We start from the raw sequence: 56,343 nt of genomic DNA on the forward strand, positions 1-56,343 counted from the left end.
ATATATATATATATAGTCCGAGCAAGTCGGATGCCTTCCGCTTGGAGACTTTTACGCGTCTCTTCTGACCAGACAGAAGCTTGGACTTCACCGATGTGACGTTTTTTCAATAAGAACATCGCCATACGGGATTGACCGATTCCTCCACCCATCGTTAACGGTAGACGCTCTTCGAGCACACCTTGATGGAACGGGAACGCCAATTTATCCTCTTCTTGAGCAATCGCTGTCTGTTTTAAAAGTGCTTCACGATCAACGCGAATTCCCATTGAAGACAATTCGAATGCTCCGATTTCTGGGTGGTGTACTAAAATGTCACCGTTGAGTGTCCAGTCATCGTAGTCAGCCGCTCGACCATCGTGCTTCTCACCTGAAGCCAGTGCGCCACCGATTTGCATGAGGAAAACTGCGCCATATGCTTTCGTGACTTCTGTTTCACGTTCTTTCGTCGAAAGTGTCGGATACGCATCCTCTAGCTCTTGCGTCGTCATGAAATGAATCGTTTCCGGTAAGATCGCTGAAATGCCGTATTCCGCTTCCACTTCTTGCTCAACTTGACGAATCGTTGCATAGATCGCTTGTACCGTTTCTTGTAAATAAGCACTCGTCCGTTGTTCTTTCGTAATGATCCGTTCCCAATCCCACTGATCGACGTGAATGGAGTGTGTCGCATCCAGCATCTCATCGCGACGAATCGCATGCATCAACGTGTATAAGCCTTCTCCTGCTTCAAATCCATACGTATGAAGCGCTTGACGCTTCCATTTTGCAAGAGATTGTACGATTTCAAGGTCTGCTGTGTGGTCCAAGGCATCGAAGCGAATGATGCGCTCTACGCCGTTGAGATGATCGTTGACACCGAGTGTGCTTTCTACGAACAATGGTGCTTCGACACGTGTCAATCCGAGTGTCGTCGAAAAGCGTTCTTCAAAGCGTTTCTTTACGAGTGTGATAGCTTCCTGTGTGTGTTTCATCGATACGAGTGTTGTCATGGTGGTGTTCCTCCTCAATTGTGTTTTGAAAAAGAAGCCATAAAAAAGAGCCCTTCTTTCCCAAGAATATGGGACGAAAGACTCGGTTCCGCGGTACCACCCATGTTAGCAACGATGTTGCTCACTCAAAAGACGAATCACTTCATCTTCGGCCATATGATAACGGACAGGCAACTCCGGCTACGCCTACTGACATTCGGGTTCGGGTAGCGACTCCGGGAGGTTCTTCGCATCTTGCTTCCGACTGGGCTCTCACCATCCCCAGCTCGCTATACGGTCGTACAAGGTGTTACTCTTCCCTTCAACGTCGTTGTTACAATTGAATTGAGAACATCGTACAACAGGTCGCAAGTGTTTGAAAAGACTTTTTTTCAAAAAAAATAAAAGTTGTCAGATTAATCTGACGTGTGAATCATGAAAAAAGCGTTCTCGCAGAAGCGAGAACGCGCTTACAAAAATTATTTGATCGATCCACTCGTAATTCCTTGAATGATCTGTTTTTGCAAGGCAAAGAAGAACAACAATAACGGAATGATCCCGAGGACGAGTCCGGCAAGTGCTAAGTCCCACTGCTTCGTATACTGACCGAAGAAATAGAACGTCGCGAGTGGAATCGTTCGTAAATCGACGTCTCGTAACATCAGCGATGGCAGTAGGAAATCGTTCCAAATCCAAAGCGTGTTCAAGATGATGATCGTCACCGTGATGGGCTTGAGTAATGGGAACACGATGCGCCAGAACACACCCCATTGTGAACAACCATCAATGATGGCCGCCTCCTCGATTTCTTCTGGAATCGACTTCATGAATCCATGGTATAAGAAAATCGATAATCCTGACCCGAAGCCAAGATACATCAGAATCAATCCCCAATAACTGTTCTGCAATCCGAGATCACCAGACAGTTTCGATAAGGGAATCATGATCGATTGGAATGGAATGATCATCGCCGCAACGAATAAGAAAAAGATGATCGTCGACAAGCGTGTTTTCGTCCGGACGAGTTTCCAGGCCGCCATCGAACAAAAGATGATGATGACCGCGTTAGCGCCGACTGTAATGATGACGGAGTTTAAAAAGACTTTTCCGAAGTTCATGGCTTCCCATGCTTCTGAATAGTTGGACGTCATCCATTCCTTTGGTAGACCCGATGTATTCGTAAAGATATCTCCCTGCGTCTTGAATGAATTCGAGACGACGTAATAAAACGGAATCATATACAGAAGCCCCATCAATAAGGCTGCCAGTTCGACTGTTCCAAGACGGAATGAATAACGACCTCTCGTCTTTTTAGAGCGCTTCGGTTTCTCCTCTTGCGGAGTGGGTAACGGTTGTGCCGTACTCATGCTTCCACCTCCCGTTTTTTCGTCAGATAGACTTGAGTGACTGTAATCGCCGCAACGACAACGAAGAAGATGATTGCCTTCGCTGACCCGAGTCCAAGATTATTGTTCGTAAACGATTCTTTATAAATGTTTAAAGCAAGCATTTCGGTCGATTTGAATGGTCCACCATTCGTTAGGGATAAGTTCGTATCGAATAACTTGAAGGACCACGAAATCGTCAAGAACAGACAAATCGTGACCGACGGCATGATCAGCGGCAACGTAATGTTCCGTAACGTCGAGAGACGATTGGCACCATCGATTTTTGCTGCTTCGATCAGCTCTTGTGGCACGTTTTGTAGAGCCGCGATATAGATGACCATGATGTAACCGCCACCTTGCCAAATCGAAACGATGACGATACCCCAGAATCCTGTCTGGGCATCTCCTAACCATGGAAGTTCAAATATACTCCATCCTGTCAATTCACCGATCGATGCGAAGCCTTTGACATAGATGAACTGCCAAACGAACCCGAGGATCAACCCACCAATCAAGTTCGGCATGAAGAAAATCGTTCGTAAGAAATTACGCGTGCGAATATTTTGTGTCAATAAGAACGCCAAGATGAAACCGACGACATTCGTTAAGATGACGGCGACGACCGTATATTTCGTCGTCAACCAAAATGACTGCTGGAACTGCTCGTCACTCGTAAAGAGACGGACATAGTTATCAAAGCCGATCCAATTTAATTCTCCGGTCACACCGTTCCAATCCGTGAACGAATACATGACGCCATTGAAAAACGGTACAAGCACGATCACTGCGAATACAAGAAAGACCGGTCCGACGAAGAGCCAAAAATCAAGACCACGTTTCCACTTCTTTTGTCCAGATGTCATTGTTTCATCCCTCCTCCACTCTACAGTACGTCTTTCTCTAACACTTGAACACGTCACCATTTGACCCATTGGGTGGAAAATATTGAACGTTTTCCTTTGGCGCGTTCGCATCAGATAGGCTACTATTAGAAAAAAGAGAGATCCAATCAAAGAGGGAGTCGATACCATGGAAAAGACCATTCGTTCGGACTTAGAAATCGCACAACAAACCGTCTTACGCCCGATTCGAGAAATTGCGGACCGGATCGGTTTGCAAGAAGAGGATTATGATACGTACGGAAAGTATAAAGCGAAGTTGACAGACGGACTGTTGAACCGATTGGCAACGAAATCTGACGGTAAACTGATTCTTGTCACTGCCATCAATCCAACGGCTGCCGGTGAAGGGAAATCGACCGTTACCGTCGGACTCGGGCAGGCGTTACATCGAGCGAAACATAAGACGATGATCTGTTTGCGCGAACCCTCACTCGGTCCGACGATGGGTCTAAAAGGTGGCGCGTGTGGTGGTGGCTATAGCCAAGTCCTACCGATGGAAGAGATCAATCTGCATTTCACAGGCGATATGCATGCGATCACATCTGCTCATAATACAATCAGTGCCTTGCTCGACAATCACCTGCATCAAGGTAATATCCTTGGCATCGATCCGCGTCGTATCGTCTGGAAACGCGTTCTTGATTTGAATGACCGTGCCTTGCGCCAAGTCACGATTGGTCTCGGTGGTCCTGCTCATGGCGTACCGCGTCAAGATGGGTTCGATATCACGGTCGCTTCCGAGATCATGGCGGTCCTCTGTCTAGCAGACTCTATCACGGATCTCGAACGACGCTTGAGCCGCATCGTCGTCGCCTATACGTACGATCAACAGCCGGTTACGGTCAAAGATATTCAGGCGTCAGGAGCTGCGACGTTGCTTCTAAAAGATGCGTTTCGTCCGAACCTCGTTCAAACCGTCGAAGGAACACCAGCACTGATTCACGGTGGACCGTTCGCGAACATCGCACATGGTTGTAACTCTTTGATTGCAACGCAAACTGCACTGAAGCTAAGTGATTACGTTGTCACAGAAGCAGGATTCGGAGCCGATTTAGGTGCCGAAAAGTTCTTCAACATCAAATCACGGATTGGCGGACTCCACCCGGATGCCGTCGTTATCGTCGCTACGGTTCGTGCCTTGAAGATGCACGGAGGTGTAGACAAAACGCAACTCAGCGAAGAAAATCTCGCTGCCTTAACAGATGGTCTTGCGTTACTTGAAAAACACGTCGAGACGATGAGTCTATTCGGCGTTCCTGCCGTTGTTGCCTTGAACCGTTTCTTCACCGACACGGAAGCAGAACGGAACATGATCCTAGAATGGTGTCAGGATCGTAATATTCGTGTCGCGGAAAGTGAAGTCTTCAGTAAAGGGGGAGCTGGCGGTGAAGCACTCGTCACGGAAGTCATGCAAGCTCTTGAGGAACCGAGCCAGTTCCGCCCTCTGTATCCTGACGTCTTACCGCTTCGTCAAAAGATCGAGCGTATCGCAAAGCGTGTCTACGGTGCAGCCGACGTTCATTTTGAAGACAAAGCACTCCGCGAACTCGAACGGTGTACGGAGATGGGGTTGAATGAGTTACCGATTTGTATGGCAAAAACACCATTTTCTTTAACCGATGACCCTGCTCGTTATGGTCGTGTCGAAGACTTCACGATCACGGTCCGCGAAATCCGACCATCGGTTGGTGCAGGGTTCATCGTTGCATTGACTGGGAATGTATTAACGATGCCAGGATTACCCGCAGTTCCCGCCGCCTTCCACATGGGCGTTTCGGAAGACGGACAGGTATTCGGACTTTCTTGATGAGAGGATGAGTTACATGACGATTGATCATTCACATTGGATAGCCTCTGACGGCTATACTACGACATTGCATAGCCTCGAAGCCCATGACCCTAAAGGAGTCGTGATCGTCTTTCACGGGATGATGGAGCATGGCGCACGGTATGAGGAATTCGCAGAATTCCTCTATGCTCATCATTACCACACGATCATCGCAGACTTACGCTGTTTCGGAACTCGAGCAGCACAGCTCGGAACGCTCGGACACCTCGAGCCGAATCAAGGGTTTAAACAATTGATGCAGGACGCAGAAGAACTCGTCTCTGACATCAAAGAGCGTTATCCGACATTGCCGGTGTTCATTTTTGGTCATAGTTTTGGTTCGTTGATCGCTCGCCGAATTGGTCAAACACTCGGTCATACAGTAGCTGGAATCATCGCGAGTGGCCCTCCGACTAGCACAGGCTTACTCGGTGATGTCAGCCAAAAACTCGTCGAACGTCAAATCCATCAGCTGTCAGCAACACACCCTGCTGAGCGGTTCGGACAACTCGTGTTCGGGCGGTATAACTTACGCTTCTTCCCAGCACTTTCTAAAAATGCTTGGCTCTCTTCGGATCCTCAATCCGTCATGCGCTATGATGCAGATCCATTGTCCGGTCAAACGGTCACGCTTGGGTTCTTCCACGAACTCTTGCATGCAACGAAGCTCGTCAACGCACTTGCTTCCGTCTATCAGCATCCACGTCACTTACCCCTCTTATTGCTTGCTGGTGGGGATGACGCGGTCGCGTTCGATGGAAAAGGTATCCATCATCTATTTGACATGTATAATCGTGTTCGTGTCGATGCTGTACAGCTGACGATTTATCGAGGGTTACGTCATGAGCTCTTCCATGAGTTTGAACGCATCCGCGTTTTTGCCGATATCGCGAGCTGGTTGAATAAGCAAGTCAACCCTGCAGCTAAACAGTCATCTTCCCGTTCTTCTTAAGCCACACCGATCAATATAAAAAAAGGCAGCGGATCCTTGCGATCCGCTGCCTTTTGCACTTCTATCGTATCCTTCATTGAATCCAAGTCAGTGAAGAAATCATTGCTTCGATTTCCTCGATTTCAAGCGTCTCGCGTTCTGCAGAGTACGTCAATAAGACTAACCGTTCCCCGTCGGAATACGCGTAGATCCGTAAGAAGATGTCTTCTTCTTTCCCATCTACCGCAAGCAATGCTTCTTTTGTTGAATTACGACGGACTTCAAGTGCTCCTGTTAGTTCGATGCCGAACTCTTCCACCAACAGGTTGATTTCTTGTTCCGCCGCCTCATACGGTGTCAATTCTTCTGAATCGGACTCATAAATGGATAATTGGAGCGTTCCCATTGCATTTTCATCCGTCGAATAAAAACTAACATATGTCTCTTCTTCTTGATATTCGAATACCTTTGGATATTCTAGCGTGATCCAATGATCGACTGTGTACTGTTTCATTTGAATTCCTCCATTCGTTGTATCTCTTCAAAGCGGATACCCGTCACAGCCATACGCTCGAATTGGCGAGCGAGTTGAGCAGATACGAACATGCGATGCGTGCGTTCATCTCGCATAAGATGATGCGGACAAATCGAATCGCTGATTCGTCGCTCTGTCAAAAAATAGACACGTCGTCTCGGGACCAGACGGAATACATCCGTCGTATGTAGATGTTCGATCCGACTGACAGATAAGAGATTGAGAAGATAGTACGGAACCACTCCGTCCTTCGTCTCAAGATGTACCTTGAGACATTGTACAGAAAAAGGCGCGTATGCTGCAATGACGCGTTGCACACGTTCCGAGACGAGCGGCAGATCGAATGTGTTTGGAAGGACATCCGGTAGCAAATCCGCATCTTGATTGATGGAAAAAGCAAGTACACCTACGTTATGGAACCACTCTCCTATCAATAAGCGATGACGATCGAATTGGTGGTGACAAATCGCTTCCCATCCTTTTCCCATCGATTGTTCGCTCCAAACTCGCACTTCATTCACCAGACACTCTCTCCTCTACCCAACTTTACCCATATTGCAAATCAAGATTACCATTGGAAACGATTAACTAGTATTATTGTACACCGAATCTTAAAAGAAATTGCTTTTTTTCATAAAAGTTATGGAAATGCTCTCTTTGCTATGCTACTATATTTCATGTAGCCGATACGCGGGTGTAGTTTAATGGTAAAACCTCAGCCTTCCAAGCTGATGACGAGAGTTCGATTCTCTTCACCCGCTCCAATTATGACATAACATAGGTCTAGGACCATTTCCCTCTAGAGGGCAGGCGACTCGCGACGTGCGAGTCGTCTTTTTTATTGATTCTGCTGATGATTCCAACGAATTTATGGGTATACAACGATATAGATAGAGATTCGTAAAGGAGGATTCGTATGATTCAGATGAAAATGCCCGGCGTGACGATTTATCAAAGTACACTCATGAAAACGACTTCGACATTAATCGAGACGCCTGATTGTCTGATCGTCGTCGACCCTGGCTGGCTTCCCGATGAGATTGCAACGATTCGTCGAGACGTCGAAATCGTGCGTCGCGAACGACCATTATACGTCGTCTATACGCATGCCCATTTCGATCATATTTTAGGTGCCTATGCCTTTACGGATGCCATCGTCATCGCTTCGAAACCGTTCATCGATGTCGACCGACAAGAAGCGCTAAAAGCCGTCCAAGATTTTAATGATGAGTTCTATATCGATTCTCCCGTCCTTTTCCCAGACGTGACACATGTCATCCATGAGTCTGAGACGATATTGACGATCGGACAAACGAAGTTAATCTTCTTTTTGACGCCCGGTCATGAAGCGACTCACCTTTCCTTCATCGTCATGCCACTTCACTTGTTAGTCTGCGGCGACTATGCTTCAGACGTTGAAATCCCCTTGATCGAACACGATTCCTCTGAGTATTTGACGACGCTCGAGTTACTCGAGTCGTTCATTTATGAATATGAAGTCAAACTCTTGATTCCCGGACACGGTCACATTTGTGATGTCCGAACAGAGATGATCGAACGACTTCATCAGAGCTATGATTATATTCTTGCCCTCCGTGCCGGAAAAGAATCCGACTGGGCTCCGTCTTGGCAAACGACCCCTTTTATGAAACGTCTGCATGAAAAAAATAAGCGACAAGTCAAAAAAGAACAAGAAGAACGATTAGCCCGACGCCATTATGATTAACTTCGCTCAACCAAAAGACTCGGTCGCCAAATTGGCGACCGAGTCTTTTATGGTTATCCAAGTAATGTGACGAGCAACGCTTTTTGTGCGTGGAGGCGATTCTCAGCTTGATCGAAGATGACCGATTGCTTGCCATCGATGACGTCCTCCGTGACTTCCTCCCCGCGATGCGCCGGAAGGCAATGCAAGAAAATAGCTTCATCATTTGCTTGATTCATAATATTGGCATTAACCTGATATCCTTCAAATGCTTGCAGACGCATCGTCGCTTCTTCTTCTTGGCCCATACTCGCGAAGACATCCGTATACACGACGTCTGCACCACTCGCTGCTTCCTCAGGATCCGTCATGACATGATGTTTCCACCCGTTTCCTTCGCAATGACTTGTGCCTCATGAACGATTTGTGGATCAGGAGCATACGCCTCCGGCGCACAGATGCGAACTTCCATTCCACTGAGCGCTCCACCAATCATCAGCGAATGCGCCATGTTATTTCCGTCCCCGATATATGTCAAAATTTTTCCGGATCGTGTTCCAAATGTCTCTTCGATTGTCAGCAAGTCAGCAAGGACTTGGCACGGATGGTGTAGATCCGTCAATCCATTGATGATTGGAATCGTACCATGTGCCGCAAGTGTGTCGACGATCTCATGACCGAACGTCCGAATCATCAGGGCATCGACGTAACGGCTCATGACTTGAATCGTATCCGAGAGCGACTCCCCCCGCCCGATTTGCATGTCTGCTCCACTTAGCACGATCGGATGTCCACCGAGTTCGACGACACCCACCTCAAACGATAGACGTGTTCGCGTCGATGCCTTTTCAAACAATAAGGCCACTTTTTTATGGCTTAATGCGTTTTGGTAGACACTCGGCTGATGCTTGATGTCTTTCGCGAGTGCCAACAGCTCCGTCAGTGCTTCCGGCGTCAGTTCCGCCATCGTCAAGAAATGCTTTAGTTGTTGCATCGTCTTCATTTTACTTCCTCCTTGATTGGCTCTGTCCATGTATGAAGTGGCTTCACAGCATAGGGGGACTTTTCTGTCGCTTGTAGATGATAATGTGCTAGTTCAGGTTCTGTCAGAACTTGTACCCCGGCAGCAAGCGCTGCTTCGCGACTCGCTTTTTCTTCTGTCACGTGCGAATAGAAAATCGCACATTGTGCCCAGTCAATCGTTTCATCTAATGCTACACCCGTTCCGAAAGCCTCTGTATCTGCTCCAGCAACGATGATGTCTCTCGTCGTCAAATGTCGTTTTGTCGTCTCATCGAAAATGAAACGTTCCAGCGCCAGTCCGTCTGTCGTCCATTGCAGCGTTTCACCTGTCGAACGCATGACGGGACCTGTTTTCGGATCAACACCTTGTAGTTTCAACGTTGAAAAAACAGGGGTCTTGACGGCATGGAAATCAAGTTTCGTCTGTTCCGTTGGTAGTGCGACCGCTTGACCGACCGCTGCTTGGACTGCCCACTGCAAGATCTGTTGACCTGTTACTTTGGCGACGATCGGTAACGTGCGGGAGGCACGTGGATTGATTTCTAGCACGTAGACTTGATCGTCATGCAAGACGAATTGGATATTGTACGCTCCTTTATAATCCATTCGTTGCCCGATCATCTGTGCAATTCGCTCGATTTCGCTCTGAACGGTATCGCTGAGCGATACAGGTGGCAGAATCATCGTCGAATCTCCAGAGTGAACTCCTGCCCGTTCCAATTGCTCCATCAAAATCGGAACGTACGTCGTTGTGCCGTCCGTAATACAGTCGACTTCGATTTCCTTTCCTTGGAGGTAGGCATCCACGAGGACAGGGAATGATAATTCGGAAACAATCGTCTCTAATTGCTCTTGATCGTGGATGATATGCATTCCCTTACCTCCGATGACATAGGAAGGACGAATCATGACCGGGTAACCGATCGTTGTTGCGACTTCTATCATTTGTTCGTGCGTCGCCACTTCTTGTCCTGGAATACGATCGATACCAATGTCATCTAAAAATTGATAGAACCGCTCACGGTCTTCCATTTGATCGATGACATCTGCCGTCGTTCCGAGAAGATGATAACCGGCGTTCTCCAAACCAGACGCAAGCGCAATCCCCGTTTGTCCTCCGAACTGGACTAAGACGTCTTCGCAATCCTCTGCTTCTAGCACATGCATGACGTCTTCAAGTGTCAACGGCTCGACATACAGGCGATCTGCGACTTCGAAGTCGGTCGAGACGGTCTCCGGGTTATTGTTGATCATGATTGTTTCGTAACCGGATGCTTGTAATGCACGTACCGCGTGAACGGAACAATAATCAAATTCGATTCCTTGACCGATCCGAATTGGTCCCGCACCGATGACAGCGACTTTCTTTTTCGTCGATGCTGTGACTTCTGTTTGACCACTCCAGTTTCCGTAGAAATAAGGAGTCGCACTCTTGAACTCTCCCGCACACGTATCAATCATATGATAGACAGGGAGGATGCCTTTTTCTTTACGTAAGTGCTCGATCTCTACAGCACTGACACCCGTCAGAAGCGCAATCTGTTCATCCGTAAAGCCCATCATTTTGGTTTGCTTTAGAGAACTTTCATTCGATACATCGATTTTTTGTTGCTGATCAACAAGACGTTGAAGTACTTTGACGAATAAAGCTTGTACTTTCGTCTGTTCAACGAGTTCTTCGACGGTCGTCTCCTTGCGATCGAGTAGTGCGAGCATCGCAAGCAAGCGACGGTCCGTCGGAGCCTTTATTTCTTTCCACAATACGTCAGCCTCCGCTGTTTTCATCCATGTCGGATAAAGAGGTGATTGCTCAACTCCCGCACCGCGCCACGCCTTTTGTAACGCTTCTTCTAGCGTCTTCCCCATCGCCATGCTCTCACCCGTCGCCTTCATTTGTGTTCCAAGCGTCCGGTTACTGCCGGTAAATAGATCAAATGGGAAACAAGGCACTTTTGCCGTGATATAATCCATCGTCGGTTCAAAACTCGCCATCGTCTCTTTCGTGACAGGATTGATGCAATCGTCGAGTCGCTCACCGAGCGCAAGACGTGTCGCTAATTTTGCGATCGGATATCCCGTCGCCTTGGAAGCAAGTGCCGAAGAACGACTGACACGCGGATTGACTTCAATGACGAAATAACGTTCTTCCGTCGGATGGATCGCGAATTGTATGTTGCATCCACCGATGACACCGAGATGCGATACGATTTTACGCGCTTCCGTCCGCAATTGTTGATTCATTCGATCCGAAATCGACTGAATCGGTGCAAAGACGACCGAGTCCCCGGTATGGACACCGACAGGATCGATGTTTTCCATGTTACAAACGATGATCGTCGTATCTGCGCTGTCACGCATGACTTCGTATTCGACTTCTTTATAGCCAGCGATACTCACTTCAACTAAACACTGTGAAATTGGACTCGCTTGTAAGCCGTTCTGCGCTAACAGACGTGCCTCGTCCTTCGTCACTGCGATTCCGCCGCCCGTTCCACCGAGCGTAAAGGCTGGTCGGATGACGAGTGGTACCCCGTGTACTGCCATGAATTCCTCAAGCTCTGCTAACGACTCGATCGTTTGACTTTCCGGGAGCGGTTGCGCGAGTTCGATCATCTTTTGCTTGAATCGTTCACGATCTTCTCCGTCTCGGATCGTCTCAAGCGAAGTTCCTAGAAGTTCGACACCGTATTGTTCAAGTACGCCTGCTTCTTCGAGTGACATCGCAAGATTGAGTGCCGTTTGACCGCCGACCGTCGCTAGGAGATGGGATGGTCGATCTTGTTCGATGATTGCCGTTGCTTTTTCAAGGGTCATCGCCTCAATGTAGACATGATCTGCCGTGCTCGGATCCGTCATGATAGTAGCCGGATTCGAATTCATTAAGATGACCTCGCATCCCGCTTCTCGAAGCGCCTGACAGGCTTGTGTGCCGGAATAATCAAATTCTGCTGCTTGCCCGATGACGATCGGACCCGAACCGATGACGAGTACTTTCTTTTTATCCCACATATGCTACCTCCTGATGTAATACGGTATTTACGAATTGATCGAAGACGACCATCGCCTCTGTCGGTCCTGGACTCGCTTCTGGGTGAAACTGGACTGTCATGATTGGCAGAGCCGGATGAATCAATCCTTCAACGGACCCATCATTGATGTGTTCGTACGCAAGTTCCATCTCAGACGCTTCAATGCTTTTAACATCAACAGCATAGCCATGATTCTGAGACGTCATGAACACTTGCCCGGATGCTAGATGACGTACGGGATGGTTCGCTCCTCGGTGTCCATGATGTTGTTTTAATAAGGTACAACCAAACGCATGAGCGAGAACCTGATGTCCCATACAAATACCAAGTGTCGGATAGCTCGTCGCCAGTTCATGGATTCCTGAAAGGAACGGGTCTAGTTGCGTCGGATCACCAGGTCCGTTGGAAAACAGTAGACCATCTGGCGCCAGCGCTTGAATCCGTTCCGGTGTCGCATCATATGGCACGACCGTTACACGCATATGGCGTTCAAGCAAAGCATCAATCATCGATTGTTTCACGCCGTAATCGATACAGACGATGTGCCCCTGTTCGACTTCCGGTACGTATTCGACGTTTGAAGTCGTCGATACGGAAGCGATGTATGCTGTGTCGATTGACGCAGTGACAGTCATATCTACTTGCACCATGTCACCGAATTGGTCGCCCTCCGTTCGTAATAGATGCACAAGAGAACGCGTATCGACTCCCGACAAAATCGGCACATTCGCTTCGCTCAACCAGCTCGCGAGTGATGTTCCTTCCCCGTCCTCAGCCAAAGTTTGAACGATGACACCAGCGACTTGAATCTGGTTGCTTTCTGACGCTTCCGCTTGAATACCGTATTGACCGATCAACGGGTATGTGAAGACAAGAATTTGTCCTTGATAAGATGGATCCGTCAAGACTTCCTGATATCCTGTCATTCCTGTAAAAAAGACGACCTCTCCTTTGACTGGAGCTGTTCCTTGCCACGAACCGGTAAACGTCGTTCCGTTCGCAAGCGTTAGTTTTCCGGATTGTTTCATACGATGACCTCCTGTTGACAAACGAGTTGTATTTTTTCGATGGCGTCCATGAGTTCCTGTTCCGTTACGAACAATGATGGCAATAAGCGAATGACATGAGGACCAGCCGATACGACGAGAAGACCATTCTCACGTAAGGCGTCAATCAGCGGTGCAACAGGCATCACACACTCGATACCAATCATCAAGCCACGTCCACGAATAGAACTCACGATCGACTTGGGTAATTTATTTTCTAGTTGTTGACGTAAATATTCGCCTTTTCCTTGAACGTCTGCCATGACAGTGTCATTTAACAAAAGGTCAAGTGTGGCTTCCGCAGCTGTCATCGCGAGTGGATTTCCACCAAAGGTCGAACCATGCGATCCAGGTGTGAATACTTCCGCTGCCTCTGCCGTCGCGAGTAGTGCGCCGACCGCGAGTCCACTCCCAAGCCCTTTCGCGAGGGTGATGATATCCGGTACGAGTGGCGTCTGCTCAAACGCAAAACGAGAACCCGTCCGACCAATGCCGGTCTGCACTTCATCGACGATGATTTTGACATCGTATTGTTGCGCCTTCTTCATCAACGCTTCAAGCCACGCATCATCAGCGACGACGACCCCACCTTCTCCTTGAATGATTTCGAGCCATACGGCAGCAGTTTGCTCCGTAATCGCTGATAGGCTCTCCATCTCGTTAAACGGCAGATGTTTGAAGCCATTCACCATCTCACCGTATCCCGCTTTGATTTTCTCCTGTCCTGTTGCGCCCATCATCGCAAACGTTCGCCCGTGGAAAGATTGTTTAAACGTGACGACTTCCGTTTTCCCTGTCCATTTTCGAACGAGTTTGTACGCCGCCTCGTTTGCTTCCGCACCACTGTTACAAAAGAAGGCATGACTGAGATGACTGTTTTCCGTCAGTCGCTCGGCGACCCGCTCTTGTGCCGCGATTTGAAACAGATTCGACGTATGCCAAATTTGATTCAACTGTTCCTCTAGCCGTTGCTGAATATAAGGATGACGGTGTCCTGTATTGCATACAGCGATTCCCATGATGAAATCCAGATACGTCTTTCCTGTCGCATCTTCTACGATCGACCCTTTTCCTTTGACCAATTCCACATCAGTACGTTGATAAGTGGGTAGTAGTGCACTCATGTAATTCCTCCTTGATTCGTGTCCCTGCAGCTAACGCATTTTTCCCAGACCGAATGACGACCTCTGGAATACCATGCTGAGTGGCCTGCATCATCGCTTCGACCTTCGGAATCATTCCCCCGTAGATTTCTCCCGACGCTATCGCAGCTTCGATGGCTGCAGACGTGATTTCTGATTGATAGTCACCGTTTACTTTTACACCCTCGACATCCGTCAACAATTCAAATCGGTCGACAGACCAAGCCTTCGCGACAGCAATCGCACACGCGTCCCCGTTACTGTTCAATACACCTTGTTCCCCTGTGACAAGGGATGTGACGACAGGAACATAACCATTCGTACTCAACACCGTGAATAATCGTGGATGAATGTGCGTGATCTGACCGACTGCTCCGAGTCCTTTGATCGTTTTACCATGGACGCTTGCGCCGTCTAACCCGCTCATCCCGACGGCAGGAATCCCCGCTTGATTCAACTGCTGGACGATCCCGGATTGGACTTCCCCTGCTAAGATCCGTCGCGCCCCGAGTAAGACCCCATCCGTCGTTACACGGACACCGTTTCGAAACACGGGTTTGATTCCCTCTTGTTCACAGTAACTCGATAGAAGAGGACCACCTCCATGGACGATCAATAATTCGTTACCGGTTTCGACCCACGCTTTCCATTCCTCGAAATACTGCGCATCCAGTTGCTCCCACACACTACCACCTAGTTTGATGACTTTTCGTTTCGTCATGTCCGGTAACTCGCATTGATTTTGACGTAATCGTACGTCAGGTCACAGCCGTAAGCGTGTCCTTGTCCTACTCCATCATGCAAATCAATGTGAATCTGTACATCCTGCTGTGCCAGTTCCTGTGATGCAATCGTTTCATCGAATAAGACAGGCATGCTCTGTTGCAGCACCCACTGCGAACCAATTTTGATGTCAACGTTTGATACATCGAGTGGCTCCTTGATACTTCCGACAGCAGCGATGATTCGCCCCCAGTTCGCATCTTCCCCAAAGATGGCTGTTTTGACGAGAGACGATCCGACGACTTGTTTGGCGACCATTCGTGCTACTTCATCGGTTTGTGTTCCCTCTACCGTCACCTCAATCAACTTCGTCGCGCCTTCCCCGTCCCGCGCAATCTGTTTCGCTAAATCTTGACAGACCGTTTCGATCGCCTGTTCGAATGCCAATGCTTCGTCCGTGCCTTCAACGATCGTTGCTCCTCCTGCAGCTCCGCTCGCTAAAATCATGACCATGTCATTCGTCGAACTGTCTCCATCTACGGTAATGCAGTTGAACGTCCGATGAATCGTCCGACGCAACAGTGTCTGTAAGACATCCGGTTCAATCGTTGCATCGGTCGTCAAGAAACCAAGCATCGTTGCCATGTTCGGATGAATCATCCCTGATCCTTTCGCCACGCCACAGACTGAAATTTGGACATCCCCTTGCATGTATTGTTGACCAGCTGTTTTCGTACCAGTATCGGTCGTCAGGATCGCATGAGCAAAATCATCCGCGGCATCCTTGTCATTTGTAGGCATCAGCTGTGAAATACCTGCCAGTAACGTATCAATGGCTAACGGTTGACCGATTATCCCTGTTGAAGCAATCGCGACTTGTTCTGGAGCAACATTTAAACTTTTCGCCATCGCTTGTTGCGACATATACGCATGGGATAACCCTAGTTCCCCTGTACACGCATTCGCGTTCCCGCTGTTGACGAGGACGGCATGAATACGTCCTTGTGACGCCTGAATCGCTTGTTTCGTCACAGTGATTGGTGCTGCTTGCACCTGATTCGTCGTATAGACAGCTGCAGCGCTTGCTCCTGCTTCACACCAGATCAGACCTAAATCCTTCCGCTTTCGTTTCAGACCCACATGAATTCCCGATGCTTGAAATCCCTTCGGTGTCGTGATTGTCAATGGGGTCTCTACTTGTACTTGCCACACAGGCGTTCCTCCTCTTTTTTCTCTTGATTAAATGTAGATCGGCTGTTGCGTTAAACCGGATGTCTCATCAAAACCAGCTAGAATGTTGGCATTTTGAACGGCTTGTCCGGCAGCTCCTTTTTGCATGTTATCGATGACTGAAACGATGGTCATTCGCCCTGTCCGATCATCCTTATAAACGGTCAAATCACAGTGATTACTCCCGACGACGGATTTGATTTCCGGATCAGCCTGTTGGATTCGGACGAATGGTTCCGTTGCATACTGGTCCGTCAACCAGGATCGCCACTCCGTTTCCGATAAATCAATCAACGGCTGAACCGTCATAATCGCCATGATGCCTCGATTAATCGGTAGTAGTTGAGTCGAGAACGTAATCGGATGCGATGATCCGGTCCATTCGAAAAGCGCCTGCTCAATTTCCGGGATGTGCTGATGCTGATTCACTTTATACAAGCGAACGTTTTCGCTTGAATGGACATGATGCGTTTGTGCCGTCAACGTTTTCCCTGCTCCCGTCAGACCAGAAGAAGCTTGAATGATGATTTGAGATGGATCGATTTTTTTCTCTTTTAAGAATGGTGTTAGCCCAAGCAAAACTGCTGTCGCGTAACAGCCTGGATTCGCAATCCATTTGCTCGCTGTAACAGCTTGACGATTCCATTCTGGTAATCCATAAGTTGCTCTTTGTTGTAACTGGGCATCAATGGGTTCCTTGTCATACCACGTTGCATATGCTTCAGCTGGAAGTCTCAAATCGCCACTTAAATCAATGACGTAACCGGACCAGTTTTGAAGTTGTTCTAAGTAATGCTTCGAAATCCCACTCGGTGTCGCTAAGAACACCATGTCCGTCTCGGTTTCCATCAAATGCTCCACCGAAAAGGAAGATAACGAGGAATATGTTTTTTTATTCATAAATGGGAATACGTCATGCATGGATTCCCCCGCCATCGAGTCACTCATCAAACAGATGATCTCAAATGAAGGATGTGATTCTAGTAGGCGAATCAGTTCAATCCCGGTGTATCCTGTTGCTCCGATGATGGTACATTTCATATCTGTACGCTCCCCTTCAAAGAATGTTATACCGATTTAAACATATGTATATTTATACTGTCAATTGAATTTTTATTAGTTTTTATGCAAAAAAAGAAGCGTTGAAGCGATTGTCTTCTATAAGACAGTCCCTTCAACGCTTCTTTTACACGCATCTACTTAACGCTTTTCCGCACGTTGCGCTACGACATGATCAATCCCAAATACGCCTGCACCCATGATCGCGACGACTACTACAAAAATCAATGTAAACATATGTATCCTCCTCATCGTTCACAAAAATGTCATTTGATACTTCTTATTGTGCAAGATTTGAGCTAAAAAAGAAAGCGTTTACGACAAAAAATCGTCACAACTTCGATTTTTTATATTTTTCATCGACACTCTTATGGTTGACGTCCTCCATAATATTCGTTAGTATTACGTTTGTTCAATGCTTTTGTGCATAAAAGCGTGTTAGTAACAGAGCGTTATCATACTTTCATATTCATATAAGGAGGTGGAAGCATGCGCATGTCATTCCGTGAATCCGCAGCTATCCTAGGAATCAGTATCATCATCTTATTGTCCGCGTTATTCGGTGCTAAAGCCGAACCGCATCTTGCCATCTTGTCTAGTCTTATTTTCGTCTCAGGATATGCCGTTTACCGCGGTTTTAAGTTCGAGGACGTCGAACACCATATGATTCAAGGTATTCGTGAAGCGATCAAACCGATCCTGATCATGTTGCTCGTCGGTATGACGATCGCGGTCTGGATGATGAGTGGCGCAGTGCCGACCCTTCTTCATTTTGGGTTATCTACCCTTTCAGCGACTTGGTTCGCACCGAGCGCTCTTCTGATCGCGATGGTCGTCTCGACCTTTACAGGCAGTTCGTTTACAACGATTGGTACGGTCGGTGTTGCCTTGATGGGAATCGCGATCGCACTGGGCGTCAATCCTGCGCTTGCAGCAGGTGCCATCATCAGTGGAGCTTGTTTCGGAGATAAGATGTCACCTTTATCAGATACGACGAATTTCGCGCCCGGAATCGTCAATGTGTCTGTGTTCGATCATATTCGTTTCATGATGGGAACGACGATTCCCGCTATCACGATCACATTTATCTTATTCTTCATTTTCGGACGTAGTAGTGGAAATGTCGATTCGTCTGCTGTTCAAACGACACAACAAGAGTTAGCTCGTTTGTTCGACTTGTCACCTTGGACATTGCTTTCACCGTTGCTCGTCATGGTATTAGCATTACGTAAGATGCCGGTCGTTCCAACACTTGTTGCTGGCGTTTTAAGTGGATTGTTGTTAACAGGTCTTGTACAAGGAAACTGGAATATCTCGAACTGGATGGCCGTCATTCAGAACGGATTAAAACTAGAATCTTCTAGTGAGACGGTCACATCCATCATTAGTAAAGGTGGATTGCAATCGATGATGTGGTCGGTGTCGCTCGTCATGCTCGCCCTTGCGTTCGGTGGTGTCTTACGTGGCATCGGTGTCATTGACGTGGTCATTGAACGGACCGTTTCTAAACTAAAACGTGATGGTAGCATCATTTCATCCGTCGCCTTATCGTCTATCGGTGTAAACTTGATGGCTGGAGAACAATACTTGTCCATCTTGCTTCCGGGTCAAGCATTCAAGAAAATCTTTGAAGAGCGTCAGATTGATCCGCGCTTCCTCTCTCGTTCACTCGAGGATGGAGGAACACTCGTCAATCCGCTTATTCCGTGGGGTGTTTCTGGGGCGTTCTTTGCTTCGACACTCGGTGTCCCAGTAACAGCATACGTTCCGTTCGCATTCTTTTTACTCCTTTCACCATTGTTTACGTTTTTACTCGCATTTCTTCGTCCAACGAAAATCGAAACAAAACAATCTCTCGCTTCTTGAGCCTATTTCATTTTAAAGATCCGATATGTCCTATCGGGTCTTTTTTTCTTTCCAATATCTCCTTTATTTCCTGTTAAATACGTCAGATTTAAGACGAAAACGGCTTGGAATCACGTTTTTTTAAAGAATCATGTGTAAAGATGAAATGAACTGGGAATATACCAAACATAAGATTAAAAATTACAGAGAATGATAGAGAGAGAGTACGTTCCTGATCGACCGAGGGATGACTTCGATGTAATTGTGGGAGGAGTTAATATGATCAAACGTGGTACGCTGGAGCGACTTGACGGCAAGTATGCTGTCCTACTATGGGAAAATGGTTCAAGTTTCATTCCACGACGTTATTTACCACCTGAAGCAAGGTTAGGCGATACGATTATTTTTGACGGTACAACCTATACGTTAGATGTCAGTAATTCATCACCCTCTTCCTTTCAAACATTTTCGTTTCGGCAAATGGGTTGATGATCGATAAAAAGCCATTCCGTATCATGCATTGACTATGGAGAAGGAATTTCTCTCATCAGTCTTTCATGAAATGAATGGCTTTTTCGCTTTATCTACGCACATATAGGGAGTGACCATCACACGATGGACAAGGAAAGTGATCAATATCGGATATTTCGATTCGTTCCAGTTCCGTCTGATCATGTGGGCATTCGTAAAGTGGTTGAACGACATCTAGTTGCAAAAACAGGGCACACCAAAATCGATTCGAAAATCGGTGACAAGTCGGACAGTGGTATAAATCCAATTGATACGGTACCCAACCATCCGCTAATTCCTCCTGATGGAGCTGATAGTGCTGAATTAATCGAAATCGATTCCAGTCGTCTACATACGCCCGCTGTAAAATCGGTTCATGCATCGACGGAACGAACCAAAGCGGGAGACCCGTCATGAACGCTTCGACCCCTTGCGTCAAGACAGCAGGAAATGTCGGCCAACCCTCTAGTTGACCGAGTTGGAATGTTTGTTGAAAGGAGCAGTTGCGGCATAGGAGTTCCATTGTCATCCTCCTGTCCGTTTCACCATCTCTTTTAACATCTGTTCCGTTACAGGACCGATGTGTTTCGAAAGAATCGTTCCTTTCCGGTCTAATACATAAGTTGCTGGCATTGCTACGAGACGATACGCATCTTCTGACGTTCCCTTTCGATCATATAACACAGGATATTCAACAGGTGTCTGCTTCAGAAAATCAGCAACATCCGAAACACGTCGTTCTGATGTCGTGACATTGATTCCGTAGACGGGTATATCTGTATGTCGTGCAAAGGCATTTAGTTCTGGAATCTCTTGTTTACACGGTGGACACCACGTTGCCCAAAAATTAATGACAAAGACATCATGATTGATTTCGTCTAGATCGACAGTTTTTCCTTCTTGACGCAAAGATAGATTCGGTGCTTTCATCCCGACTTCGAGACCACCTTGTGATGCTTGTTTTTGTTGTTGCTCCACTTTTTTTTGTTTTGCATCATATGTTTGATAACTTTGATAGGCAATACCGATAATAGCAATCGCTAGGATCAGATAGATCAACGGTTTTTTCACATCTAACCCCCTCCTTCTTTGTTCAGTGTAGCAGACTTCCTCTTTTCGACTATCTACTTTTATCAACAAAAAAGCGAACTCTTCCGTCTTATACGCGGAAATGAGTTCGCTTTATTTTAGAGAATTCGCGTTTTAACGAGACACACGGTTAGTTAAAACGTGGTAATTGTTTTTTGACTTGACGGTTATCTTTAACGCTACCTACAGCTTCCGCTCCCCCTAAGGCCTCATTCAAGGATGTCTTTCCTTCCTTGACTTCTAGACGTCGATTGAATACCGATCGATTATCGACAGAAGCAACGAGGATCGATGCGACATCCGTTTCCGAAATCGTCGCGTCCTTCGTGTCCTTCAAATCTTCATCGGCTTCAATCAAGCCACGCCCTTCACCTGTTGTGATAGAAACTGGACAAATGATCGTATACGTCAAACCACTATGTTCAATCTGTTCCTCTGCTGCATTCTTAGCAGCATAGAACGGATAGACATCTTTCTTGAATTGCTCAGGTCGATCTGCACCATAAGCGCTCAGTAGCACGAAATGACGTACTCGCGCTTTTTTAGCTGCATCAATTGTTTTCAAAGCGACTGTTCGATCCAGCAGTTCGATTTCAGTTGCTTCGCCGTCTACTCCTGCGGTCGCCGCACAAATGACTGCATCCTGCCCTGCGACTCCGTGCTCAATGACTTTTTCGAGTTCTGTTTCGATATCGACGTAATGCGCCTTGACACCGAGTTTTTCGAATCGTTCCACCAGATGTTCATGACGAACGATGACCGTGACCTGATGACCCTTGGCAAGCGATTTGACGACGCGCGCTCCAATCGTACCGGATGCACCTACGACTAGTACTTTCATATGGGGGGTCCCTCCTCGATAAGTTAGTCACCTTCGTGGAATGTCATGATGTCATGTCCAAAAATCGTCGATTTCAGAGATAACCTAAAACAATCCACCAAAGGAGCAACGTACATCAATTTATACCCGCAATGACCGGAAGGAAACCCCTCCCCTTTAGTTCTTCAATGTGCCATAAAACGTCGTATCGAGCTGATCACGTAGTTCTTGCAGTGCCTTCTCATTCGGTAAGTCATAGAAAATCCCGTTCAGTCGTTGGCTGACGGCTTCGATTTCATAATGTTTTCGTTCTGACATCAAGGCAATCGATAACCCTGCCGTTGCCATCTCGCGGACACTTAAATCAAGGTTCATCTCTTCTTTCATATACGTGTGCGCTGCTGGAATTTTCGACCATCCAGTCGGCTTCATCAAGTGTGTCGCGACGGCTTGGATGACTTCCGACTGACGATTCGCGCGCGCTCCGTCATTATCCGTTTTTCGATGTCTCGAATAGGCAAGTGCCATCGCACCATCCATATGATATTCCTTCCCCTTTTGGAATGAATACTGATTTGCTTTCCCACTCGCATCCTGCTCGGAGAACGTTCCTGTCGAGACAAGGTCGATTCCGCCGATTTGATCCACTAATCCGATGAAACTATCGAAGGAGATGACGATCTTTCCATCGATTTCTTCATCAAGTAGACCCGAAACAGCATCTTGCGTACATTCTTCTCCACCGAAGGCAAAGGCATGTGTGATTTTATCCTTCTTTCCATTCTCACAGGAAATCGGTGTATACGTGTCTCGAGGAATCGACGTCAACTGAATCGTTCGAGAAAGTGGAATGAATTGCATGACCGACAGGGAGTCTGAACGTGATCCACGCAACGATTCTCCAGGTCGTGCATCACTACCAATCAACAAGAACGTGAATGGTTGTGAAGCAAAAAGAACGAATGCGATGAGCAACAATAAAAATAGTCCAAGAAGCTTTCGTTTAAAACGACGTTTTTTCTTGATTTTTTTAGGATGAGCTTCGCGTGAAGAGACATCAGGAGTCTGCTGTACCGATTGCTCTGATCGCCCCGCCTTCCTCGAGCGTCTCGAGCGTTCCCGATTAGCAAACAACCGTGATCCGGCACTCCCGATCATCTGTGCGACCTGTTTAAGCATGCCGCTCCCGGAACGACGCGATGTACTTTTTCGATCTCGCGGTTGCTCTTCGACATACCGATGATACGTAGCCGGTTCTTGCTGCTTCTCAAAGGATTGTTGAGAAAATGATTCGTCCGGCGCGTACGCTTTCGAAAAAGCTTCTTCTTGTCTAGCTTGCTCTTCTAACTGCATACGTCGTCGCTCCAAGCGAGAGCGGTGTGGTTGATGTTCTGGCATTCATATACCTCCGTATCAATCTTTTGCGATCTGTTTCTCTTTCAAGAACTCGCGGAGATACGTCCGTTTCGGTTCGTGCATCGAGGCAGCCATCTGTTTGACCCACCCTTCTGTCCGTTGACCACCGGTCCGTTCTCCGTAATACGATGACGTTGACTCTTCGTATCCTGTCAGTAACTCACGCATCGTATCGTCATCAGTATACGTATTCCGGTGGAAGACCGCATCCATCGGAAGGCGGGGTTTTTTACCCGGTTGTTGATCTGGAAGACCGACCGCGACTCCAAATAATGGTACGACGTGATCTGGAAGTTGTAAGAGTTCGCTGACACGACGAGCATCATTTCGTAGTGAACCGATGTAGACCGTTCCGTAGCCGAGCGACTCGGCAGCTACGACTAAATTTTGAGCGGCAAGTCCCGCATCGACAGCCCCTACGACAAGCGCTTCCGTCGTCTCGATCGTCCGGCTCACGTCGCCTCCTGCTAGTTCTGCCGCTAACGTATGTTTGTGGTAATCCATACAAAAGACGAAGAAGTAACTGTTTTCTGCCACATATTGTTGACCACTTGCAACGTCGACTAATTGTCGTTTCAATCCTTCATCTTCGACACCGATGATTGCATAAGCTTGCTGATAAGAGGATGTCGAGGCAGCCTGTGCGGCTTTTATGAGTGTTTCAATCGTCTCTTCGTCTAATTGATGTTGTTTGAATTTCCGGATTGACCGGTGGTTGAGTAAATGTTGAATGGTTTCATTCATGTGTAATCGTCCCCTTCTGTAATGAGTCTTCTTATTTAAGATAGTCGTCTCTGACTAAAAAGCGCAAATGAAGAGGTTCGGTTTATGAAAAAAGCGGGAATTGAATAGTGTTGTACTGTGCTTTTCTTGCGAAGGAGGGCGATCATGAGAATACGGAAACTGCGACTCTTACTAGAACAATATGGCGATACGACCCTTCGCGATATCATCGTCGAAATCTATCGTCAACTCCCGAGACAAGTCATCGAAGAGAAAGAGTTTGACGCCATGTTGACACAGTTCATGAAGTATAAGGATTTGCAAAAAGAACAGGAACAACCGACCGTCGAACAGACGATTGCTCAGACGGAACGGTTTATTCAATTAGCATACGATCTCCAGTACCTTGAGCCGAATCCGATCGTACCGCTTCGCGAACAAAAGAATTGGTATATCACCGCCAAACGCCTGTTGAAGCATTTACGCCATTACGCTCATCGTAAAAACGGAACCCGGATTGCCTTTGAGGAATTTTTCTTTCTTCTTTCGTCGGCTGCCGGGGAAGAACCTTTATTTTTAAGTAATGATCCGTTTCGATTATTGAAAGTCTCGCAAGTCGATTTTTTTCAAGAATTAGTCGGCTATTATAAAAATGATAGTCATGGTGTCGAGTGGATGGAACGCGCCCTCTATACAGCGTTGAAGGTTCCGATGGACGTCGATACCGAGCGCAGTGACCTTTTGCTTGCCGTACTTGCCCATTGCGAGAAACCCGAACATCAAGAAGCATATATCCATTGCTTGAACGCGCATGCAAAAAACTACAGTCGCATGTTCGGATTGATGCAGACGCTTTATCCACCTATCAAGAAATTCGTTTCGCAGAGCTACATGCTCTCATTTCCCTACGCGCGTTAGATCGAGCGGAGACGATGCTTTTCACAGAATATATCCCATATTTTTCGCATCGCTCGACTCCATTTCGTTATTATCTCGATCTCCTCGAACGAGCCGGACTCGAACAAGAACACGAACGAATGGCACGCGTTGGTCGAAAAAAACGAATTCATTTCTAAGAGTAGATTCTTCTTGTTCACACGTAGTAGACAATAAAAGGCAAGTGACGATGGATTCGTCACTTGCCTTTTATTAGTCAGATTCATTTCAATCGGAGGCATTGACGATGCCAAGTCCGACTGTTGCGAGTAATGCAATACAAGCGAATAGGAATGCCATGTCGTTCGGTGAATCGAATCCTTCATAAATCGGTTCCTTCCGATCAACGATAATATGATCCTCCGCACCATAATTGCCATATGTCGTCGAACTGCTTACACCCGGTTCATCGTAATCACGTGCTTCGGCTACCAATGTATCCGCGCTGAGTAAAAAGCCCGATAAACCGATGACGATCCAGAGATACTTCATGATAATTTTGCCTCGATTCTTTCTTATCTTCAGGAATCCATCTACTTTTTGTTTGAAACAGAAGATATAAATACCTTTTATTTCCTGTAATATAAAAGCAAGATATTTTTAACTTCATTTTGCTAAAGGAGGAACTTAATTTGCCTATTGTGTATTACAATCAATTGTCTCATGTTCAAAGGCGACACGTCCATCAACTTCTACAGGACCATCAAAAGGCATATGATTTTTCATTTTTTCAGCCGCTTGAAGATTGTCAATGGGTCTATCTCGAATCCGGTCAGGTGAAAGCGACGCTTGGATATTATGTCGTGCATGACGTCGTTCACTTTATGAACGGCGCCTTTCATGATATCAAAGCCTTTCGTAGTCTGGCTATTTTGCTACACTTACATGCCGTTCGACAAGGATGCCGGCATATTCATGTACAAGTCTCTCCGCCGCATGATCTTTCTTTAACTTCGATTTGGAAAGAGCTTGGTTATAGTTTATATGCCGAACAGTTTCGTTTAATCGGCCTCTCAGAGGGACAGCCTGCTACGCTGCGTTTGAAAGCTGTTCATGCACAGAATCAAGATACTTACCTTGCACTTCGTAACGATGCCCTTAAAGGAACACATCACTTTTTTCCTTATCAGGTATCTGATTTAGACAAGTTGATTCAACGAAAAGCGCTTCCTTACCTCGTCTATGATAAGCAACTGGTCATCGGTACACTATTATTTCAAAAGCAGGGACAGAATATCCGTCTTCTTGAAATCACGTGCCTACCTGAGCTGAGACGTCAAGGATACGGTAGCCGCATCCTTCATACATTTCAAGAAAAATTACGACGTGCAAACATCCAAACGTTTGAAGTCTTTTTTCTCTCAACACAACAAGATGTACTACGCCTGTATCACCCCTCGATGTTTTGCGATATCCAGTTAACCTCTCATTGGCATACGTTCAGTACGAATCAACCTCCGTTAATCATTTAGCCGATTGACGATCCCCCTGTATTCAGGCAACACATACTCCTCATCCATTTCTTGAAAATCAACATGACCCGTTTTACGAAGCACTAGCCCCATCTCGTATAATTGTTCGATGTAGGCGTCCCCCCATGTCAAGGCAAGTCCAGGTTGATGGTTATGAAAAGCAAGCAAGGCATCTTCAATAATTTCAGAAGCAATAGATGCTTGCATCACACGGTTCAACAAAGATTGGAACAGTACGGTTTGTCGTCCGATCAACGCATAAAACGGGAAATAATGTTTAGCATAAACAAACGTCGGCAAATAGGCATCCGCCTCAATCGTCTTTAGCAACAATGGTGAAGCGGGACGTTGTAGTCGTTCTGCAAGTCCAACGGTCGCCTTGCATTCGCACAGCTGATCAAGCACTCGAACCGTCAACTCTTCTTCGATATCGAGCAATAAGACAAGATCCAGCAGATTCAATTCATGCGTCTCCATGAATTGATCACTGCGTTGAAGATGCATCGTATAAGTAAAGTCCAGTTTTTCAGCAACAAGTGCCCATAACTCTGAATGGCGCGCCGCATATAGACCTACCGGAAAGTGAAGGGGTTGGCGGACGATCGATCGATGCCCTTCAAGTGTATAGACTTGATTGACGTCTAGACCGTATGCTAGCAGCATTTCGAGTAACTGCTGACGATTTTGACAAGTGACGAGCGTTTGAAACAGACGATCGACTTCGACGAGTGGTTGTTTCATTTCAAGCGCTATTTTTAAATGAGCAGGTGAATCCTGCTCTAGCGCACGCTTAATGAATTGTAAGGCCTGTTGTTCCGCATCGTTCAGCTGGGCAACATGTGTCCGAAACATTTCGATGTCAAGTTCCCGGAAGGCTTGTAACGCCGGTGCAATTGATTGATTTTTTATAAAGGGTTTCCACATGATTCCCTCGACCTCCTCATTCCAGTATCTCTTCGTAGTGTACGCAATATCCTATCGTCTTGAAAGCAAAAAATGGAGAATCTTCCGTCGTTTCAGGAAGATCCTCCACTTTTTATTTTTTACCAACTTTTAAATGAGCGTTTCGAAAGACAGCATCTTGTTTTCCTGTCTTTTCAACACTTGTTCCGACAGACCCCAGGTATTCGAGTTCATCCTTTGGTTGAATGAACTCGTATGTGATGGCAGGTTCGCCCCGAAGTCGAACGTGTATGATTTGTCGATGTCGTAAAGAGAATGATGCGCGCACTTCAAGAAAGGAGGAAGCTGATAAATCATGTTGCCGCTCTAAAATCGTCATCAACTCTTTTTCAGAGTCACGATAGTTTCCCTGCAATTGAGCATACGAAATACCGACTCCTAAAGATAGGATGCCAATTAGACTAAGAGCGAAAATGACCAGCACTTTCTTCATGACTGATCCACCTCCGAAAAAAGTTCATTCTACTTATTCATCGGTTCATCCATCGTTGACGTGAAGTCTTTTTTCGAATCCTTTACGTGAAACTGCATGTCCACATGTGGAATATCATCTTCTAAATAAGGTTCGGATACGGTTTCGAAACCAAACGATCCGTAAAACCCTTCTAGGTGTGCTTGTGCCTGTAAGTAGATCGCAGCTTCTTTCTGCAAATGAACCATCGCTTTCTCCATCATTTGTCTCGCTAACCCAACCGACCGGTGTGCACGATGAACGGCTACCCGTCCAATCGCTATTCCTTTTGTCGGATGATCGTATATCCGAAGACATCCGACGATTTGACCGCTCTCACTCCGTACGACCAAGTGCGTCGCTTGTTGATCTTGATCATCTAGCTCCGGATACGCGCACTCCTGCTCGACGACGAAGATATCCGTGCGTAATTTTAAAAGTGCATATAAGGTATCAGGTGTCATGTGATGAAAAGACTCGAATTCAAATTCGTACATAAAAAGCTCTCCTCTTTAGTTACGACAAAGTCGTGATAATTGTCCTGCGTAGATCGTGACGGGAATACCTCTAAAAATCGTATCTTTTTCCCAGTTCAGCCCGTTGGCACGAGCGACATTTTGCGAAGCACGATTATCGGGATGAATGATCGAGATGATTCGATCATTCCCTCGGTTGAACGCCTCCATCATTAGTTGTTTCGCTGCTTCACGACCATAACCGACTTTCCAGTGCTTCGGTTCAAGCCAATAACCGACTTCTAATTCTTCAATTCCATCCACTTCCTGCATCAATAATCCGGCGAAACCAATCGGTTCATTCGTTTCTTTTTTGAACAACAGTAAAAAACCAGTTTGTCGTTCATCCGAGTATCGCTCCAATTGCCGTTCGAACCACTCTCGTGCTTCATCTTCACTCAGGGCAGTACCTCCATTGATATAACGCATGACTTGCTCATTTTGGACAAGCGACTTATAAAAACTGAAATCCTCTTCTTCGAACGGTCGCATCCATAAACGTTCACTTTCCATCGTCATCGCCTCCTTCTATACTTCTCTTTTCCCGAGTTCTTTTCGCTTCATTCCTCTTCCTGACTCTGCTTTCCTTGTGACATTTTTCATTACTAATCGATGACATTCACTCCCTAGTGCTTGCAATTCCCGGCATAAGTCGGTATTTTGGGAACAGTATGTTGAACAACGACCGCACGATTAATGTTAAAATATATTTTGAGCGCATGAGCGCTGAGTAGGAATTCACGAAAAGGACTGAGACCATAATGACTGAACAAGTAATGACGGGACTGTATGAAGGCATTTCAAAAGAGTCCGTACTAATCAATGAACCTTTAAAATATCATACGTATACAAAAATGGGAGGAATCGCGGATTTATTCATCATTCCAACCTCTTATGAAGAAACGGCTTTTGTCGTCCGATATGCTTACGAACAAGATATTCCCTTGACGTTGCTTGGAAACGGATCGAATCTTGTCGTTCGTGATGGTGGCATCCGTGGCATTGTCCTCTCCTTTGAGAAGTTAACCGACATCTCGGTCGAAGGACATGAACTCGTCGCTCAAAGTGGCGCAGCAATCATCGAAGCTTCTCGTGTAGCTTACGCGCATCAGCTCAGCGGTCTTGAATTCGCTTGTGGGATTCCAGGAACGATTGGTGGCGCATTGATCATGAATGCGGGAGCATACGGTGGTGAAGTCAAGGATTGCCTCCATAGCGCTACTGTATTGACACGACAAGGAGAACTGTTGAACATTTCGCATGATGAACTCGAACTGGGATACCGGACAAGTTGCTTCTCGAAGAAAGAATACATCATCCTCGAAGGTCGATTTGCGTTAACAGAGGGTGACCCAGCATTGATCAAGGAAGTCATGGATGATTTGACGCATAAGCGAGAAACGAAACAACCACTCGAGTACCCTTCTTGTGGTAGCGTCTTTAAACGTCCAGAAGGCTATTTTGCAGGTAAGCTGATTCAAGATAGTAACTTACAGGGAACACGCATCGGTGGCGCTGAAGTGTCGAAGAAACACGCTGGCTTCATCGTCAACGTCGAGAATGCGTCAGCATCCGACTATATCGCGCTCATTCGTCATGTCCAAGAAACCGTTCAAGAAAAATTCGGTATCTTACTTGAGACAGAAGTGAAAATCATCGGTGAAGAAGCATAATCAATCATTTTACGAAAAAGGTGAGCTCCGTATTCGGACTCACCTTTTTGTTCGTTTAGATTGACCAGTTTCCGTCACGCATGACTGATTCACGCGTTCCGTCTGCAAGTTCTCCTTCAATCGATAGATCCGCTGATCCAATCATGAAGTCGACATGCGTCATCGAGTCGTTCGCGCCTTGTGCTTCTAATTCTTCTGCTGAAAGGCTTGGACCATTTTCGAGACACGTCGAGTACGCACGACCAATCGCTAAGTGGCACGAAGCATTTTCATCAAACAATGTATTATAGAATAGGATACCCGAGTCAGAAATCGGCGAACGGTGCGGCACGAGCGCAACTTCTCCGAGATAACGTGCACCTTCATCAAGTGAAATCAAGTCATCTAATGCTTCTTGACCCTGTTTTGCTTCCGCTTTAACGATTTTTCCGTTCTCGAACCAGAGTGTGAACTCATCAATCAAGTTCCCACTATAGCTAAGCGGTTTTGTGCTCGAGACGTGTCCGTTGACACCTGTCTTTTTCGGTAACGTGAACACTTCTTCTGTCGGCAGATTCGCGATGAAATCAACACCATCTGCATTCGGACCACCGCCACCTAGCCAAACATGACGTTCTGGTAATTCGATTGATAATTCTGTTCCTGGAGCTGTGTAGTGCAATGTTTTGTATTTCTTCTCTGTCAGGAATTTTGCTTTTGAACGCAGATTATGATCATGATCCGCCCATGCAGCGACTGGATCTGCTTGATCGGCACGTGTTGCTTTTAAAATAGCTGACCAGAGCTCTTCAACAGCATTCTCTGAATCAGGGAATACTTTCTTCGCCCAGCTTTCAGAAGGTGCTGCTACGACACACCAACTGACATTGTCACTCATGACGAACTTCCGCCAATTAGCAAGAGCGACACCGGCTGCTTTATTCGCACGTGCGATTCGGCTCGAGTCAACGCCATTCAATAAATCCGGATCTTCACTAACGACCGATAAGAACGCAGTTTTTTCTTCTGCCAGTTGGTCGTAACGTGCTTTTAACCAATCTGGGAACGTATCAAACGACTCTTCCGGTGCATCGAAATAACGGATTTTCGTCATCTCATCATCTGACCATTGTACATATACTTGCGTAGCTCCTACTTCATAGGCGACACGCGTGATTTCACGAACGAGCGGCAAATTTTCGATTCCTGCACGCACCTCGAGTTGTTGTCCTGGTTGTAGATTAATTCCCGTACGCACGGCTAAAGACGCGTATTGTTGTAATTCTGCTTGTGTCGGCATTATGTAATCCCCTTTCTTGTATCTTTATTTTCACGAAATAGTTGCAATTTTGCAAGAAATAAGGCGAAACTAGAAAGAGAAGAGAAGGAGGCATCACCATGGAATTCACACCCGGCGATTTTAAATCGGCTTATACGTATTTTCACCGACAGGCACTCAACCTCGTTGGTGATGAAAAAGCACAGCAAGAATTGTTAGTTCGAGCAGAAATCGGACTTGCGCACTTGACGCAAGATATCGCGTCTACAGAAAGCTCGGACATCGAACGCGAGGCAGAACTCGTCCTTTATTTTCAATTAAAACAACTGCTTGAAATGCTTCGTGCTCTCTATCAGAAAAAATTCGAAATGCATGCGGAGCAGGAACAATTGTTATTGACGGCCGTTCTGTACTTTACGTCTCCTGTTGACGCCTTACCGGACGATAACGTCCTCGGGCTCTTCGATGATGCACAAATCGTCGAGACGATTTACGAAGAACTGGCTGCAGACGTCGATCGCTTTCAACATATGGAATGAATGAAAAAAGCAGCTGTCGCGACAGCTGCTTTTTGATTATGCATTTTGTTTCGAAGCAATATGAACAGGTGTCGTGGATTGACGTGATTCATCTACTTCTAATTTTTCTTTATTCAGCCACGTATAGATCATTCCCATGAAGACTGCTCCACCAATGATGTTACCGGCTAAAGCTGGCAACAGGTTATGCATCGCTCCAGCAAATGTGATCGTATCCGGATGTGGTACGACTAACGCAATGGAGAACAGTGCCATATTGGCGATGACGTGATCAAATCCAGAAGCAAAGAATACTGCGACGAGTACCATCATCATCATGATCTGCGCCAACTCATTCTTCATGTTCTTTGGAATGAAAATCGCTAAACAGACCATCCAGTTACAGAAGATAGCACGTGTGAAGATTTCCCACGTCGTATGGTGGATCTTCGTTTCTGAGACAGAAAATAACCAGTTGTTCATACCAAGCTCTTGGATGATTCCTGTTTGAGAAAAGAGTAGCGCAAACGCCAATCCGCCAAGTCCATTTCCGATTAGACAGATCAACCAGACCTTCATCGTATCCATCTTCGTCGTATAGCCGCGCATCGTCGCCGTCGTGAAATACATCGTATTCCCTGTGAACAGCTCTGCCCCACCATAAACGATTAGGACGAGTGCCACTCCGAAGGTCAGTCCACCGACAAGCGTCGCAACAGGTGACTCCGCCATATATAGACCGTTAATTGCTTTTAAAGTAAAAATGATTGCAAATCCAATGAAAATTCCCGCTAACATGGCACGAACTAAGTACTCGAGAGGACGCATTTGTAGCATGCGCGTCGACTTGATTGCTTTATTCCGTAATCCTTCTAATGCTTCTACCTCGTTCATCGTAGAAACCTCTCTTTCTTTTGTTCAACACTTCACAATGTTTGTTCATTTATTATCATACTTCCATCTTAAAAGATGTTCAAGTATTGAATAGACCTGTTTTATCGTTTTTATAAAAGAACGAGATGTAAACGATATCATTGTGTCGAGATTGTGAAAAATGCCTTTTCTTGCTTTATACAACTAATTAGTTTGGATCTGTAGTCGTGATGCGAAGCGTTCAAAGAAGGTGTTTCGTCTTGAGGCATCGAGCACATAACCATCAATGACGACACGATTAAAGCGTCTAGAAGAGGAAGTAGCTCGTTCGATATCGGTCGGAGTGTAGGCGTCGAATGTTTTCCGGTCCATCGTAAAATCTGCATCTGAATACGGATCCGTGTAGTGAATTTCGAGATCGGTCAAATCAGGAATCGTTGAAAATAAAACAAGCGTATGATGCATCAGAATTTTAGATAACCGAGCCTTTAAAAAATCCTGATTCACCTGTAGTGTCCCGGTATCGGTACCAATCCAAGCTTGTCGCTCTTTTCCTGTCACTTCATAGGCAAGACGTAACGATTCTCCTTCGACATCTACCTGTTTTAATTCTGATGAGAACGGAAGTTGTTCGGCTAATTGACGAACCGCTACCGTATTCATCATCGAGGCACCCACTTGTCTCGCTACAAGATCACCATCATGCCAAATGGATGATTGATTTTTTTCATTGGGTTGTTCGAAAAGACGAATCCCAACTAGTATTCCTAAGCAGATACAACCAAGAATCCATAACATTTTCTTCATTTTCATCACCTTCCTAAAAAAACATACCCTTTTTCATCTTTTTTCATAAGAAGGGTTGAAATTTTATGCATATGAGCGTACTCTTGCATGCAGATACTCACAGAAGGAGGAGCATGAGGTCACTCATCATATTGCCATGACTACAACACACCCACAGAAAAAGAGAGTTGAAAAAATCAGTTTCTTAATCATTGGTACGTTGCTGTATTCCCTTTACATCAGCCTACTACTATCTCCAAATGATATCGGATCAGGCGGTATCATGGGGATCACGCTCATTATTCAAGAGCTCTTCCACACGCCAATCGGATTAACGCAATTGCTCTTAAACATTCCCCTCTTCCTTTTAGGTTTCCGTTTCCTACGCAAACGATTCATGTTCTTATCTGGAATTATTGTCATTGCTTCTTCCTTTTTAATTGACTGGATCCCGACTCAAATCGTTCCGGAATCTCTAAACGATCCGCTCGTCGCTTCCATCTTTGCTGGTCTAGTCTCTGGTCTTGCAATGGCATTGATCTTCTTCGGTGGTGCTTCAACTGGAGGACTTGATATTCTTGGAAAGTTTTTCTTTGCTCGTTTTCATAACTGGCCACTTCCTCGTATATTTCTGATGCAAGATCTTGTCATTTACATCCTTGTATGGTGGGTATTCGATCTTAAACACGTTATGTATGCTCTCATCATGAGCTTTGTTCGTGCGAAAGCCCTTCAGACGGTTTACAGTTTCTATTCTGCTTCTAAGCAATGTATCATCATTTGTGAGAAAGCAGATGAAATCAATGAAGTCATTACAAAAGAACTCGGTCGTGGTGTCACGATTCTCGATGCACGTGGAGGATACTCCAACCGAACGAAAAAAATGGTCTATGTCGTCGTTCAAAATAACGAAATCGTCCGTTTGCAAGAAATCGTCTCTTCTGTCGAGCCGAATGCATTCGTTACATTTTCGGAAATCCATACTGTTTTTGGCAATTACAAAGAACATTCGTATTCGTTTTAACACCAAGCGCAGCTTAGCTGTGCTTTTTTCATCTTTTTAAAACAGCTTCTCGTATTGCATCATCTTTCCTGCTTTTTTATTAGTATTATTCAGTTTTTCAGTCATTATCCCTATTCAAAAAATAGACAGGCTTCACTTTTTTTACGATAGTAGTTAAGCTTATGACATGTCTTTTATTTAAAGGAATGATTGCATGCACTCTCTTTGGCGTCAGCGTATTCTGCTGATTTTCTTGATCAGCTTATTCGCCTCTATCCCGATCATCTATGCTTTATCCGGTTATCGGACGATTGCAACGATGACCGAGCAAATGAAGGATCATGATATACCGTTAATCAATCAGGTAGATCAGTTGGTCGAACACAATCGAGATCGTGCCAATGCGGTTCGTGGTCTCTTATTGTATGAAGATAATCGTTATATCGAACAATATTACTTTTCAACGTCTAAAATCCATGATTTGCGCAATAGTCTGAACCAATCGTCGACTACTCCAGGGACGATTAAGGATCTCCTTCGCCGCAACAATGTCTGGGAGTCTGAAATTGAACGCGTGTTTGTCGTCTATGAACGTCAAAGTCCAACAGCCGCAAAACGTCTTGCTAGACAATCGACTCAGACGACTCAAACGATTCTCGAAGACTTATCCCGTGTGAAAGATGATTTGTATAAAACGCTTCAAGGCAAATTACAACAATCAGATACTTTAATCGCTACATATAAATGGATGTGTCTCGCTCTCTCCATCCTGTCCTTTTTATTGATTAGTGCCACGGTCTTTTTCTTCCACCACTTCGCTCCAAAAGGATCAGAACAATCGTCTTTAGAATAAACGAAAAGCGCAGCTAAAGCTGCGCTTTTCGTTTATTCTAAAGACTCATTCAGGCATTGCTTTTCCCTCTTGTACATGTTCCATCGCCATATGTACAAGCGATGACACATGATGGTCATCCAGGGAATAATAGACGACTTTACCGTCTTTTCGAAACTTGACGAGTCCTTGTTTCAACAAAGATCGAAGATGATGCGACGCTGTCGCGATCGAACAGTCGACAGAGGCCGAGACATCACAAACGCATAGTTCTTCTTCGATCGTCAGCGCATAAACGATTCGCAGTCGTGTCGCATCCGAAAGAATCTTAAATAGCTTTCCGATTTCAAGCGTCGGAATCGTATCAACGATATGTCCGATTTCAGACGCACGTTGTTCATCAATCGCAATCGTTTCACAACGGGGAATGTCCATGTCCGTCACCTCGTTTCTACTTATATTGCACCATGAGAAACGGGACATTGCAAGTTCAGCGCATTCGTCTGCGAATGAGCCAAAACACGAACCATCCTCCTACGTAATCTCCGATATCCCAGACAATTCGATTTTGATCGACAGCGCGTACGCCGATGTCAATGATTTTCGTGCTTTCTAATCGGTTCGTATAACGTTGACGAAGCCGAGTCGGAATCGGTAGACGAAGAAGTGCCCGGTAATAAATATCTAAATGAGTATGTCCCCAAATTTCCGTCGCAATCGAGCTCGTTTTAATATACAACGGACGTTTGTAGCGTCTTTCATACTTTTCTTTCAATAAAAGGGCCATCTCATAAGATATACGATTAGGATGTGGAAATAAGACTTTTCCTAGATGGTAGATCCCCTGATTATCGACTCGAATGATTTGTGGTTCTAACCGATATCGAATCCAATAGCCGCGAAAACGGATCGTCTGCCATTTCAATACAATCACCTCTGAACGGATTATACCCTGTTCTGAAGTGATTGATGCCATTCACGCACAGCATCTGTCATTTGCTGCGCAGCGAGTTGCCGATCTTCTTTAGCGAAAATTTCTGAGATGACGGCATACCCTTCCAACGGGATGGGCAGAGAGGAGACATTCGTTGCTGTGATTCCACCAATACCGATTAGAGGTAATCGTACAGCTTCCCGAATCGCCTGAAGCATCGTATGCGACATGGAATCAGCGTCCGCTTTGGATGACGTCGCAAATAGAGACCCCACGCCTAAATAAGATGCTCCGTCTCGTTCTGCTTCAATCGCTTGTGCAACGGTTGCTACCGACACACCAATCACGGCATCTGGTAAAAGGCGACGTGCTGCGGTTAAAGGAATGTCTTCTTGTCCGATATGCAAACCTGCTCCGACGAGTAACGCGATATCAATCCGATCATTGATGATCAAAGGAATGTCGTGTCGATCCGTGAGTGCTTTCAACCGAACTGCCTGATCGAAGAATTCCTTTCCTTGCGCTGTTTTTTCCCGTAATTGCACGATCGTTGCACCACCTAAAATGGCTTCCTCAACGACCGTCTCGATCGCGACTCCAGGATGGTACCGACGATCCGTCACTGCATAGATGGAGTAATCAATTGACACGTTCTGTCACCTCCACCAGATCTTGCACCGTCATGAGGCTGATGGCATTGAACAACTCTCGTTTAAAATCACCAAGACCTTGCGCGGAGGCTGCTTGTTCTCCTGCTTTTCCCATGACGAATGTCCCGTGGACAGCCGCCTCAAATGTCGTATATCCTGCACCGAGGAAGCTCGCAATCAAGGAGGCCGTCATGCAGCCCGTACCCGTGATGTCTCCCAAACGTGGTGTTCCTACATGTAATTCCATTTCACGCGTTCCATCCGTGATGTAGTCGTTCGGACCTGTCACGACGAGGACAGATTGGTGTTTGCGAGCAAATGCACGAATGCTTTCTCGATCCATCATTGCATCTCCCGCAGCATCGACTCCCTTAGTTCGCCCATCTTCCCCAAGTAACGTCTTGATTTCAGAAGCATTTCCTTTAATGACCGTACACCCGAGATCAATGAGTTCTTTAGAAAAGGCAGTACGTAATGTCGTTGCCCCTGCTCCAACTGGATCAAGAACGATCGGGACATTCAAACGTCCCGCTTCACGTGCTGCGAGTCGTTGAGCTGCTTGCATGTCTGCATCGATCGTACCAATGTTTAAGACAAGAGCTTGCGCGAGTCTAACCATCTCTTCTACTTCACGAATGTCTTCCGCCATGACGGGTGATGCTCCAACAGCGAGTGTGACGTTCGCGCAGTCGTTGATCGTAACTGTGTTCGTCAGATGGTGAATGAGTGGTTTGTGTTCAAGAATAGTCGTAAACATGTGTATCCCTCCAAAGTGAGTGAAAATGATGTGTCGGTCCAATACCTTGTCCGAGAGCAAATCCATGACGAATTGCCTCCGTGACATAGCTCTTTGCCTGTCTTACGCTATCTGTTAAATCTTCTCCAAGCGCCATCCGTGCTGCAATCGCTGCAGATAAGGTACAACCAGTTCCATGAGTATGTTGATTGTCTAACCGTTCCGATGTGAAACGATGTTCCACTTCCCCATCAAACAACAAATCCGTTGCAGCTCCTGAGAGATGTCCACCTTTTAGTAATACTGCCCCTGTCTGTGTAGCCAATTGATGCATCGCCAGTCGCATTTCCTCTAGATTGGTCACTGATCGTCCTGTTAACCGCTCCGCTTCCGGTAAATTCGGTGTAACGAGTGTCGCAAGCGGCAGAAGTTCTGAAATCAATGCTTGTTCAGCTTCCGTCCGCAATAGGGCATGACCACCTTTAGCGACCATGACGGGATCTAATATGATCGGAACTGTCTGTTTGCGGAGATGTGTAGCAATGACACGAATCGTCTGCGCATTCGAGACCATTCCGATTTTGATCGCATCGACACGAATGTCTGAAAAAATCGACGTTAACTGGGCATCTACGATTTCTGGGGATAACTCTTCCACCGCTTGAACACCCAACGTATTTTGCGCCGTGACGGCTGTCAGGACGCTCATTCCATAAACGCCTAAAGCTGAAAATGTTTTTAAATCTGCTTGAATCCCAGCTCCACCACCGGAGTCGGATCCTGCAATCGTCAGTACGTGTTTCATGTTCTTTTCACCTTCCCATCGAGCAATGTAAGGGAGTCGTGACCGACAAAAAAAGCGTCGACCGCTGTAAAAAAGCAGTCGACGCTATACGAAAGCGTTATACACGCATTCCGGTATCCGTTCGGCTCAACTTTCCTACGCTGGTATTATCCAGTTCAGGTAATAGGGTCGAAAACAGATTGGTTTTCCTCTCAGCCGGATTCCTCCAGCTCCCCTAGTTGCTCAAGTATTCGTTTCGCCTTAACTGTAGCATAGAGAAGAAAAAAAAACGAGCCGAAGCCCGTTTTGATTACAGATATGCCAATGGATTGACTGCATTCAGAGGAGAAGAAGCACTGTATTGATAGCCTCCGACATGTAGTTCGAAATGTAAGTGTGGTCCTGTTGAATTCCCTGTACTACCAAGTGTCCCGACTTGTTGACCTTGAGAGACCGTTTGTCCTGCACGAACCGATAATGAACTCATATGTGCGTAGACAGTCGTGTACACTTGTCCATCGAGGAAGTGAGAAATCATGACATGATTGCCGTAAGGTCCACCACCTGATGCTGTAATGACCGTTCCAGCTGCTGCAGCGACGATTGGAGACCCGACCGAACCACTGAAATCAACACCGTTGTGGAACGTATAACCGTTCGCGCCGCTTGCTGGTCCGAATCCTTGCGACACTCCACCAGAAGATGGTCGAACGAATTTCCCTCCACTCGAAACAACGGGCGGGGCAACAGAATCAGTTGACTCCGAACTCTTACCTACTTGTTTTGCTGTTTGAGCATTCGCTTTAGCGGCTTTTTCGGCTGCCGCTTTCTCCGCTGCTGCTTTTTCAGCCGCTGCTTTAGCGGCTGCCTTCGCTGCCGCAATTGCACGTTCTTGCGCTTCGAGAGTCGCTTGAAGTTCTTTTGCGTCTAACAGTTCTGTCGTGAACTTCGTCTTCCCTTTTCGTAATTTCTTCAGCGTGGCACTACGTTCTTTCATTTGAAGCTTTAACGCTTTCTTTTGTTCAAGCAATACTTTCTTTTCTTGCATTTGCTCCGCTTTTTTCTCAACGAGCGCTTGTTTTGCTTCTGCTAATTTTTGTTGCGTTGCGATGTAATCCGAAATCATTTTATCGTCTTGCTCAGCGATTTTTTTCCCCGCCATGACACGGCTGAATAAATCACCTAAATCCTTCGATCCAAAAATGACTTCTTCCCATTTAATCGAGTTTCCATCGTTCTCTTGGAAAACACGCAAACGATCACCGAGTAGTTCTTCCTGTTTCTGTAACATTTCTTCGTAACGGACGATGTCTGCCTTTAACTCATCGATTCGAACGTTCAACTGTTCGATTTGTTTATTTTTTTCAGAGACTTGGAAAATCTTTTCGTTGATTGCTGCGTCAATTTGATTGATTTGACGTTGCTCTTTTGAGATTTTAGCTTCTTGTTTTTTGATCGCTTTTTCAAGTTTACGTTGTTCAGCGGCATTTTCAGCCTTTTTTTCTTTAATGGTCGCTGCTGCGATCGGTTGCGTTCCTGTTATAAGTAATGCTCCTAAAACAATGGTAGAAATTAGTTTTTTTAGCATATATCGTTTTCCTCACTTATGTTTTTTTCATATTTTATTATAGTATTCAAGTTTCTCTCATATCTGAAATAGATTATAGCACCGTAATCGTTTCAAAAAAATTTCATTTACATTTCAAATGAAAACGGTTTTTTGTAATATATGATTTGTTTTTTGAAAATGACAAAAAAAAAAGAACCGTTGCATATGCAACGATTCTTTACGATTAAAACATCGACATTGGATTGACTGAGTTAGCTGGACCTGTTGCACTGTAGCTGTATCCACCAACGTGAATTTCGAAGTGTAAGTGTGGACCTGTTGAGTTTCCTGTGCTACCACGTGTACCGATTTGTTGACCTTGGCTGACACGTTGACCTGCACTAGCGTTCAATGAACTCATATGTGCATAGACTGTCGTATATGTCTTCCCGTTCAATTGGTGAGCGATCATGATGTGATTTCCGTAAGGTCCGCCACCTGATGCTGTAATGACTGTACCAGTTGCAGCTGCCACGATTGGCGTGCCAACTGGACCACCGAAGTCAATCCCGTTATGGAACGTATAACCGTTCTCTCCGCCTGCAGAACCATACCCTTGTGTCACAGCACCAGCAGTTGGATGAATGAAGAGTCCGCCTGATGATGGTGACGGTTTAGGTGTCGCAGGAGCTGACGGCGCTGGAGCAGGCGCAGCTGGTGCTGGTGTAGATGGTTTTGGTGCCGATTGTTTCGTCGAACCAGAAGGTTTTGCCGATTGTGCCGCTTTCTCTTGTGCTGCTTGCTGAGCTGCTGCTTCTTTAGCGGCTTGCTCTTCTGCTGCTTTTTGTGCTGCTGCTTGCGCTGCTTCAGCCTCTGCTCTTGCTTTCGCTTCACGTGCCGCCTGAGCTTGACGTTCTTTTTCGATTCGAGCTTCACGTTCACGCGCTGCTTTTTCAGCTGCAATCGCTTTTTCTTGCGCAATCAAAATTTGTTGGACTTCTTTTGCATCCATCAATTGTGTTTCGAACTTTTCTTTTTTCTTACGTAGTTCTTTTAAGCGTTTGTTCCGCTCTTTTAATTGTGATTCAAGGTCCGCTTGTTGACGTTTTAATTCTTGTTTCTCAACGACCAACTGCGCTTTCTTTTCTTTTACTTCTTGTTGCGCATCCGCTAATTGCTTTTGCGTATTTTGGTAATCCGTGATCATTTTATCATCTTGTTTTGAAATGGATTTCCCTGCCATGACACGGCTTACGAGGTCACCAACGTTTTTAGCGCCAAAGATGACTTCCTCCCATTTAATCGAGTTTCCATCATTCTCTTGCATGACACGAAGACGATCACCAAGTAGTTTTTCTTGGCGTTTTAGTTTCGCTTTATATTTCTCGATTTCTTTTCCAAGTTCAACGATTTCACGTTCTGTCGCTTTGATTTGACGATCTTTTGCTTCGACAGCAAAGATTTTTTCGTTCAAAGCTTCGTCTAGTCGATTGACTTCTTGTTGTGTTTTAGAGATTTTTTGACCTTCTTGATTAACAGAAGACTCTAAGTTTTTTGCTTTTTAGCATTGTCTTGTTGCTGTTGTTCGTTTTTGGCTTTCTGTTCACTTAAATCGTCAGCTGCTGCAAAATGAGGTGCTGATGAAAGAACCAGTGCGGAAACGATGAGCGACGCGAACGTTTTTTTCATGTAGTATTCCCTCTTTTTCTGTAGTGTATGTTTTATGATTTATCGTAGAGTATTTGAGTTAAATTTAAATTCTGTAATAGTTTTTCTTTTTTATAAGAACGTTTTTGATTATAGCATTCATTCCTCTTCCATAATATTTCAGTGATATTTCATTTTAAATAAATCTTTCCTCTTCTATGTAATAGAAACATTTGGAAGGTAACTCATCGTTGCAACTTTGAAGTGTTTTTGGGAAACTGAAGCGAATAGAAGGAGGATATCATATGAAATTAGACCACACTGGAATTGCTGTTCGCGACATGCAGGAAGCCATTTCATTTTATACAAACGTACTTGGAGGAACTTTAACAAAAGAGTACTCGAATCCTGCGCCTGGTGTCGCTTCCAATATTGCGGTCATCGAGTTCGATGATGCGCACATCGAGTTGTTAACGCCAACAAGTCCGGATAGTCCGATCGCACGTTTTTTAAAACAACGCGGGAAAGGTGTCCATCACATTGCTTATCGTGTAGAGGATTTAGATCAAGCGATTGAAGAAGCAAAACAACAAGGATTAACATTTTTAGAAGATACGTATCGAACGACGCCGTTCGGGCGACGACTGATTTATATGAATCCCCGGCATTCACACGGCGTCATTACAGAACTCTGTGACTATCCAGAAAATCTATAAAAAATCAGCACTGCGATAGCGCAGTGCTGATTTTTCGTTTCATGGTATTAGCCGAGTTTAGCTACGATTTCCCGATTGAACGCAGGAATGTCATCTGGTTGACGACTTGAGACGAAATTATCGTCGACGACGACTTCTTCATCTGCAAAGTCCACACCAGCATTTTCTAAATCGATTCGAATCGATTTATAACCTGTCATTTTTCTTCCTTTGACGATTTTTGCATTAATCATCAATTGTGGTCCATGGCAGATCGAGAAAATCGGTTTTTTCGACATATCGAATTCTTCAACGAATGAGACGAAACGCTCGTCTTCCCGTAATAGATCCGGTGAAAATCCGCCTGGAATCAGGAGAGCATCGTAGTCTGCTGCTGAAGTCTCATCAATCGAGAGATCAACATTTACTTTTGCCTCTTCCTGCTTCCCAACGAGTTCTGCACCTTTTTTGGAACCAATGACAGTGATTTCATGCCCTGCTTCTTTTAATGCATCAACCGGTCCTGTGAATTCTACATCTTCAAAATGATCGGCGAGTACAACGGCTACTTTTTTAGACATGTGATTCATCCCCCAAGTTGTTTGATTTAGATTGGATCTTCTCCGCGATCTCGTGGAGAAACCGTATCATCTGGCATTTCGTCTTTTCCTTTTAGGATTTCCTTTTGCTGCTCCTCTGTCAGTTTCCGTTCTTTATCCGACAGACGATCCCGTTCATCTTCAAACTCTTCATTTGGACGATCGGTTTCTTTCGGTGCCATGGAAAACCCTCCTTATGATCCGTCGCTTATACTTATAATGAATCGACGACTTTAACAGAAAGATCGACATCAATGTTGCCACGTGTCGCTTTCGAGTACGGGCAGAAGTTGTGTGTCTTCTCTAGTAAGTCTTCGGCTTCTTCTTGCGATACGCCAACGACCTCGACGACGAGTTTCGCTGCAATTTTTACACCGTTATCCGCTTCGTCCTGTAAGAGGCTGACTTCTGAATTCGTCCGCGTCTCGACTCGTTTTTTTGCTTGGCGCGCCATTAAATTATAGGCACCATCAAAACAAGCGGCATATCCTGCTGCGAATAACTGTTCCGGGTTTGATGTCGGAATGTCTTCTTTGCCTTTTGTTCCTGGCATGACTAAATCGAGATTAATGACGTTATCGTCTGAAGCAACTTTCCCGTCGCGACCACCGACTGCAGATGCACGTGAAGTAAGAATGACGTTTGACATAATAAAAAACCCCTTTTCCTGTTGAATTAAAAAATGCTTTTTTGCCACATAGACAGTAATACCCGTCAGTGAGGGAGATAAACACAAGAGGTGTCTATCACCTTAGCTGATTCATTTTTTAGTAGACAAAAAAAGACGATGAACTCGAAGTCCATCGTCCTGCACATTCTATTTCTTATCCGATCTCTTCTGTTGCAGTTTCTTCTCGATCAGGCAATTGAAGATAAATTGATTTGACTTGATGATTATCGACTTCCATGACTTTGATCGTGTATTCCTGATAGCGGAATTCTTGGCCACTCGACACTTCCGTATCCTGTGCCATGACCCAGCCACCAATCGTATCGATGTCTTCTTCTTCGATTCCTAGGTTAAAGCGTTCATTTAGGTCATCAATCAAGACACGGCCTGAGATCCGGTATAATCGCTCATGAATTTGTTCGATATCTGCTTTCTCATCCTTATCGAATTCATCTCGGATTTCTCCAACGATTTCTTCCAATATGTCTTCCATCGTAATCACACCGGCTGTACCACCATACTCATCAATGACGAGTGCCATTGGCGTCCGTTCCACCTGCATTTTCAACATAGCGTCTTGAAGCGGTGAATACTCGGATACAATCGGCAAGTTGTGGATGTAATAGCTTAATGCTTTTCCTTTGTTAGCCATATGATCCGTAAATAATTGTTTTGCATTGATGAATCCAAGGATTTTATCCTTATCTCCTTCTTCCGCTACTGGGTAACGTGTGAACTGATACTCTTCAACGAGACGAATGATGTCCTCCATCGATGCATCGTTCGAGATCGTGATTAAGTCCGTCCGCGGTAACATGATATCTTTCGCGATCCGCTCATCGAACGAGAAGATGTTCTGCATGTAAGAAAGCTCAGTCTGGTTGATTTCTCCACTCTTATAACTCTGTGTCATGATGATTTTAATCTCTTCTTCAGAATGGACTTCTTCGTGTCCCGCTGGCTCGACACCAAATAACCGAAGGATGATTCGTGCTGAACCGTTCAATGTCCAGATGAAAGGTTTCATGATTTTACCGAACCAATAAAGTGGTGGCGCGAGTAGCATCGTGATGGCTTCCGTTTTTTGAATCGCCAAAGACTTTGGAGCAAGCTCTCCAAGTACGACATGAAGAAACGTTACAATCGAGAATGCAAGAACGAACGAAATGATCGTCGAGACGGAGTTCGGAATATCAATTTCTTCGAACAACATACCGAGAATCGCACCTACCGTTGATTCTCCTAACCATCCGAGACCAAGCGCTGTCACGGTAATTCCAAGTTGACAGGCCGATAAATAATAATCCAAATTCTCGAGTAGCCTCTTCGCCACTTTCGCAGTCTTGCTTCCTTCTGTAATCAACTGATCGATTCGAGACATTCGCATTTTGACGACCGAAAATTCGGCAGCTACAAAAAAAGCTGTTAAGACGATGAGTAGTGCAATGACGAGTAGTCGAATGATGATCGTCGTCGTGTCGAATGTCTCCATTGAGTGTGTACTGTCCAATCGTTTCCCCGAAAAAAGGGGATTCACCTCCATTAATATAAAGCCAGATGCCGAGGCATCTGGTGGTTTACAGCAAAAAGAAGCTTCAAACTTTCAAAGCTTCCCTACTTTTTCATATTCATACTATAACGGAACTTTCATAAAATGTGTACTTGAAGACATCATTTCAATTCATCAGACGACATAGAGAATAAAGATCACGATCATGAGTAACATCGCGACTCCCTTTAACAATGCACTTGATAAGATACCAAGGACTGTTCCGATCCCGACTGAAACCGAGGTTTGCCATGTCTTTTTACTAATGATTTTTTCCGTCAAGATGGCAAAGACGAACGGGAAAATTAATAATCCGATTCCTGGCAAAATAAATGGTCCCGCAATCAATCCGACTGTCGTCGCAATCTTAGCTGCTTGTGAGCCTCCCCGTCGATCGACGGTGTAGGCGCTAACGAGATAATCGAGTGTGAATAAGAGAATGATGAATATCGCTTGAATCACCCAAAAACTAATCGATAATTCAGAGAACCCGAATCCGAATCCATAAATCAAAAAGCCCACTACTAAAATCGGTGCACTTGGGATGATCGGATAAACGAGACCTGCAAAAGCGACTAGAAAACAGACGACGATCAGACTCCATAACAAGATTGTCACTTTCTATCCCTCCCTTCTTTTGATTCTCTTGCCCTTATTACGATGAAGGGGAGACAAAAGTTTCATTCAACGCCCGATGGATTTGATTTTTTAAAAAATCTCGATCCCAGTCGTTCATTGTTTCAAAACGCACTTCCGAACAGATATATGGAATGAACCGTTGAATCGTTTCATAGTGAGCAGGTAAGGATTGCCGCTTCATTGTTCCAAGCGATTCGAGCATCGTCGCGAGAACCGAAATATCCTCTGCTCCATAATGTCGTAGTTGATAAAACGTCGTGTACAACAATTGTTGGTAAGTTTCCCGGACGATGACGTGCTGCTTGTCCTCGCCAACAACCAGCACACCATCTGGTATTACGGCATACTGTCGCATTAAGTCACCAATGATCCGAATCGCATGTCTTGCTGTATTTGGATCATTGATCCCTGGAGAAATAGCACGTAAAGCAACTTCACTTAATTTTTCAAGAACGAATGCAAAATCCTGTTCTGAAGATTTCGTCGGCCCAATCAAGATACTTTCATTGATATCCCGGCAAGTTGCCCGTCCGATGGCTTCTCCCTCTGTTACGAATGAGCCGACCGTTCGATCAATATACACGCGGTCTTTCTGATCAAAAGCATCATAATCGACTGCTTGAATATATCCGGTTCGTGTTGCCTGAATAAGATGTGGATAATTTGTCGTCATCTTTCTTTCAGTAATCTTCTGTTCTCCTGATTCTAGATGTTCGATTTGACGTTTTAACAATTCGTTCCCTTCTTCGTGTAATCGATCCAGTAATGTCGTCACGCGAATCGATTGGCTGACGATGTGAATGAATGCGACAAATGCCACGATCGATATCAACACAACGAGAACCGCTACTGCCGAAGCAAGGACGCTCGTCTTCAAAGCCGGACGAAGGAAAAAGAGCATCGTCATCGAGTAACTGACCGCCCCAATGAATATGCCGAATATGTGTTGTACCTGCCGATTCTCGATGAAGTTAGGTAGTGTCCGTGGAGAAAATTGTGAAGAATACGTTGTTAGGACGACCAAAATGGTTGAGAAAGTGAATGTCATCATAGCGAGCAGTCCTGTGAAGACTGAGCTATGAATCGCTTGTGCTAAATCAAGTGTTGTCTTCCAAGTGACGGGAAACCACTTCGATACATAAGAATCGGTCCAAATAACGATCCCGGTCAGTCCTATACCGATGAGCCCATAAAGTAGTGGCCACCACCAATTGATTTCTCGAGACAGGACTTTCAGCTTCTTCAAAATAAAATGCCTCCTTTTTATAGCACTATATTGATTGTTTTCCTGATTCAGAGCTCTTTAAAACCAGCATTCCTTATCTGATTTTGAGCAATAAATTTGGTCGAAGTGCACGGATGTGTTTTACTTCTTTTCATAACGTGAATAACTTAATTGTTATGAAAACGAATGGGAGATGAAATGATATGGCTCAACAAAACGAAGCAACACTGCATACAGATTTCACGAAGATTTATATTGACGGTCAGTGGCGCACAGGCGCAAGTGACAGCAACATGACGAACACGAATCCTTTTACGGGTGAAGAACTCTTCACGATCTCTGCAGCGAATCAACAAGATTTAGATGACGCATATGAAGCGGCTCAAGTCGCTCAAAAAGACTGGGCAAAAGTTCCTGCCTTAAAACGTCAAGGTCTCATCGAAAACTTCTTGAAAGTCTTGTACGAGGAGAAAGAAACGATTATCGAATGGTTGATTAAAGAGTCCGGAAGTACACGCATCAAAGCGGAAGGTGAATTTCTTGCTTCTGTCTTGATCGTCAAGGAAGCTGCGACATTCCCACTTCGGATGCACGGTGAAATTCGTCCATCGGTTGTACCAGGCAAGGAAAACCGGATTTACCGTAAAGCACTTGGCGTCATCGGTGTCATCAGCCCATGGAACTTCCCGTTCCACTTAGCTGTACGGTCGATCGCTACTGCCATTGCTATCGGGAACGCAGTCGTTGTTAAACCAGCTACGGACACACCTGTTTCAGGCGGATTGATTTTTGCTAGTCTATTTGAAAAAGCTGGATTGCCAAAAGGTGTCTTGAATATCATCGTCGGTCGCGGTTCAGAAATCGGTGATGCTATCGTCGAACATCCTGTACCACGCTTGATTTCATTCACAGGATCAACTGAAGTTGGTCGTCATATCGGTGAACTTGCTGGTAAACACCTGAAGAAAACAGCGCTTGAACTTGGCGGAAACAACGTCTTCGTCGTACTTGATGATGCTGATCTCGATCGTGCGGTCGAATCTGCTGTCTATAGTAAGTTCTATCACCAAGGTCAAATTTGTATGTCGACGAACCGAATTCTCGTCGCTTCTTCGATTCATGATGAATTCGTCGAAAAATACGTCGCTCGTGTAAAAGAGCTACAATACGGTGATCCATCACATGATCGGACACAAGTCGGACCGCTCATCAACCAATCACAAGTTGAACGGATTCTTGAAGATCTCGAGAAAACAAAAGCTGCGGGTGCAACCGTTCGTGTCGGCGGCGAAGCAAAAGATAACGTCATCGCACCTACTGTCGTGACTGGTGTTACGAATGATATGCCACTCGCTAAAAATGAAATCTTCGGACCGGTCGCTGTCATCATCCCGTTCGATACGGATGAAGAGGCACTCGAAATCGCAAACTCACTTCCATACGGATTGAGTGGTGCTGTCCATGGTTCTTCTATCGAACGCGCGACTGCTTTTGCACTTGAAGTCGAGACAGGTATGATTCACATCAACGACCAATCAGTCAATGATGAGCCGCATATGCCATTTGGTGGTGAAAAAGATTCAGGGCTCGGTCGCTTTAACGGCGAGTGGGTACTTGAAGAATTCTCGACTGTCCAATGGTTGTCTGTCATGCACGATCGTCGTCAATACAAACCATTCTTTGAGTAATATATGAGTAGGGTTTTCCCCCTACTCTACATAATTTTGTTAAGGAGTGATTTCACATGCCGTTATTACGATTCGACGTCATTGAAGGACGTTCAGAAGAAGAGTTAAAAACGTTACTCGACACCGCACACGATGCGATGGTCGAAGCATTTGATGTGCCGGAGCGCGATCGTTATCAAATCGTGCACACGCATAAAGCGCATGAGATGGTCATTCAAGATACAGGACTTGGGTTTGAACGGAGTAAAGATATCGTCCTCATCAGTGTGACGAGTAAAACGCGGACGGAAGAGAAAAAACAACGTCTCTACCAATTACTCGCCGAACGCTTACAAGCAAACTGCGGACTCGCACCGACTGATTTGATGGTTTCAATCGTCGAAAATGATGCGGCCGACTGGAGCTTCGGTCTTGGCGAAGCACAGTTTTTAACGGGCAAACTTTGATGGTCTGTAAGTAGAATAAAAAGGGAAGTATGTTATCGGTAATGTCCGGTAACATACTTCCCTTTTTTGTTCTTACTTCATTAAACAAGAGAGAACCTTCATATGACTTACTCCTTCGTTTCTTCCGCCTTCTCCCGTGGATTTTCCCGTTGCAGCGGTGCTTTCCAACTAAATTGATCGGGTTCTGGAACGAAGTCAAGACCACCTGGGTGGAACGGTTGGCACCGTAACAATCGACGCGTCGTCAAATAACTACCTTTTACCGCACCATGACGTTCTATCGCCTCCATACCGTAATGGGAGCACGTTGGATAGAATCGACATGTAGCTGGTTTCATGGGAGAGATGACTTTTTGATAAAAACGAATTCCTCCCATTAAGACACGCTTCATACTGTCCCTTCTTTCATCTTTTTTTCTAGTGTAACGCATCTGGTCATCATTTTCAGATGTTCTGCCTTATACTAAAAGCAGATTTAAAAGAAGGATGTGTTGAGATGAAGGCATTAACTTTCCACGAATTCGGAGGTTCTGATGTATTACGCTTCGAAGACGTACCAACGCCAACAATTACTGAACAGGAAGTTCTGATTGAAATGAAAGCGATCGGTCTGAATTTTGCAGACATCTATCGCCGAAAAGGAAACTATCATTTAGAAGGTGAGCCTCCCTATATTTTAGGTTACGAAGGTTCAGGCATCATCACTGCGGTCGGTACAGCTGTTTCAACGTTCCACGTAGGTCAACGAGTTGCTTTTGCGGACGTTCCGCTTGCGAATGCTGAGTACGTCGCAGCACCCGTCGATAAATTGATTCCGCTTCCTGACGATATCTCATACGAAACAGCAGCTTCTGTCTTATTACAAGGGTTAACAGCGCATTATTTAACTCGAGATAGCTATCTTGTCCAACCGGGAGATGTCGTCTTAGTGCATGCAGCTGCCGGTGGCGTTGGTCAGTTGTTGACACAGCTCATTCGTTTACTTGGAGCAACTCCGATTGGATTGACGTCTTCTCCTGAGAAAGCACAGATCGCTAAAACTGCGGGCTGTGAATCTGTCTATTTATATTCTGAGAACTGGGTCGAGCATGTGCTCGCGCAAACTTCTGGTAAAGGGGTTGATGTGGTCTACGAATCCATTGGTTCTACCTTAATGGATAGTTTCCATGTGACAAAAGTCCATGGAACGGTTGTCTTCTATGGTATGGCAGGCGGCGATCCCGTATCTGTCGACCCTCGCTTCTTGATGGATACATCCAAAACATTGACGGGTGGTGACCTTTGGAACGTATTAACATCTTCTGAAGAACGAATCCGTAGATCCGGTGAATTATTTGATTGGATTCTATCCAATCATCTCACCCTGTCTTCTCCTACAACATTCAGATTATCTGATGGCAAAGCAGCACATGACTTTTTAGAAAGTCGACGCAGTACAGGAAAACTACTTTTGCTTCCTTAACTCGTTTTTTCCAAGACGGCTCCCTGCGAGTCGTCTTTTTTATGTGAAATTAGAATTATCGATTGATTTTTTTTAATGAAGAGAGTAAAGTAAATCTCATCAAAACCTAAAACTCAAATAAGTTTTGAGTTTTAGAAAGGGGATTTGTATTTATGTTTCGCTCAGAATGGAAGAAATTGAAGAGTCCGATGATGATTGTCGTCATTCTCGCCCTCATCCTCGTACCATTTCTCTACAACTCCATCTTCTTATCTGCATTCTGGGACCCATACGGTCAAACAGAAGATATTAAGGTCGCTATCGTCAACGAAGACAAGGCGACGAAGTTTAAAGGAGAGAAAGTCGACATCGGGGATCAATTCGTCGACAAACTCAAAAAAAATGATGATTTTGATTGGCAGTTCTTATCTAAGGACAAAGCCGAAAAAGAACTACGTGACGGCAAAATCTATATGACGGTCGTCATCCCGAAGAACTTCTCTAAAAATGCAACGACACTACTCGATGATCATCCGAAGAAGATTGAGTTGGAGTATTACTTGAATCCAGCCAAAAACTACTCGGGGACACAAATTTCGAGTACGGCTGCAAAACAATTAAACGAAAAGATCCGAAAATCCGTGACGAAACAATATAGTAGTGCGATCTTCGGTGCGTTAAAGAAAATCGCAAACGGTATGGAAAAGGCATCGGACGGTTCTTCTAAACTAGAAGATGGCAACCACAAAACAGCGGATGGTGCGAAAACACTGGCAACGAACCTTGGAAAACTTGCGGATGGCAGTCTGACACTGTCCGAAAAACTCGGGGAAGCAAATCAAGGTTCTAAAAAACTCAGTGATGGCGTCACGACACTTGACGAAAAGACTGCCCTCTTCGCCCAAAAAACGGGTGAGTTGTCTTCTGGGTTGAACACGCTAGACGAAAATGGTGGCAAATTACAAGCCGGTGCTGCACAACTCGAAGACGGAGCAACGAAACTCAGTGGTGGCTCGACACAAGTCCGTCAAGGAGCAGAGCAATTGGCTGCAGGTACGGCCCAGCTTAATGAAAAAATCCCTCAATTGACGGATGGATTAAATCAATTGGATGAAAAAGCACAAGCTGCCAACGCCTTTTTAACACAACTCAATCAAGATGCTGAAAAAGCGAAACAAGATTTACGAGCGCGTCGTGAAGCACTTGAAGCAAACGTCGCACAACTAAAAGAAGTCATTTCTGCTTCTGAACAGTTATCGGATGAAGAAAAACAAACATTGCTCGGTTCTATTGGTTCATTAGAAGAAAATATTCAAAACCTTGCTGCCCAAGAAGGTGCAATTGATCAGAGTCTTGCTCAAGCAACAGAAGCAACGAAGAAAATCGGTCAACTCGCTGCAGGTGGTCAACAAGTCGAATCAGCTGTATCACAACTGAACGCCGGTCAATTGAAACTCGTTGACGGTGCGAAACAAGTCGAATCTGGCGCACAACAATTAGCAAGCGGTCAACAAACATTCAATGAAAAACTTGGTCAATACACTGCTGGTGTGCATAAAGCCGCAACAGGTGGTGCACAACTGGCTGATGGGGCTAATCAGCTTTCAGATGGCACACACCAACTCCAAACAGGAGCTAGCGCGTTAAATAACGGGTTAGGTCAATTGGCATCTGGTTCAACTACGATTACAGACGGAATCGGCAAAACGACCGATGGGGCTTCAAAAATCGCGGATGCCAATACTAAACTTGAAGATGGGGCTAAAACATTGAAGGACGAGCTCAGCAAAGGAGCTAAAGACGCAACCGTCAAGCCGACTAAAGAGCGGGATAATATGCTGGCAGAACCTGTCGTCTTAAAAGAACATGACTATTCGACGGTCAACAACTACGGTTCTGGTTTATCAGCTTACATCCTTAGTATCGCCTTATTCGCAGGCGCCTTGATGTTCTCGTCTGTCTACCAGATTCGTCCAGAACATGGTGAAAGTCTGACATGGCGCTTCCTTGTCGGTAAATTATCACTCATCTTACCGATTGGAGCCTTACAAGGTGTCGCAGCGGCTACAGCCATCGTCTATGTCCTCGATGCTGATGTCGCGAGTGTTCCTGCGCTTTATGGATTTGCTGCCTTAACAGGGATGACGTTCATTACGATTCTGTTCACGCTCGCGATGCTACTCGGTCGCGTCGGACAGTTCCTTGCCTTCCTACTACTCCTATTACAAATCGGTGGTAGTGGTGGTACATTCCCAGTCGAGATGACGCCAAGCTTCTTCCAAGCCATCCATACGTTCTTACCAATGACGTATTCAGTCGGCGGATTCCGCGAAGCGCTTGGACTTGGTGTGACAGACGCCCTCATCTCAAACAGTCAAGTCCTTGCGACTATCTTAGTCGTCGCATTGATTATCAGCTTCGTTGGAGGGCTCGGAGCCAAGCGGATTTTACTCTCAACGAAAGTGAGACGAAAACAACATGACACAGTCTGATAAAGAAACACTGATACTAGACTCAGCGATGGCTTGCTTTTCTGAACTTGGTTATAAAGGTACGACGATCGAGCGTGTCGCCCGACGCGCTCACGTCGGAAAACCGACTGTCTATCAACTGTTTGAAAGTAAACTCAACCTGTTCGAATCGCTCGTAACACGTGTGCTGCAAGAAATGAAAGAAGAAGCAGAACGCGCTTACGTCGAACATGCGACGGTAGAAGAAAATAAACAAGCAATGATCGACGCTATCGTCTGTCATCAGCAACAACATTTGTTCATTCTTCAAATCATCGAAGAAACACGTAATCTTAAATTACAAGAAATGCAAGAACTACGGACACGGATCGAACGGCATGTCGTCGAATATCTTAAAACGCTACTCGAGACTCGCCTTGGACAAGATGATCGTGACGTACCAGTCGATGTCACCGCCTTTCTGATTTTCCGGACGTACATTGCGTTAATTGCCGAATGGCCATTGATTGCTCGACCGTTGGAATTAGATACGATTCGTCGTGCCATGCTACGCATTTTATGAATCAAAAAACCGCCGATCAGCTGATTGGCGGTTTTTCATATTCTCAATTTTTTTCTAAATTCCGTGCCGTTTGACTAGAAGTAACTGTTTTCTCATCTTTCAAAGTGCCAAACAACCAGTCCCCCATCGGATTTGATACACCAAACCAATAGTGTTCATTTTTGAAATGATGTAATAGATGCGTCTTTTTCATCCATTTTCCAAAGCGTGTTCTCGGTTTCAGCGGAACGTGTGCCACGTAATGTTTCCATTCATACACAAGCAACATGACGATCAATCCACTCGCGGCTGCAGCTGTCGAAACGATAGATTGCGTCAGAAGATAGGTCAGAGCCGCAAAGAAACCAAGATTCGGCAAGGAATACCAGACCGGTAAAAACAACAGATGCAGTTCATTCGGATGCGCATGATGATCGTAATGAAGTCGCTTCAACAACTTTCGTCCAAGCATATTTTTAGGCGGTGGTAAATGGAACAAAAAACGATGCGTCAGGTATTCACTGAAACTAAAGACGATCAGTCCAAGACAAAAGAACAGTAAAATCGACCAATGAAACGGCTGAGCAATGGTATAACTACTTATTCCAATCAGTAGTACGAGCATGATCAAAATATCCGGAAATAGAAAAAAACGGCGATAGATGTCTGACATAGATGCCCTCTCCTTTCTTTTTTCGTTACAGCGTCTAATCGTACGTTCATCGATTCGTCATGTTTTTTACTTCAAGTCGTGTAATCATTCTCACTCTTTCCCTTATACTAAATAGGGAATGGAGTGATGATCGCTTTGAGTTTATCGACCGGAATCATCTTCGTGTTACTCGCCTATACACTCATGTCGCTCTACGACATGTGGCAGGTATATCGGACTACTAGCAAGCTTTGGATGTTTGTATTATTTCTTGCAACATTGATCAGTCTCATCGTTGCCTTTTTTGTGGCCCCTGTCCTTGCGCTATTCTTTTACTGGTCACGCCATCCATTGAAACGAAACATCGGTATCGTGTTATTGATTGTCGTGTGCCTCATCTCAATTACGACGAAGCTATCTGCTTAATCGACTTCCTTCATGAACTACTCATGAAGGTTTTTTCATGTCCTACTACCGAAGAAGAGACGGCGCATCAACTCACGTTCCGGCATCTCCGTCGTATTGAGGACGTCTAAAAATGGTCGATCATCATATGGAAGCTTCAGGATTTCTGAACGGACTTGATCCTTCTCCCAATCGATAATTGCTACTGGAGCAATAGCTGTTTCCTGACATCCAAGTGCACCTGGATTAATAAAGAGCGTTTGCTCTGTCTCGACTTGTTGCGCTGGATGATGATGACCGAATCCAATGATCCGCGCCTCACTTCCAGCAAACAGGACGGATAAGTTTTCTTTCGTTCCATCCACCGCTTGCTTTAACGGCTCTTCACCAATCTTCTTCGTCTGGTCGGCATAAGCATAGTGCGTCAGGTGCATCGTTTGTTCCTGATGCATGATATTTAAGACACGCGGTAATCGTTCCAAATACTTTTGATTTTCTTGCGTCAACGTATCCGCAATCCATTGGTGGTGCTCTTTAGCATGGCGGTAACTATCGGGATAGTTCTCCCCATGGATTAAAGCAAGGACACATTCATCATGATTCCCAGAAATCGTTTGAATATCAAGTCGTTGCTTCAATAGATCAATGACTTCATTATGCTCTGGTCCAATGCCGACAAGATCACCGAGACAATAGACGGCATCGATATCTGGTTGTTGATCAAGATAGGACAATACCGCACGTAATGCTGATGCATTGCCATGAATATCTGTAAAAAGCATCACTTTCATGTAAACGCCTCCATTGTTGTTAAATTAGGATTTCCCGATGATACCGTGAATTCCTGTCAGATTTCAGGAAAAAATAAATTGTCAGAAAATATTGATTATTATTCAAGAGCGTGTTAGGCTTAGAAAAATTCACAGAGAGGGGCACGATCGAATGATTCCGACGCAACAGCCATTTAACCAAGTTGGACGACTGATTATTCTATGCATGAGGGACTGAAAACTTTTCCGATGATGAAACGGAAATGATTTTTGGGCCCTTCTTTCGATGCATCGAATGAGGCGCCCGCACAGAATGAGTGGCGCCTATCCCAAAAACGGATAGGCTTTTTTCATGGCAAAAAATAGAGATAGATAGAGAGGATGACAACGTTGAAAGAATATGCGATGGATCGAATGGTAAAAGTATCAGCTGGAATGGCAAATGCCGTTCTTGTAACACTCGGTGTCGGACTCCTGATTGAGACGCTCGGAAATCTTCTACATATCCAAATGCTACTGACGATTGGTGGTGTCGCAAAAGTACTACTCGCCCCTGCGCTTGGTGCCGGTATTGCCTTTCAGCTCGGAGGAAACACACTTGTCCTGTTCAGCGCAATGATCGCAGCGACGATTGGTGGTGCCGCTCTTCAATCGACTGCTTCTGGACTCGTTCTTGTACCCGGTCAACCAATCAGTGCGTTACTCGCAGCTGCTGTCGCTGTATACGTCGGAAAACGCATGACTGGAAAAACGAAATTTGACATGATGGTGATCCCGATGAGTGCTGTCCTTGCTGGTGGCGTGACTGGAATTGGTGCTGCTGCCGTCACGACACCACTCCTTACAAAATTCAGTGCCATGATCACGGCTTCAGTCGAGTCTTCTCCTATTGCTACATCTCTTGTCATTGCACTCATCTTTAGTGTCTTATTGATGTCTCCTGCTTCGTCCGCTGCACTGGCTATCGCTTTGCAACTTGATCCTGTAGCAAGTGCCGCTGCGCTCATTGGCTGTTCCGCTCAATTCGTCGGCTTTACGTTGATGGCATATCGTCAGA

At 45.4% G+C, this 56,343-nt stretch carries 61 protein-coding genes, 1 tRNA gene, 1 pseudogene, 1 riboswitch and 1 other annotated feature (1 of these 65 only partly in view); of the genes and pseudogenes, 21 read left to right on the forward strand and 42 right to left on the reverse strand.

The annotated features are described in order from the left end of the window. The 3 genes from asnA to AC3B4V_RS13625 all read right to left on the reverse strand — a co-directional run. Positions 1 to 992, reverse strand: a 992-nt coding sequence (asnA, locus tag AC3B4V_RS13615; protein WP_488378713.1) for an aspartate--ammonia ligase, incomplete at its 3' end; no start/stop codon positions are given. 66 nt (positions 993 to 1,058) lie between these two features. Beyond that, positions 1,059 to 1,306: a binding site (T-box leader), on the reverse strand. 144 nt (positions 1,307 to 1,450) lie between these two features. Beyond that, entirely contained in the window at positions 1,451 to 2,338 is an 888-nt protein-coding gene (locus AC3B4V_RS13620; RefSeq protein WP_058703664.1) for a carbohydrate ABC transporter permease, read from the reverse strand. Beyond that, a complete protein-coding gene (locus tag AC3B4V_RS13625; protein WP_488378714.1) occupies positions 2,335 to 3,222 on the reverse strand; it encodes a carbohydrate ABC transporter permease in 888 nt (295 codons plus the stop codon). Before AC3B4V_RS13625 ends, AC3B4V_RS13620 begins: the two co-directional genes overlap by 4 nt. A 166-nt stretch (positions 3,223 to 3,388) precedes the next feature. On the opposite strand from AC3B4V_RS13625, the gene AC3B4V_RS13630 reads away from it, so the two are divergent. Both AC3B4V_RS13630 and AC3B4V_RS13635 read left to right on the forward strand, forming a co-directional pair. Continuing rightward, entirely contained in the window at positions 3,389 to 5,068 is a 1,680-nt protein-coding gene (locus AC3B4V_RS13630) for a formate--tetrahydrofolate ligase (RefSeq protein WP_488378715.1), read from the forward strand. 16 nt (positions 5,069 to 5,084) lie between these two features. Further along, positions 5,085 to 6,041: an alpha/beta fold hydrolase gene (locus tag AC3B4V_RS13635; RefSeq protein ID WP_082202576.1), complete on the forward strand. Its 957-nt coding sequence runs from the start codon at positions 5,085 to 5,087 to the stop codon at positions 6,039 to 6,041. A gap of 73 nt (positions 6,042 to 6,114) precedes the next feature. On the opposite strand, the gene AC3B4V_RS13640 is transcribed toward AC3B4V_RS13635, so the two are convergent. Together AC3B4V_RS13640 and AC3B4V_RS13645 are read right to left on the reverse strand one after the other, a co-directional pair. Continuing rightward, entirely contained in the window at positions 6,115 to 6,534 is a 420-nt protein-coding gene (locus AC3B4V_RS13640) for a hypothetical protein (RefSeq protein WP_023467229.1), read from the reverse strand. Then, positions 6,531 to 7,076 (reverse strand): imm11 family protein, encoded by a 546-nt coding sequence (locus tag AC3B4V_RS13645; protein ID WP_231681776.1) that lies wholly within the window; start codon positions 7,074 to 7,076, stop codon positions 6,531 to 6,533. Before AC3B4V_RS13645 ends, AC3B4V_RS13640 begins: the two co-directional genes overlap by 4 nt. Before the next feature lie 169 nt (positions 7,077 to 7,245). Here AC3B4V_RS13645 and AC3B4V_RS13650 point away from each other — a divergent pair. Together AC3B4V_RS13650 and AC3B4V_RS13655 are read left to right on the forward strand one after the other, a co-directional pair. Continuing rightward, positions 7,246 to 7,319 (forward strand) — tRNA-Gly (locus tag AC3B4V_RS13650). Positions 7,320 to 7,471: 152 nt separating this feature from the next. Further along, positions 7,472 to 8,281: an MBL fold metallo-hydrolase gene (locus AC3B4V_RS13655; protein ID WP_058265756.1), complete on the forward strand. Its 810-nt coding sequence runs from the start codon at positions 7,472 to 7,474 to the stop codon at positions 8,279 to 8,281. Between the two features lie 53 nt (positions 8,282 to 8,334). Here AC3B4V_RS13655 and argF read toward each other — a convergent pair. The 7 genes and pseudogenes from argF to argC form a co-directional block, all read right to left on the reverse strand. Further along, positions 8,335 to 9,263: pseudogene (gene argF, locus AC3B4V_RS13660) on the reverse strand (ornithine carbamoyltransferase). Next, the gene (gene carB, locus AC3B4V_RS13665; RefSeq protein ID WP_488378716.1) at positions 9,260 to 12,292 is read right to left on the reverse strand and encodes a carbamoyl-phosphate synthase (glutamine-hydrolyzing) large subunit; all 3,033 of its coding nucleotides are present in this window, start codon (positions 12,290 to 12,292) and stop codon (positions 9,260 to 9,262) included. Before carB ends, argF begins: the two are co-directional and overlap by 4 nt. Next, positions 12,282 to 13,340, reverse strand: a complete 1,059-nt coding sequence (locus AC3B4V_RS13670) for a carbamoyl phosphate synthase small subunit (protein ID WP_488378717.1) — start codon at positions 13,338 to 13,340, stop codon at positions 12,282 to 12,284. Before AC3B4V_RS13670 ends, carB begins: the two co-directional genes overlap by 11 nt. Further along, positions 13,337 to 14,482, reverse strand: coding sequence for an acetylornithine transaminase (argD, locus tag AC3B4V_RS13675; RefSeq protein WP_488378718.1), 1,146 nt, complete (start codon positions 14,480 to 14,482; stop codon positions 13,337 to 13,339). The genes AC3B4V_RS13670 and argD overlap by 4 nt, the downstream gene beginning before the upstream one ends. Beyond that, entirely contained in the window at positions 14,448 to 15,221 is a 774-nt protein-coding gene (gene argB / locus AC3B4V_RS13680; protein WP_406748782.1) for an acetylglutamate kinase, read from the reverse strand. The genes argD and argB overlap by 35 nt, the downstream gene beginning before the upstream one ends. Further along, positions 15,218 to 16,435, reverse strand: coding sequence for a bifunctional glutamate N-acetyltransferase/amino-acid acetyltransferase ArgJ (gene argJ, locus AC3B4V_RS13685; protein ID WP_488378719.1), 1,218 nt, complete (start codon positions 16,433 to 16,435; stop codon positions 15,218 to 15,220). Before argJ ends, argB begins: the two co-directional genes overlap by 4 nt. Before the next feature lie 27 nt (positions 16,436 to 16,462). After that, positions 16,463 to 17,494, reverse strand: a complete 1,032-nt coding sequence (gene argC / locus AC3B4V_RS13690) for an N-acetyl-gamma-glutamyl-phosphate reductase (RefSeq protein WP_064300824.1) — start codon at positions 17,492 to 17,494, stop codon at positions 16,463 to 16,465. A 507-nt stretch (positions 17,495 to 18,001) separates the two neighbouring features. Here argC and nhaC point away from each other — a divergent pair. Next, the gene (gene nhaC / locus AC3B4V_RS13695) at positions 18,002 to 19,378 is read left to right on the forward strand and encodes a Na+/H+ antiporter NhaC (RefSeq protein WP_064300825.1); all 1,377 of its coding nucleotides are present in this window, start codon (positions 18,002 to 18,004) and stop codon (positions 19,376 to 19,378) included. A 258-nt stretch (positions 19,379 to 19,636) separates the two neighbouring features. After that, the gene (locus tag AC3B4V_RS13700) at positions 19,637 to 19,846 is read left to right on the forward strand and encodes a DUF3006 domain-containing protein (protein ID WP_023467214.1); all 210 of its coding nucleotides are present in this window, start codon (positions 19,637 to 19,639) and stop codon (positions 19,844 to 19,846) included. 91 nt (positions 19,847 to 19,937) lie between these two features. On the opposite strand, the gene AC3B4V_RS13705 is transcribed toward AC3B4V_RS13700, so the two are convergent. The 5 genes from AC3B4V_RS13705 to nfsA all read right to left on the reverse strand — a co-directional run bounded on the left by AC3B4V_RS13705 (position 19,938) and on the right by nfsA (position 23,936). Continuing rightward, positions 19,938 to 20,396 carry a hypothetical protein gene (locus AC3B4V_RS13705; RefSeq protein WP_214858915.1) on the reverse strand — a complete coding sequence of 153 codons (459 nt, stop codon included), beginning with the start codon at positions 20,394 to 20,396 and terminating at the stop codon, positions 19,938 to 19,940. Further along, on the reverse strand, positions 20,393 to 20,938 hold the full coding sequence (locus tag AC3B4V_RS13710) for a TlpA family protein disulfide reductase (RefSeq protein WP_064300827.1): 546 nt from the start codon (positions 20,936 to 20,938) through the stop codon (positions 20,393 to 20,395). The genes AC3B4V_RS13705 and AC3B4V_RS13710 overlap by 4 nt, the downstream gene beginning before the upstream one ends. A 148-nt stretch (positions 20,939 to 21,086) precedes the next feature. Further along, positions 21,087 to 21,797, reverse strand: coding sequence for an NAD(P)H-binding protein (locus tag AC3B4V_RS13715; protein ID WP_058703648.1), 711 nt, complete (start codon positions 21,795 to 21,797; stop codon positions 21,087 to 21,089). A 156-nt stretch (positions 21,798 to 21,953) separates the two neighbouring features. Beyond that, positions 21,954 to 23,174, reverse strand: coding sequence for an LCP family protein (locus tag AC3B4V_RS13720; protein ID WP_064300828.1), 1,221 nt, complete (start codon positions 23,172 to 23,174; stop codon positions 21,954 to 21,956). A gap of 15 nt (positions 23,175 to 23,189) precedes the next feature. Then, on the reverse strand, positions 23,190 to 23,936 hold the full coding sequence (nfsA, locus tag AC3B4V_RS13725; RefSeq protein WP_064300829.1) for an oxygen-insensitive NADPH nitroreductase: 747 nt from the start codon (positions 23,934 to 23,936) through the stop codon (positions 23,190 to 23,192). 144 nt (positions 23,937 to 24,080) lie between these two features. Between nfsA and AC3B4V_RS13730 the strand changes: the two genes are divergently transcribed. After that, entirely contained in the window at positions 24,081 to 24,833 is a 753-nt protein-coding gene (locus AC3B4V_RS13730) for a hypothetical protein (protein ID WP_488378720.1), read from the forward strand. 14 nt (positions 24,834 to 24,847) lie between these two features. After that, positions 24,848 to 24,991: a hypothetical protein gene (locus AC3B4V_RS13735; RefSeq protein ID WP_488378721.1), complete on the forward strand. Its 144-nt coding sequence runs from the start codon at positions 24,848 to 24,850 to the stop codon at positions 24,989 to 24,991. 88 nt (positions 24,992 to 25,079) lie between these two features. Here the strand turns inward: AC3B4V_RS13735 and AC3B4V_RS13740 are convergent, their stop codons facing one another. Next, positions 25,080 to 25,343, reverse strand: coding sequence for a hypothetical protein (locus AC3B4V_RS13740; RefSeq protein ID WP_050678264.1), 264 nt, complete (start codon positions 25,341 to 25,343; stop codon positions 25,080 to 25,082). Between the two features lie 149 nt (positions 25,344 to 25,492). On the opposite strand from AC3B4V_RS13740, the gene AC3B4V_RS13745 reads away from it, so the two are divergent. Then, entirely contained in the window at positions 25,493 to 26,323 is an 831-nt protein-coding gene (locus tag AC3B4V_RS13745) for a GNAT family N-acetyltransferase (protein WP_488378767.1), read from the forward strand. Here the strand turns inward: AC3B4V_RS13745 and AC3B4V_RS13750 are convergent. The 4 genes from AC3B4V_RS13750 to AC3B4V_RS13765 all read right to left on the reverse strand — a co-directional run bounded on the left by AC3B4V_RS13750 (position 26,312) and on the right by AC3B4V_RS13765 (position 28,765). Next, a complete protein-coding gene (locus AC3B4V_RS13750) occupies positions 26,312 to 27,247 on the reverse strand; it encodes a hypothetical protein (protein WP_488378722.1) in 936 nt (311 codons plus the stop codon). The two genes, AC3B4V_RS13745 and AC3B4V_RS13750, sit on opposite strands and share 12 nt — an antisense overlap. Positions 27,248 to 27,359: 112 nt before the next feature. After that, a complete protein-coding gene (locus AC3B4V_RS13755) occupies positions 27,360 to 27,719 on the reverse strand; it encodes a hypothetical protein (RefSeq protein ID WP_064300833.1) in 360 nt (119 codons plus the stop codon). Positions 27,720 to 27,748: 29 nt separating this feature from the next. Further along, positions 27,749 to 28,234, reverse strand: coding sequence for a GNAT family N-acetyltransferase (locus AC3B4V_RS13760; protein ID WP_064300834.1), 486 nt, complete (start codon positions 28,232 to 28,234; stop codon positions 27,749 to 27,751). A gap of 15 nt (positions 28,235 to 28,249) precedes the next feature. Further along, entirely contained in the window at positions 28,250 to 28,765 is a 516-nt protein-coding gene (locus tag AC3B4V_RS13765) for a GNAT family N-acetyltransferase (RefSeq protein WP_488378723.1), read from the reverse strand. 248 nt (positions 28,766 to 29,013) lie between these two features. On the opposite strand from AC3B4V_RS13765, the gene murB reads away from it, so the two are divergent. Continuing rightward, positions 29,014 to 29,925, forward strand: coding sequence for a UDP-N-acetylmuramate dehydrogenase (murB, locus tag AC3B4V_RS13770; protein ID WP_488378724.1), 912 nt, complete (start codon positions 29,014 to 29,016; stop codon positions 29,923 to 29,925). Positions 29,926 to 29,980: 55 nt separating this feature from the next. On the opposite strand, the gene AC3B4V_RS13775 is transcribed toward murB, so the two are convergent. Beyond that, positions 29,981 to 31,204 carry an aminopeptidase gene (locus AC3B4V_RS13775; protein WP_035398837.1) on the reverse strand — a complete coding sequence of 408 codons (1,224 nt, stop codon included), beginning with the start codon at positions 31,202 to 31,204 and terminating at the stop codon, positions 29,981 to 29,983. Positions 31,205 to 31,302: 98 nt separating this feature from the next. Here AC3B4V_RS13775 and AC3B4V_RS13780 point away from each other — a divergent pair, with 98 nt between their 5' ends. Beyond that, positions 31,303 to 31,722, forward strand: coding sequence for a YkvA family protein (locus AC3B4V_RS13780; RefSeq protein WP_488378725.1), 420 nt, complete (start codon positions 31,303 to 31,305; stop codon positions 31,720 to 31,722). 36 nt (positions 31,723 to 31,758) lie between these two features. Here AC3B4V_RS13780 and AC3B4V_RS13785 read toward each other — a convergent pair whose 3' ends face one another. Beyond that, a complete protein-coding gene (locus tag AC3B4V_RS13785) occupies positions 31,759 to 32,595 on the reverse strand; it encodes a formate/nitrite transporter family protein (RefSeq protein WP_023467197.1) in 837 nt (278 codons plus the stop codon). A gap of 183 nt (positions 32,596 to 32,778) precedes the next feature. Next, a complete protein-coding gene (locus AC3B4V_RS13790; protein WP_326188701.1) occupies positions 32,779 to 33,381 on the reverse strand; it encodes a hypothetical protein in 603 nt (200 codons plus the stop codon). 136 nt (positions 33,382 to 33,517) lie between these two features. On the opposite strand from AC3B4V_RS13790, the gene AC3B4V_RS13795 reads away from it, so the two are divergent. Both AC3B4V_RS13795 and AC3B4V_RS13800 read left to right on the forward strand, forming a co-directional pair. Beyond that, the gene (locus AC3B4V_RS13795) at positions 33,518 to 34,384 is read left to right on the forward strand and encodes a YitT family protein (RefSeq protein WP_029340819.1); all 867 of its coding nucleotides are present in this window, start codon (positions 33,518 to 33,520) and stop codon (positions 34,382 to 34,384) included. A 193-nt stretch (positions 34,385 to 34,577) separates the two neighbouring features. After that, complete coding sequence (locus AC3B4V_RS13800; protein ID WP_488378726.1) at positions 34,578 to 35,216, forward strand: CHASE3 domain-containing protein; 639 nt, start codon at positions 34,578 to 34,580, stop codon at positions 35,214 to 35,216. Between the two features lie 45 nt (positions 35,217 to 35,261). On the opposite strand, the gene AC3B4V_RS13805 is transcribed toward AC3B4V_RS13800, so the two are convergent. The 8 genes from AC3B4V_RS13805 to AC3B4V_RS13840 form a co-directional block, all read right to left on the reverse strand. Further along, positions 35,262 to 35,630, reverse strand: a complete 369-nt coding sequence (locus AC3B4V_RS13805) for an ArsR/SmtB family transcription factor (protein ID WP_050678101.1) — start codon at positions 35,628 to 35,630, stop codon at positions 35,262 to 35,264. 55 nt (positions 35,631 to 35,685) lie between these two features. Then, positions 35,686 to 35,934 (reverse strand): hypothetical protein, encoded by a 249-nt coding sequence (locus AC3B4V_RS13810; protein ID WP_231681771.1) that lies wholly within the window; start codon positions 35,932 to 35,934, stop codon positions 35,686 to 35,688. 206 nt (positions 35,935 to 36,140) lie between these two features. Continuing rightward, positions 36,141 to 36,779 carry a thiamine phosphate synthase gene (thiE, locus tag AC3B4V_RS13815; protein WP_058703752.1) on the reverse strand — a complete coding sequence of 213 codons (639 nt, stop codon included), beginning with the start codon at positions 36,777 to 36,779 and terminating at the stop codon, positions 36,141 to 36,143. Next, positions 36,769 to 37,536, reverse strand: a complete 768-nt coding sequence (gene thiM, locus AC3B4V_RS13820) for a hydroxyethylthiazole kinase (RefSeq protein WP_214858922.1) — start codon at positions 37,534 to 37,536, stop codon at positions 36,769 to 36,771. The genes thiE and thiM overlap by 11 nt, the downstream gene beginning before the upstream one ends. Further along, positions 37,517 to 38,320 carry a bifunctional hydroxymethylpyrimidine kinase/phosphomethylpyrimidine kinase gene (gene thiD / locus AC3B4V_RS13825; protein WP_488378727.1) on the reverse strand — a complete coding sequence of 268 codons (804 nt, stop codon included), beginning with the start codon at positions 38,318 to 38,320 and terminating at the stop codon, positions 37,517 to 37,519. The genes thiM and thiD overlap by 20 nt, the downstream gene beginning before the upstream one ends. Before the next feature lie 115 nt (positions 38,321 to 38,435). Next, a riboswitch (TPP riboswitch) is annotated at positions 38,436 to 38,546 on the reverse strand. A gap of 63 nt (positions 38,547 to 38,609) precedes the next feature. Then, a complete protein-coding gene (locus AC3B4V_RS13830; RefSeq protein WP_064300841.1) occupies positions 38,610 to 39,887 on the reverse strand; it encodes a murein hydrolase activator EnvC family protein in 1,278 nt (425 codons plus the stop codon). Positions 39,888 to 40,092: 205 nt separating this feature from the next. Then, a complete protein-coding gene (locus AC3B4V_RS13835; RefSeq protein ID WP_488378728.1) occupies positions 40,093 to 41,322 on the reverse strand; it encodes a peptidoglycan DD-metalloendopeptidase family protein in 1,230 nt (409 codons plus the stop codon). 71 nt (positions 41,323 to 41,393) lie between these two features. After that, positions 41,394 to 41,537 carry a hypothetical protein gene (locus AC3B4V_RS13840; RefSeq protein WP_488378729.1) on the reverse strand — a complete coding sequence of 48 codons (144 nt, stop codon included), beginning with the start codon at positions 41,535 to 41,537 and terminating at the stop codon, positions 41,394 to 41,396. Positions 41,538 to 41,800: 263 nt separating this feature from the next. Between AC3B4V_RS13840 and mce the strand changes: the two genes are divergently transcribed. Continuing rightward, entirely contained in the window at positions 41,801 to 42,211 is a 411-nt protein-coding gene (gene mce, locus AC3B4V_RS13845; protein WP_050678094.1) for a methylmalonyl-CoA epimerase, read from the forward strand. A 47-nt stretch (positions 42,212 to 42,258) separates the two neighbouring features. Here the strand turns inward: mce and AC3B4V_RS13850 are convergent, their stop codons facing one another. The 6 genes from AC3B4V_RS13850 to AC3B4V_RS13875 all read right to left on the reverse strand — a co-directional run bounded on the left by AC3B4V_RS13850 (position 42,259) and on the right by AC3B4V_RS13875 (position 46,893). Further along, positions 42,259 to 42,771 carry a type 1 glutamine amidotransferase domain-containing protein gene (locus tag AC3B4V_RS13850; RefSeq protein ID WP_488378730.1) on the reverse strand — a complete coding sequence of 171 codons (513 nt, stop codon included), beginning with the start codon at positions 42,769 to 42,771 and terminating at the stop codon, positions 42,259 to 42,261. Positions 42,772 to 42,797: 26 nt separating this feature from the next. Next, entirely contained in the window at positions 42,798 to 42,971 is a 174-nt protein-coding gene (locus AC3B4V_RS13855; protein ID WP_023467179.1) for a hypothetical protein, read from the reverse strand. A gap of 32 nt (positions 42,972 to 43,003) precedes the next feature. After that, positions 43,004 to 43,438, reverse strand: coding sequence for an organic hydroperoxide resistance protein (locus tag AC3B4V_RS13860; RefSeq protein ID WP_023467178.1), 435 nt, complete (start codon positions 43,436 to 43,438; stop codon positions 43,004 to 43,006). Positions 43,439 to 43,613: 175 nt separating this feature from the next. After that, positions 43,614 to 44,951, reverse strand: a complete 1,338-nt coding sequence (locus AC3B4V_RS13865; RefSeq protein WP_047395079.1) for a hemolysin family protein — start codon at positions 44,949 to 44,951, stop codon at positions 43,614 to 43,616. A 192-nt stretch (positions 44,952 to 45,143) separates the two neighbouring features. After that, positions 45,144 to 45,626: a DUF456 domain-containing protein gene (locus AC3B4V_RS13870; RefSeq protein WP_488378731.1), complete on the reverse strand. Its 483-nt coding sequence runs from the start codon at positions 45,624 to 45,626 to the stop codon at positions 45,144 to 45,146. Positions 45,627 to 45,663: 37 nt separating this feature from the next. After that, positions 45,664 to 46,893: a DUF2254 domain-containing protein gene (locus AC3B4V_RS13875; protein ID WP_488378732.1), complete on the reverse strand. Its 1,230-nt coding sequence runs from the start codon at positions 46,891 to 46,893 to the stop codon at positions 45,664 to 45,666. Between the two features lie 182 nt (positions 46,894 to 47,075). On the opposite strand from AC3B4V_RS13875, the gene AC3B4V_RS13880 reads away from it, so the two are divergent. Together AC3B4V_RS13880 and AC3B4V_RS13885 are read left to right on the forward strand one after the other, a co-directional pair. Beyond that, a complete protein-coding gene (locus AC3B4V_RS13880; RefSeq protein WP_488378733.1) occupies positions 47,076 to 48,560 on the forward strand; it encodes an aldehyde dehydrogenase family protein in 1,485 nt (494 codons plus the stop codon). 56 nt (positions 48,561 to 48,616) lie between these two features. Beyond that, complete coding sequence (locus tag AC3B4V_RS13885; protein WP_029340806.1) at positions 48,617 to 49,006, forward strand: tautomerase family protein; 390 nt, start codon at positions 48,617 to 48,619, stop codon at positions 49,004 to 49,006. A gap of 107 nt (positions 49,007 to 49,113) precedes the next feature. Here the strand turns inward: AC3B4V_RS13885 and yidD are convergent, their stop codons facing one another. Then, positions 49,114 to 49,398 carry a membrane protein insertion efficiency factor YidD gene (gene yidD, locus AC3B4V_RS13890; RefSeq protein ID WP_023467166.1) on the reverse strand — a complete coding sequence of 95 codons (285 nt, stop codon included), beginning with the start codon at positions 49,396 to 49,398 and terminating at the stop codon, positions 49,114 to 49,116. Between the two features lie 104 nt (positions 49,399 to 49,502). Here yidD and AC3B4V_RS13895 point away from each other — a divergent pair, with 104 nt between their 5' ends. From AC3B4V_RS13895 to AC3B4V_RS13905, 3 genes are all read left to right on the forward strand, one after another. Continuing rightward, positions 49,503 to 50,468, forward strand: a complete 966-nt coding sequence (locus AC3B4V_RS13895) for a quinone oxidoreductase family protein (protein ID WP_488378734.1) — start codon at positions 49,503 to 49,505, stop codon at positions 50,466 to 50,468. A gap of 152 nt (positions 50,469 to 50,620) precedes the next feature. After that, positions 50,621 to 52,939 carry a YhgE/Pip domain-containing protein gene (locus tag AC3B4V_RS13900; RefSeq protein WP_290716470.1) on the forward strand — a complete coding sequence of 773 codons (2,319 nt, stop codon included), beginning with the start codon at positions 50,621 to 50,623 and terminating at the stop codon, positions 52,937 to 52,939. After that, positions 52,926 to 53,480 (forward strand): TetR/AcrR family transcriptional regulator, encoded by a 555-nt coding sequence (locus AC3B4V_RS13905; RefSeq protein WP_488378735.1) that lies wholly within the window; start codon positions 52,926 to 52,928, stop codon positions 53,478 to 53,480. Before AC3B4V_RS13900 ends, AC3B4V_RS13905 begins: the two co-directional genes overlap by 14 nt. 43 nt (positions 53,481 to 53,523) lie before the next feature. On the opposite strand, the gene AC3B4V_RS13910 is transcribed toward AC3B4V_RS13905, so the two are convergent. Next, positions 53,524 to 54,132: a sterol desaturase family protein gene (locus AC3B4V_RS13910; protein ID WP_488378736.1), complete on the reverse strand. Its 609-nt coding sequence runs from the start codon at positions 54,130 to 54,132 to the stop codon at positions 53,524 to 53,526. A gap of 126 nt (positions 54,133 to 54,258) precedes the next feature. Here AC3B4V_RS13910 and AC3B4V_RS13915 point away from each other — a divergent pair, with 126 nt between their 5' ends. Beyond that, entirely contained in the window at positions 54,259 to 54,537 is a 279-nt protein-coding gene (locus tag AC3B4V_RS13915; protein WP_050678090.1) for a hypothetical protein, read from the forward strand. 35 nt (positions 54,538 to 54,572) lie between these two features. Here AC3B4V_RS13915 and AC3B4V_RS13920 read toward each other — a convergent pair whose 3' ends face one another. After that, entirely contained in the window at positions 54,573 to 55,307 is a 735-nt protein-coding gene (locus AC3B4V_RS13920) for a metallophosphoesterase family protein (protein ID WP_488378737.1), read from the reverse strand. 360 nt (positions 55,308 to 55,667) lie between these two features. On the opposite strand from AC3B4V_RS13920, the gene AC3B4V_RS13925 reads away from it, so the two are divergent. Continuing rightward, a protein-coding gene (locus tag AC3B4V_RS13925; RefSeq protein ID WP_029340800.1) for a PTS sugar transporter subunit IIC crosses the window boundary here: on the forward strand, positions 55,668 to 56,343 show its 5' portion. Its footprint extends 347 nt past the window's final position; 676 of the gene's 1,023 nt are visible here — the first part of the coding sequence; its start codon is at positions 55,668 to 55,670; its stop codon lies beyond the right edge, outside the window.

The organism is Exiguobacterium sp. E17S (assembly GCF_057772545.1).

What these genes read in the sequence shown, in the direction of transcription:
- AC3B4V_RS13915 (WP_050678090.1), top strand. Translation starts at nt 54,259, where the DNA reads ATGATCGCTTTGAGTTTATCGACCGGAATCATCTTCGTGTTACTCGCC.
- AC3B4V_RS13730 (WP_488378720.1), top strand. Translation starts at nt 24,081, where the DNA reads ATGAGAATACGGAAACTGCGACTCTTACTAGAACAATATGGCGATACG.
- AC3B4V_RS13860 (WP_023467178.1), bottom strand. Translation starts at nt 43,438, where the DNA reads ATGTCAAACGTCATTCTTACTTCACGTGCATCTGCAGTCGGTGGTCGC.
- AC3B4V_RS13830 (WP_064300841.1), bottom strand. Translation starts at nt 39,887, where the DNA reads ATGCTAAAAAAACTAATTTCTACCATTGTTTTAGGAGCATTACTTATA.
- AC3B4V_RS13655 (WP_058265756.1), top strand. Translation starts at nt 7,472, where the DNA reads ATGATTCAGATGAAAATGCCCGGCGTGACGATTTATCAAAGTACACTC.
- nhaC (WP_064300825.1), top strand. Translation starts at nt 18,002, where the DNA reads ATGCGCATGTCATTCCGTGAATCCGCAGCTATCCTAGGAATCAGTATC.
- AC3B4V_RS13735 (WP_488378721.1), top strand. Translation starts at nt 24,848, where the DNA reads ATGCTTTTCACAGAATATATCCCATATTTTTCGCATCGCTCGACTCCA.
- AC3B4V_RS13630 (WP_488378715.1), top strand. Translation starts at nt 3,389, where the DNA reads ATGGAAAAGACCATTCGTTCGGACTTAGAAATCGCACAACAAACCGTC.
- AC3B4V_RS13760 (WP_064300834.1), bottom strand. Translation starts at nt 28,234, where the DNA reads ATGTACGAATTTGAATTCGAGTCTTTTCATCACATGACACCTGATACC.
- argD (WP_488378718.1), bottom strand. Translation starts at nt 14,482, where the DNA reads ATGAGTGCACTACTACCCACTTATCAACGTACTGATGTGGAATTGGTC.
- AC3B4V_RS13750 (WP_488378722.1), bottom strand. Translation starts at nt 27,247, where the DNA reads ATGTGGAAACCCTTTATAAAAAATCAATCAATTGCACCGGCGTTACAA.
- AC3B4V_RS13670 (WP_488378717.1), bottom strand. Translation starts at nt 13,340, where the DNA reads ATGAAACAATCCGGAAAACTAACGCTTGCGAACGGAACGACGTTTACC.
- AC3B4V_RS13900 (WP_290716470.1), top strand. Translation starts at nt 50,621, where the DNA reads ATGTTTCGCTCAGAATGGAAGAAATTGAAGAGTCCGATGATGATTGTC.
- AC3B4V_RS13920 (WP_488378737.1), bottom strand. Translation starts at nt 55,307, where the DNA reads ATGAAAGTGATGCTTTTTACAGATATTCATGGCAATGCATCAGCATTA.
- AC3B4V_RS13720 (WP_064300828.1), bottom strand. Translation starts at nt 23,174, where the DNA reads ATGCCAGAACATCAACCACACCGCTCTCGCTTGGAGCGACGACGTATG.
- AC3B4V_RS13790 (WP_326188701.1), bottom strand. Translation starts at nt 33,381, where the DNA reads ATGAAGAAAATGTTATGGATTCTTGGTTGTATCTGCTTAGGAATACTA.
- AC3B4V_RS13880 (WP_488378733.1), top strand. Translation starts at nt 47,076, where the DNA reads ATGGCTCAACAAAACGAAGCAACACTGCATACAGATTTCACGAAGATT.
- AC3B4V_RS13800 (WP_488378726.1), top strand. Translation starts at nt 34,578, where the DNA reads ATGCACTCTCTTTGGCGTCAGCGTATTCTGCTGATTTTCTTGATCAGC.
- carB (WP_488378716.1), bottom strand. Translation starts at nt 12,292, where the DNA reads ATGTGGGATAAAAAGAAAGTACTCGTCATCGGTTCGGGTCCGATCGTC.
- AC3B4V_RS13905 (WP_488378735.1), top strand. Translation starts at nt 52,926, where the DNA reads ATGACACAGTCTGATAAAGAAACACTGATACTAGACTCAGCGATGGCT.
- AC3B4V_RS13715 (WP_058703648.1), bottom strand. Translation starts at nt 21,797, where the DNA reads ATGAAAGTACTAGTCGTAGGTGCATCCGGTACGATTGGAGCGCGCGTC.
- AC3B4V_RS13850 (WP_488378730.1), bottom strand. Translation starts at nt 42,771, where the DNA reads ATGTCTAAAAAAGTAGCCGTTGTACTCGCCGATCATTTTGAAGATGTA.
- yidD (WP_023467166.1), bottom strand. Translation starts at nt 49,398, where the DNA reads ATGAAGCGTGTCTTAATGGGAGGAATTCGTTTTTATCAAAAAGTCATC.
- AC3B4V_RS13855 (WP_023467179.1), bottom strand. Translation starts at nt 42,971, where the DNA reads ATGGCACCGAAAGAAACCGATCGTCCAAATGAAGAGTTTGAAGATGAA.
- argC (WP_064300824.1), bottom strand. Translation starts at nt 17,494, where the DNA reads ATGAAATGTACCATCATCGGAGCAACAGGATACACCGGGATTGAACTG.
- AC3B4V_RS13755 (WP_064300833.1), bottom strand. Translation starts at nt 27,719, where the DNA reads ATGAAGAAAGTGCTGGTCATTTTCGCTCTTAGTCTAATTGGCATCCTA.
- AC3B4V_RS13705 (WP_214858915.1), bottom strand. Translation starts at nt 20,396, where the DNA reads ATGACAATGGAACTCCTATGCCGCAACTGCTCCTTTCAACAAACATTC.
- AC3B4V_RS13740 (WP_050678264.1), bottom strand. Translation starts at nt 25,343, where the DNA reads ATGAAGTATCTCTGGATCGTCATCGGTTTATCGGGCTTTTTACTCAGC.
- AC3B4V_RS13795 (WP_029340819.1), top strand. Translation starts at nt 33,518, where the DNA reads ATGACTACAACACACCCACAGAAAAAGAGAGTTGAAAAAATCAGTTTC.
- AC3B4V_RS13640 (WP_023467229.1), bottom strand. Translation starts at nt 6,534, where the DNA reads ATGAAACAGTACACAGTCGATCATTGGATCACGCTAGAATATCCAAAG.
- AC3B4V_RS13700 (WP_023467214.1), top strand. Translation starts at nt 19,637, where the DNA reads ATGATCAAACGTGGTACGCTGGAGCGACTTGACGGCAAGTATGCTGTC.
- AC3B4V_RS13625 (WP_488378714.1), bottom strand. Translation starts at nt 3,222, where the DNA reads ATGACATCTGGACAAAAGAAGTGGAAACGTGGTCTTGATTTTTGGCTC.
- AC3B4V_RS13840 (WP_488378729.1), bottom strand. Translation starts at nt 41,537, where the DNA reads ATGAAAAAAACGTTCGCGTCGCTCATCGTTTCCGCACTGGTTCTTTCA.
- AC3B4V_RS13780 (WP_488378725.1), top strand. Translation starts at nt 31,303, where the DNA reads ATGGAATTCACACCCGGCGATTTTAAATCGGCTTATACGTATTTTCAC.
- thiM (WP_214858922.1), bottom strand. Translation starts at nt 37,536, where the DNA reads ATGTTTACGACTATTCTTGAACACAAACCACTCATTCACCATCTGACG.
- AC3B4V_RS13620 (WP_058703664.1), bottom strand. Translation starts at nt 2,338, where the DNA reads ATGAGTACGGCACAACCGTTACCCACTCCGCAAGAGGAGAAACCGAAG.
- AC3B4V_RS13910 (WP_488378736.1), bottom strand. Translation starts at nt 54,132, where the DNA reads ATGTCAGACATCTATCGCCGTTTTTTTCTATTTCCGGATATTTTGATC.
- AC3B4V_RS13775 (WP_035398837.1), bottom strand. Translation starts at nt 31,204, where the DNA reads ATGCCGACACAAGCAGAATTACAACAATACGCGTCTTTAGCCGTGCGT.
- AC3B4V_RS13865 (WP_047395079.1), bottom strand. Translation starts at nt 44,951, where the DNA reads ATGGAGACATTCGACACGACGACGATCATCATTCGACTACTCGTCATT.
- mce (WP_050678094.1), top strand. Translation starts at nt 41,801, where the DNA reads ATGAAATTAGACCACACTGGAATTGCTGTTCGCGACATGCAGGAAGCC.
- AC3B4V_RS13635 (WP_082202576.1), top strand. Translation starts at nt 5,085, where the DNA reads ATGACGATTGATCATTCACATTGGATAGCCTCTGACGGCTATACTACG.
- AC3B4V_RS13895 (WP_488378734.1), top strand. Translation starts at nt 49,503, where the DNA reads ATGAAGGCATTAACTTTCCACGAATTCGGAGGTTCTGATGTATTACGC.
- AC3B4V_RS13785 (WP_023467197.1), bottom strand. Translation starts at nt 32,595, where the DNA reads ATGAACGAGGTAGAAGCATTAGAAGGATTACGGAATAAAGCAATCAAG.
- AC3B4V_RS13885 (WP_029340806.1), top strand. Translation starts at nt 48,617, where the DNA reads ATGCCGTTATTACGATTCGACGTCATTGAAGGACGTTCAGAAGAAGAG.
- argB (WP_406748782.1), bottom strand. Translation starts at nt 15,221, where the DNA reads ATGACGAAACGAAAAGTCATCAAACTAGGTGGTAGTGTGTGGGAGCAA.
- nfsA (WP_064300829.1), bottom strand. Translation starts at nt 23,936, where the DNA reads ATGAATGAAACCATTCAACATTTACTCAACCACCGGTCAATCCGGAAA.
- AC3B4V_RS13765 (WP_488378723.1), bottom strand. Translation starts at nt 28,765, where the DNA reads ATGGAAAGTGAACGTTTATGGATGCGACCGTTCGAAGAAGAGGATTTC.
- thiD (WP_488378727.1), bottom strand. Translation starts at nt 38,320, where the DNA reads ATGAAACACGTACTGACGATTGCAGGATCCGACTCCGGTGGTGGAGCT.
- murB (WP_488378724.1), top strand. Translation starts at nt 29,014, where the DNA reads ATGACTGAACAAGTAATGACGGGACTGTATGAAGGCATTTCAAAAGAG.
- AC3B4V_RS13805 (WP_050678101.1), bottom strand. Translation starts at nt 35,630, where the DNA reads ATGGACATTCCCCGTTGTGAAACGATTGCGATTGATGAACAACGTGCG.